Here is a 56,445-nt window from a genome sequence, read left to right as displayed (position 1 = left end):
CGCGTGGATGGTGCCGGCGACGTAGTCCATCACCTCCAGCGCGCGCACCTGCTCCTCGGGGTCCTTCGGCCAGAGGCCCGCTTCCGGGCTGCTCGTGGCGAGGCAGAAGGCGATGGCGGGCCACTCGGTCAGGATCGGCCTGCCCTCGCGGGCCAGCGCCGGGACCTTGGACTTCGGGTTCACCGCCTTGTAGGCCGGCTGGTGCTGGGCGCCGTCCTTCAGCGCGACCGGTTCCAGCGCGTAGGGCTTGCCGATCTCCTCCAGGATCACGTGGATGCCCATCGAGCAGGCACCCGGGCCGTAATAGAGCTTCATGGCGTAACCCTCCCCTTGCCGGCGCCGCGCGTCGCCCGGGAATCAGCCGGTGCGTCGGCGCGCCGATGCTGCGGCAAGCCGGCTCAGCAGAACAGGGTGGAGACCGAGGATTCCTCGCTGATCCGGCGCATCGCCTCGGCCAGCAGCGGCGCGATGCTGATCTGGCGGATGTTGGAGGAGATGCGCACCGCCTCGGTGGCCTGGATGCTGTCGGTCAGCACCATCGCCTCGATCGGCGAGGCGCCGATGCGCGCCACCGCGCCGCCCGAGAGCACGCCGTGCGTCACGTACACGCTGGCCGAGGAGGCGCCGTTCTTGATCAGCGCCTCGGCCGCGTTGCACAGCGTGCCGCCGGAATCGACGATGTCGTCCACCAGGATGCAGTGCCGGCCGGAGACGTCGCCGATCACGTTCATCACCTCGGAGACGCCGGCGCGCTCGCGGCGCTTGTCGATGATGGCGAGATCGACGTTCAGCCGCGTGGCGATGGCGCGGGCGCGCACCACGCCGCCGACGTCGGGGGAGACCACCATCAGGTCGCGGCCGGGGAAGCGCTCGCGGATGTCGCGGGCGAAGAGCGGGGCGGCGTAGAGGTTGTCCACCGGGATGTCGAAGAAGCCCTGGATCTGCCCGGCGTGCAGGTCGAGCGTCAGCACGCGGTCGGCGCCGGCCTGGGTGATGAGGTTGGCCACCAGCTTGGCGCTGATCGGCGTGCGCGGGCCGGACTTCCGGTCCTGCCGGGCGTAGCCGAAATAGGGCACCACCGCCGTCACCCGCCGCGCCGAGCTGCGCCGCAGCGCGTCGAGCGTGATCAGCAGCTCCATCAGGTTGTCGTTGGCCGGGTAGGAGGTGCTCTGGATGACGAACATGTCCTCGCCGCGCACGTTCTCATGGATCTCGACGAAGATCTCCATGTCGGCGAAGCGGCGCACCGAGGCGCGGGCCAGCGGCAGGTTCAGCGCGGCGGCCACCGCCTCCGCGAGCGGGCGGTTGCTGTTGCAGGCGACGATCTTCATCCGCGTCCGAACTCCGTGCGCGGCCCCGGGGCAGCGGTCACGCGAGGGCCGCCCCGCTTCTAACGGGCGCCGTCAGGGCTGTAAATCGCATGGTGCGTCGCAGCATGTCCCGGCTGCAAGGCCGCTGCCGGCCCCGGGAATGCGGTCAGCGCGGCGCTGCCGGCGCACCGCCGGCGGCGGCCGCGCCGCCCGGCGTGCCACCGCTCGCGACGCCGGCCCCAACCCCGGCCCCAACCCCGGCCCCAACCCCGGCCCCAACCCCGGCCCCAACCCCGGCCCCGGCCCCGGCCACGCCGCCCGGCGCGCCGCCGCCGGCCGCGGCCCCCGCCGTGCCGGCCCCCGCCGTGCCGGCCCCGGTCGCCGCGCCGCCTGCCGGCTCGCGCGGTGCCTGGGCGTTCGCGATCACGGTCTTGACCGCGTCCGCCGCCTCCGCCGCCGCGGCGTAGGCGACGTCGCCCCACATCCCGTTCAGGCTGCCGTTCGGCACCTCGTTGAGCTGCACGGCGCGGCCGAGCTCGTAGCCGTCCACCCGGCTGACCACCCACTGGATCTCCACGCGCTGCTTGCCCGGCACCGCGGCGGTGGCCATGACGACGTGGCCGGAGAGGGCGAAGGCGGCGCCGTCGGCATTGTCCTGCACCACGAGTCCCCTGGACGGCAGCATCTCGCGCATGCGCGTGGTCAGCGCCAGGTTGCCGTCGCCGGGGGCGCCCTCCACCGGCACCAGCCGCACCCGCAGCGGCCCGCCGGTCAGCGTGGCGAGGTCGCTGCCGACCCGCGCGGCCCCGGCCTGCGCCACCAGCCCGGCCAGCCGCGGCCCCACCTCGTCGGCGGCGCGGCGCAGGCGCGGCGCGCCGCCCTCCACCCAGTCCACGGCCCGCATCGGGCTGCCGCGCACCACGCCCAGCTCGTGCCCGTCGGCGTCGATCAGGCGGTAGACCGGCGTGAGGTTGCGCCCGTCGCGCTCGGCCAGCACCGCGACGCGCCAGTCGAGCGGCAGCGGCGCGTCCACGGCGGCGGCCGGGATCTCGGCCTTCTGCAGCGCCTCGGCCAGCGCCGTGGAAAGGGCCGCGGCCTCGGAATCGGGCAGCAGCGCCTCCTGCGGCGGCGGCACCGCGACGCGCATGGCCGGCGGATGCAGCAGGCGCCGCGCCTCGGCGCCGGGCCGGCCCCGGAAGGGCTGCGGCAGGTCGCCGCAGCCGGCGAAAAGGAGCGTGGGCGCGAGCAGGAGCGCAAAGACGAGGTGGCGCAGGAGGCGGCGCATGGGGCGGCGCTGGGGCAGGTGCATGGGGCGCCCGCTTACCCCGCCCCCGGCCCGGCCGCCAGCACGGATCGCCCGGTTGGGCCGCCCTGATCGGGCCGCCCTGATCGGGCCGCCCCGACTGGGCTGCCCCCTGGGCCGCCCCGCCTGGGCCACCCCGCCTGGGCCGCCCCGACCGGGCTGCCCTGGACGGGACCGCCGGCGGGCCGGCTTCAGGTCGCGAGCGCGATGGCCGAAAGCTGGTGCCCGACCGGGCCGCCGCCGGCCAGGGTGGCGGCGCGGTAGGAGAAGAAGCGATCCGGCTCGGCCAGCGTGTCGTGCGGCAGCACCGCCACGGTGCCGAGGCCGAGGGCGGCGAGGCGCGCGGCGCAGTAGCCGGCGAGGTCGAACTGCCAGCGATCCTCGCGCCGGCCGGGGGCGAAGTGGCGCGCATCGGCCGCCGCGCGCGCCAGCACGGCGTCGCGCAGGTCGGGGCCGACCTCGTAGCTCGGCTGGCGGATGCAGGGGCCGAGCACGGCGGCGATCCGGTCGCGACGGGCGCCGAGGCGCTCCATGGCCGCCACCGTCTCCTCCAGCACCCCGGCCAGCGCGCCCCGCCAGCCGGCATGGGCGGCGCCGGCCACCCCGGCCGCCGCGTCGGCGAACAGCACCGGCCCGCAATCGGCCGTCACCACGCCGATGGCGAGGCCGCGCCGGCGCGTCACCACCGCGTCGGCGCGCGGGCGCGCCGCCTCCGGCCAGGGCTCCTCCAGCACGGCGACGGCGGTGCCGTGGACCTGGTGCAGCCCGTGCAGCGCCCCGGCCGGGACGCCCAGCGCCGCGGCGGCGCGGCGCCGATTCTCGCGCACGGCGGCATCCTCGTCGCGGCCGTTCAGCGAGCAGTTCAGCGCGCCGAACGGGCCGGTGGAGACGCCGCCGCGCCTGGTGAAGAAGCCGTGCCGCAGCCCGGGCAGCAGCAGCGCGTCGGCGGTGAGGTATTCGGCGGTCATGGTCGGGGTGTCAGCCTTCGAATCCGGGCGGGGTCGGCAGGGCCGGGTGGCACAGGCAGAGCGCCTTGAACAGCCGCCCCATCCCCTCCGGCGCCAGCAGCCGGTGCGAGGCGGAGAGCAGCGCCCCCGCGCGCGCCGGGGCCAGCCGCGCCAGCATGGCGGTACGGGTGGCGAGCCCCAGGCGCTGCAGGAACAGACCCTGCGGCAGCGGCCCGTGCACGGCGGCGCCGGCGCCGCGCGCGGCGCCGGCGAGGGCGGCGAAGTCGACATGCGCGGTCAGGTCCGCCTCGCCGGGCGGGCCGAGCGGGTCGGCCGGGGCGTGGTGGCGCAGCGCCTGGAGGGAATCGCCGAGTCCGCTCTCGGCCGGGCCGTAGTCCAGCAGCAGCGCGGCGCCGCCCTGCGCGGCGAGCCGGGCGGCGAGGGCGGCGGCGAGGGCGCGGGCGGGCTCGCACACCTCCTGCACCGCGCCCTCGGGGGCCTCGGCCGGCAGGGCGGGGGCGTCCTCGGCCGGCCGCTCGACGAAGGTGCCGCCCGGGGCGCCGGCCAGCACGAAGCGTTCCGTCCAGGCATCCCCGCGCCGCACGAATTGCCGGATCGGCAGGGCGTCGAGGAATTCGTTGGCGATCAGGATCGCCGGGCCGTCCGGCAGCGTGCCGGTGGAGTCGTGCCAGCCGGCGACGGCCTCGCCCAGCCGCCCGCGCTGCGTCGCGCGCAGGGCGGGGGAGGATTCGACCAGATGCAGCCGCAGCGCCCGGCGGAACGGCGCGGCCACCTCGGCCACGGCGCGCAGCGCGTCGGCCATCAGCGTGCCGCGCCCGGGGCCCGCCTCGACCAGCAGCACCGGATCGGGCCGGCCCATCGATTCCCAGGTCACGGCGGCCCAGAGGCCGAGGCACTCGCCGAAGGCCTGGGAAAGCTCCGGCGCGGTGACGAAGTCGCCCCCGGCGCCGAACGGGTCGCGCCGGGCGTAGTAGGCGGCGACCGCGCGCGCCATGAAGCGGTCGAGCCGTTCCGGGGCGCCGCCCACGGCCGGCGGGGCGTCCGTCGGGTCGGGCACGGCGCCGCTCAGGCGGAGCGTCCGGCCGCGTCGGGCGCGGGCACGGCCTGGCGGCGGGTGCGCAGCATCATCCAGGCGCCCACCAGCACCATCGGCACCGACAGGATCTGCCCCATGGTCACCCCCACCGCCGCGTTGCCCAGCAGGAAGCCGAGATGCGCGTCCGGCTGGCGGAACATCTCGCCGATGATCCGCGCCACGCCGTAGCCGGCCAGGAAGGCGCCGGCGACGAAGCCGCGCCGGGCGCGCAGGGCGGGGCGGCGCACCAGGATCTGGAGCAGCACGAACAGCGCCACGCCCTCCAGCCCGAACTGGTAGAGCTGGCTCGGGTGGCGCGGCACCTGCAGCGGGTCGGTCGGGAACACCATGGCCCAGGGCACGTCCGAAGGCCGGCCCCACAGCTCGGCATTGACGAAGTTGGCCAGCCGCCCGAGGCCGAGGCCGATCGGCACCACCGAGGTGACTCGGTCGCCGAAGCGCAGCGGGTCGATCCGGTTGCGCCAGCAGAACACGAAGATGGCGATGATCACGCCGAGCGCGCCGCCGTGGAAGCTCATCCCGCCCTGCCAGACGGCGAAGGCCTCCAGCGGGTGGAACAGGTAGTAGCCGGGCCGGTAGAACAGCACGTAGCCGAGCCGTCCGCCCAGCACCACGCCGAGCGTGGCCCAGGTGACGAAGTCGTCGAGCTGCTCCGTGGTGGCGGCCTCGGGCGGCAGCCGCACCAGCCGTCGCGCCAGGCGCCAGCCGAGCAGGATGCCGGTGATGTAGGCCAGCGCGTACCAGCGTATGGCGAAGGGGCCGATCTGGACCAGCACCGGGTCGAAGGCGGGGAAGGGCAGGGTGAGCAGGGGAGGCATGGGGCGCGGGAAGCTTCCGATCGACGCGTGCGTTTCATGCCGGCACCGGGAGCACGGCGCTACGGGCCGGGCGCCGGCAGCCTCGGCTCCCGGCGGTGGCCCGGCCGTCGCCCCGGGCGCGGCAGGGGGGCGGCAAGGGGGGCGGCAGGGGGACGTGGCATGGGGCGCGACGGGGGCGCCGGCAGCCGGTCCGGGCCGTCCGTCCCATGGTCGGCCCGTCGCGGCGTCGCCGGGCCGGCGGGAGCGCCGTAGCATGGCGCGGTGTCGTGGGGTACGCGTTCGCGCGCCTGGGGAACACGCGTCGCGCGGCGGCCGGTCGATGAAACCGGGGCCCCGCATCCCCAGCTAGGGAGACGGATGCCCCGATCCCGCGTGCCGGATCGGCGCGCGGTATAGGCTGGCGCCGCAGGTCGGGGCAACCCGCCTGCCGTTCGCCGGCCCGGCATGCGCAGGGGCGAGCGGCATGGCCCGGACCGGGCCTGCCACGGGGAGATCTGGATGAGCGAGAACACGGGCGACCGCACGGGCGGCTCCAAGGGCGGCCCCTTCGGCGGCATGGGTGGCGGCATGGGCGGTGGCTCCGGCCGCCGTGGCGGCCTCTTCGACGACCTCGCCGGCGTGGCGGGCGGCGCCTTCTCGGCGCTGGCCGGCGTGCGGGCGGAGATCGAGGCGATGGCCCGCAGCCAGGTGGAGGCGCTGGTGCAGCGCCTGGAGCTGGTGCGGCGGGAGGAGCTGGACGCCGCCATGGAGGTGGCCGCCCGTGCCCGCACCGACGCCGAGGCCATCCGGGCCGAGCATGCCGCGCTGCTGGCGCGCGTCGCGGCGCTGGAGACGACGGTCGGCGTGGCCGCGCCGGCCGTGTCTCCCGCCGCGGCCACGGAGGCGGCCGCGACGCCGCTGACGGAGGCGGAGGAGGCGGCGGTCGCCGTGGCCGAGGCCGCGACGGACGGCTCGCCGAACGGCCCGACGGTCGCCGGCGATGCGCCGGCCGGCTCGCCGGACCCCACGCCCGCCTCGCCGAAGACCGCCGGCGAGAGCCGCTGAGCCGCGCCTCCCTGCCGCGCCCCGTTCCGCCTCGCGCCGGCGGTCCGGCCCTGCCGGCCCGTGCCTTCCCAGCGGGGGGGAGTGCGGCGGGCGGCCGATGCCGGCCCACGCCGGCCGGGGGCCGGTGCGGAGCGGCGCCGGGCACCCGCCTGTCTCCGGGCGAGTCTCCTCCGGGCGAGGCGGTTCCGTCCGCCGGGTCGCCGGCGGATGGTGGTGCCGGAAGGCGTGAAGCCGCTCCCGGTGCCGGGATCCCGCGGCGGGCCGCGCTCCCCGTCCGGCCGCCGCCTGCCCTCCGGCCGGTCCCGGCTGCGCGGAACGGTGCATGTTGCGGCAGGCTTGCGGCGGCGTTTCCCGGCTGCGTAGTCTGATTCCGGTGGCGGCCCCGGGCGAATCACCCAAGATCCTGAATGCCCGATCTTCGGATGCCCCAGATCTTGTCTGCCCAGCCCCGGGGTCCCGTCTCTCAAGGGAAGGAGGTGCCGCGATGTCCGGCTTGATGGCCCTGGAACGCGAGCGTGCCGGGAATCCCCTCGACGTTCTCGAACAGATCGTCACCGCCAACGAATGGGCGTTCGACCGTCGCTCCGACGGCGAGATGGCGGCCGAGGCACCGGGAAAGTGGTGCGACTACGGCCTCTTCTTCTCCTGGGCGCCGGAGATCAGCGCCATGCACTTCTCCTGCGCCTTCGACCTGAAGGTGCCCGCGACCCGGCGCGGCTCGCTCTACGAGCTGCTGGCGCTGGCGAACGAGAAGCTGTGGCTCGGCCATTTCGGGCTGGAGAGCGAGGACGGCGTGCCCGTCTTCCGCCACTCCGTGCTGCTGCGCGGCGCCCCCGGGGCCTCGGCCGAGAGCCTGGAGGACATGGTGGACATCGCCCTGACCGAGTGCGAGCGCTTCTTCCCGGCCTTCCAGTTCGTGCTCTGGGGCGGCAAGGCGCCGGCCGAGGCGTTGCAGGCGGCCATGCTCGACTGCGTGGGGGAGGCATGAGCCGGGCCCTGCCGGCGGGCGCCACGCCATGACGGGGGCAGCGTCGCTGCCGCCGATCCTGCTGGTCGGCTGCGGGCGCATGGGCGGCGCCCTGCTCTCGGGCTGGCTGGAGCAGGGGCTGACCCGGGCCGTGGTGGTGGAGCCCCATGCCGCCGCCGCCGAGGCGCTGGCGGCGCAGTCCGCCGGCCGCGTCCGCGTGGTGCCGGACGCCGATTCCATCCCCGCCGGCTTCGCGCCCGAGGCGGTCGTCCTCGCGATCAAGCCGCAGGAGGCGGCGAACACCGTGCCGCACTACGCGGCGCTCTCCTCCGGCGTCGTGACCCTCTCCATCATGGCCGGCCGCACCATCGGCGGGCTGCACCGGCTGCTCGGCGAGGCGCGCGCGGTGGTGCGGGCCATGCCGAACACGCCGGCGGCGGTGCGCCAGGGCTTCACCGTGGCCTGCGCCGGCGAGGGGGTGACCGCCGGGCAGCGGGCGCTGTGCGACGCGCTGCTGGGCGCGGTGGGCGAGGTCGCCTGGGTCGAGGACGAGGCGCTGCTCGATCCCGTCACCGCCGTCTCCGGCGGCGGCCCGGCCTACGTGTTCCTGCTGGTGGAGCTGCTGCAGCGCGCGGCGGAGAAGCTCGGCATCCCGCCCGATCTGGCGCGGAGCATGGCGCGCTCCACCGTGGCCGGCTCCGGCGCGCTGCTCGCGGTCAGCCGCGGCGAGGCGGCGGAGCTGCGGCAGGCCGTGACCAGCCCCAAGGGAACCACGGAACGCGCCCTCGCCGTGCTGATGGCCGAGGAGGCATGGCCGGCGCTGGTGGACAGGGCCATGGCGGCGGCGACCGACCGCTCCCGGGAACTGGCCGAGTGAGCGGCGCGCCGGGCCGGCCTGCCCGGCGCGCACCCGGCGCCCGCGATCGTTCCGTCCCCCGCGCCATGGCTTGGCGACGGCCCGGCGCGGTGCCATCTGCCCAGCCATGAGCGACACCGAGTCCGTCCCGTTCCCGCCCGGCGGCAGCGCCACCGATCCCGCGGAGCGGGCCATCGCCGCCTTCTGGGAGGTGGTGGCCCGGCATGGCTGGCAGGGCGCTACCATGGGGCGGATCGCCCGTGCCGCCGCGCTCGACCTCGGCGCGCTGCGGGGCATCGCCCCCACCGCCTGGCACCTGCTGCGCCTGCATGCCGCGCGGGTGGACCAGGCGGTGCTGGCCGGCACCGTGCCCGGGCAGGGCGGTTCGCCGCGCGACCGGGTGTTCGACGTGCTGATGCGCCGCTTCGACGCGCTGCTGCCCTACCGCGCGGGTGTCCTGCGCTTCATGGACGACCTGCCGCGCGATCCGCTCGCGGGCCTCGCCGTGACGCCGCTGCTGCTCTGCTCGATGGGCTGGATGCTGGAGGCGGCCGAGCTCGACCCGCGCGGCCCGGCGGGGGCGCTGCGCACCAAGGGGCTGCTCGGCATCTGGCTCGCCGGGCTGCGCGCCTGGCGCGCCGACGACAGCGTCGACCTCGGCACCACCATGGCGGCGCTGGACCGGGCCATCGAGCGCGCCGAGAAGGTCGCGCGCACGTTGCGCCTCGGGCCGGGCGACCGGTCCGTCACGGCGGAAGGCGACGGGCCGTCCTTCGGAGAGACGCCGGACGACGCGCCGCCCTTGCCCGCGGGACGCTGAGGCGGGCCGCCGGCGGGCCGGCACGCCCGGGGCCCGTGGGGCCGCGCCGGGAATGACGGGCGGCGGCGGAACGCGGCCTGGCCGGGGAGAGCCGGGTGCCGCGGAACGGTGCCGGCCGCGCTGCCCGCGTCCGGAACGGCGCAGCAAGGGAAGCACGGGCAGCGGGCGCCGCGGCCATCGTTACTTGCCGGAACCATGTTCCTGTCGCGGTTCTTGTCGCGGCGACGGGAAGAGCCCTGCGGGGTGCCTGTTTCTGACCGGGCGGAATGGTGGTAAGCCGTGCTGCAACCCATAAGCAGGAGGGCGCCATGGCTGAACTACCGGGGTTCAAGCCCGAGGACTTCATGAAGATGATCTCGGACTTTCGGGTTCCCGCGCTTTTCAACGCCGAGGCGCTCGCCTCCGCGCAGCGCCGGAACATCGAGGCGCTCTCGGCCGCCAACAAGGTGGCGCTGGAAGGTGCGCAGGCCGTGGCGAAGCGCCACATGGAAATCCTGCAGCAATCCATGAACGAGATGACCGAGGCGCTGCGCGCCTTCTCGACGCAGGATTCGCCGCAGGCCAAGGCCGCCAAGCAGGCGGAGATGCTCAAGTCCTCCTATGAGCGCGCCGTCTCCAACATCAAGGAGCTGGCGGACCTGATCCAGCGCTCCAACACCGAGGCGCTGGGCCTGCTCAACCGCCGCTTCGCCGAGGCGATGGACGAGGTGAAGACGATGGTCGCGGAGGCCGGCAAGAAGGGCTGAGCGCGGCAGGCGCGCCGCGCGGCATCCCGCGCGCGATCGGGCCCGGTCGCCGGACAGGCGGTGCGACCGGGCGGCGTCTCGCAGGATCGGCGGGAACGTTCCTGCTGTCGACATGCAGTAATGGTTGCGCCGGGGTCGCCGGATGATGCGTGTGAGCGGATAGAAGCACGGACGATGATTGCGGGCTGAATCCTCGCTGCAATCACGGATTGTTCTTTTGCATGAAGTGTTTTGATGCGTTGACGCGTTCCCGTGAAAATCCGGGATTCGACTGAAATTCGTCTTCAATGCGTAAGTAATTTTGCCTACCCGTAACTCGCAGTTAACCATGCGAGGTCCGGATCGATGTCTCGGCGCGTCACGGTCTTTTCCGCTACCACGGCGACTGGCACCGAACTCTGGCTGACGGACGGCACCACGGCCGGCACCTACCAGCTCAAGGAGCTCAATCCCACGGCGGGCGGATCCGGCAACCCCGCGAACTTCACCGATCTCGGCAACGGCCGGATGATCTTCACTGCCAACAACGGCAGCAACGGCAACGAACTCTGGGCGACCAACGGCACCACGGCCGGCACCACCATGGTGCGCGACATCCGCGTGGGCGGCTCCTCCTCCGATCCCGGCACCATCGTCTCGCTCGGCAACGGGCTCGCCGTGTTCGAGGCCTATGACGGGTCCGCCTACTCGCTCTACGTCACCGACGGCATCGGCGTCGCCCAGTTGAAGGCCATGAACACCACGGCCGGCGTCTCGCTCGGCGGCGGGCTGGCGCTCCTCTCGACGAGCAACCAGCTCTGGGTCAGCAACGGCACCGCGGCCGGCACCTACGCCATCGCGAACCTCAATTTCAACACCCCGGAATTCGTCGCGCTCGGCAACGGCAAGGCGATGTTCGAGGCCTACGATTCGACGCGCGGCTACGAGCTGTGGATCAGCGACGGCACGGCCCTCGGCACCCGCCTGGTGAAGGACATCTACGCCGGCAGCGGCAGCTCCAACATCACCGGCCTCACCTATGTCGGCAACGGCAAGGTGATCTTCGGCGCCGCCGACGGCACGGGGACGACCGGCAAGGAGGTGTGGATCAGCGACGGCACCGAGGCCGGCACGGTGCTGCTGAAGGATGTGCGGGTCGGCAGCAACGGCTCCTCCCCGCAGGACTTCACGCCGCTCGGCAACGGCAAGATCGTGTTCTTCGCCGATGACGGCTTCACCGGCAACGAGCTCTGGGTCACGGACGGGACGACCGCCGGCACCCACCTGCTCTACGACATCCAGCCGGGCAGCAGCGGATCCGGCTACTACAACGGAACCGGAATGACGGCACTGGGCGACGGCAGGGCCGTGTTCCAGGCCTGGACCAGCACGAACGGCTACGAGGCGTGGATCACCGACGGCACCACCGCCGGCACCTACATGATCAGCGGCAACAACACCGGGACCGTCGGCAATTTCCATGCCATCGGCAACGGCCGCTTCATCTTCGAGCAGGGCGACGGCACGCACGGCAACGAGCTGTGGATCAGCGACGGCACGGCCACCGGCACGCATCTGCTCAAGGACATCTACGACCAGCCCAACAGCTACTACGGCTCCAACCCGGGCAACTTCTCCTCCTTCACCACCTTCCCCAACACCACGACCGATTTCGACGGCGACGGCGTCAGCAACGTCCTGCTGCGCAACGACAACGGCATGCTCGCCATCTGGACGGTGAGCTTCGGCGACCTGATCGGCGGCGGCAGCCCGGGCACCGTCGGCAACGAATGGAGCATCCGCGACGTCGCCGACTTCAACGGCGACGGCCGGGACGACATCCTCTGGCAGCACACCAACGGCACGGTGCTGGTGTGGAACATGAACGGCACCACCGTGGCCGGCGGCGGCACCGTCGCGCAGCTCGGCGCCGAGTGGACCTTCCGCGCCGCCGCCGACTTCACCGGCGAGGGCGTGGCCGACATGGTGTGGCAGCACGCCAACGGCACCGTGGTGATGTGGAAGATGGACGGCACTGCCGTCATCGGCGGCGGCGGGGTCGGCGTGCTCGGCGCGGACTGGACCTTCCGCGCCGCCGCCGACTTCAACGGCGACGGCAAGGCGGACATGCTGTGGCAGAACAGCGCCGGCGCCCTGGTGCTGTGGCAGATGGACGGCACGCAGATCACCGGCGGCGGCACCGTTGCCGCGCTCGGCGCCGACTGGCACCTGCGCGCCACCGGCGACTTCAACGGCGACATGCGGGCCGACATGCTGCTGCAGAACGATGCCGGGCTGGTGGTGATCTGGTTCATGAACGGCGCGCAGATCGTCGGCAGCGGCACGCTCGGCGCGATCGGCCCCGAGTGGAGCATCAAGGGCACCGGCGACTACAACGCCGATGGCCGCAGCGACATCCTGCTGCAGAACGCCAACGGCATGGTCTACGACTGGCTGATGAACGGCGCGCAGATCGTCGGCGGCGGCGCGATCGGCGCGGTGGACCCGAGCTGGCACGTCATCGCCTGAGGCGAAGGCGCGGCGCGCGGTTGCCCTGGAGCCGTTCCAGCCTGGCTGCATCAGGCCGGAACGGCTCCAGCCTTTCGGTTTTCCGCATTTTCCGAGCCGCTGAGCGAGGACGCTCAGCTTGAAAATGCTCTAGACCGGCAGCCGCAGCCGCGCCCGGAGCCCGCCCATCGGGCTTTCCTCCAGCACGATCTCGCCGCCATGCGCCCGCACGATGTCGCGCGAGATGGCGAGGCCGAGCCCGGTGCCGCCGCCGCTGAAGCTGGCGAAGGGCCGGAACGCCGCCTCCCGCGCCGCCTGCGGGATGCCCGGCCCGTCATCGTCCACGGTGATCTCGGCCCAGTGGCCGCCCGCCTCGCGCGGCACCGCCGCCACGCCGACGGCCATGCGCCGCGCATGCCGGCGCGCATTGTCGAGCAGGTTGCCGAGGCAGCGGCGCAGCGCGTCCGCGCGCATCGGCAGCACCAGCCCCTCGGGCGCCGCCACCTCGACATCGGCGCCGGCGCGGCGGGCATTCGCCGCCACCTCCTGCACGAGCTGCACGAGGTCGCCGGGCCGCGGCTGCTCCACCGCCTCGCCGCGCGCGAAGACGAGGTAGGAGGCGATCATGCGCTCCATCTCCTCGACGTCCTGGGTCAGCTCCGCGGCGTCGCCCTCCGCCTCGCGCGGCAGCATGGCGAGGCCGAGGCGCATGCGCGTCAGCGGCGTGCGCAGGTCGTGGCTGATGCCGGCCAGCATCTCGGTGCGCTGCGCGATGAAGCGGCGGATGCGCTCCTGCATGCGGTTGAAGGCGGCCGCCGCCTGGCGCACCTCGGTGGCGCCCTCGGGCTTGATCGGGCCGGGGTCGCGGCCGGTGCCGAACGCCTCGGCGGCGGCGGCGAGGCGGCGTATGGCGCGCACCTGGTTCTTCATGAACAGCGCCGCCACCGTGAACACGATCAGCGCCGTGCCCACCAGCCACAGCACGAAGAAGTACAGCGTGGTGGTGAACAGCCGCTTGCGCGGCGCCTCGACGTGCAGGACGCCCTCGGGAAGCTGCACGCGGATGATCACGCTGCGGCTGTCGGTCTGCCAGTCGGTGTCGAAGGGCAGCCGCACGCGCTCGGAAAGCGCCTGGTCGAGGTCCTCCTCCAGCGGCAGCAGCGGCAGCGAGGCGGGGCGCGGCTGCACCGGCCCGAGCGTCGCGCCCCGCTCGAAGGCGAGGTTGAGGTCGAGCCGCCACGCCGCCTCGCGGAAGATCCAGCCCTGGCTGTCCGCCGGCTCGCGCCGCAGCAGCTCCACCACCATGCCCACGTCGCCCGCGACGCCGCCCGCGAGCCGGCGCGAGATGATGTTGAGGTGCCCGCCGTAGAAGGCCTGCAGCGCCACGGCCTGCAGCACCACCATCGGCAGCAGGATGATGAGCAGCGAGCGCCCGAGCAGGCCGCGCGGCAGCAGGCCGCGCAGGGCACGCGAGAGGCGCTTGCGTGGCGGTAGGCTGCGGTGCCGGGACGCGGGGCCCGGCACCGCCGACGGGGGCGGCGGGGGAGGGAAGGCTTCCGCGCCGGCCGCGGCGTGGCGCGGTGGGGGCGGCGGCCCGATGGCGGCCTCCAGACGGGTTTCCTCGTTCACCCCGGCATTGTCCGGCCAGGGTCCGGCGGGCGCAAGCGCGGCGGGGAGGCCGGTCGCCGCGGCCGGCCCGCGGCCGGAAGGCGGGGACGACGGGCCTGCGCCGGGGAGGCACGTGTCGGGGGGGGGCATGCCCGCGGCTGCATGCCAGGGTGGCGTGCCCGGGCTTGCGCCGGGGGGCCGCCGCGCCTACTCCCTGGCTCCGCAACCGCACTCTCGAACCCGCCGGCCGGCCCGTGCCCGGCCGGCCCCATGCCCCGGCTGCGCCCGCCCCGACCCCCGTCCCCGGACCCGCCCCCGGTCCCGGCCGCCGGAGCCGGCCGGCGGGGCAGGACGGCAGGAACGGACCCCCATGGATCGGATCCGCGCGTGAACTGGATCAGCGACTGGGCCCTGCCCAAGATCCAGACCCTGTTCGGCGCCAAGCGCGACGTGCCCGACAACCTCTGGCACAAGTGCCCGGCCTGCGAGCAGATGATCTTCCACCGCGACCTGGAGCGTGGCCTCTACGTCTGCCCGCACTGCGCCTACCACATGCGCGCCGGCGCGACGCAGCGCCTGCAATGGACCCTCGACGAGGGCTTCCAGCGCATCGAGCTGCCCAAGGCCCCCGCCGACCCGCTGCGCTTCCGCGACAGCCGCCGCTACGTGGACCGGCTGCGCGAGGCCCAGGCCAAGATCGGCCAGGACGACGCGGTGCTGGTCGCGCATGGCGCCATCGAGGGCGAGCGCGCCGTGGTCGCCGCCTTCGAGTTCAATTTCATGGCCGGCTCGATGGGGTCGGGCGTGGGCGAGGCGCTGGTGACGGCGGCCAAGCTCGCCGTGCTGCAGGACGCGCCGCTGATCGTCTTCACCGCCTCGGGCGGCGCCCGCATGCAGGAGGGCGCGATCTCGCTGATGCAGATGCCGCGCACCGTGATCGCCTCGCGCATGGTCAAGGAGGCCGGGCTGCCCTTCATCGTGGTGCTGACCGATCCCACCACGGGCGGCGTCACCGCCAGCTTCGCCATGCTGGGCGACATCCAGATCGCCGAGCCCGGCGCGCTGATCGGCTTCGCCGGCGCGCGCGTGATCGAGCAGACGGTGCGCGAGAAGCTGCCCGAGGGCTTCCAGCGCGCCGAGTACCTGCTGGAGCACGGCATCCTCGACATGGTGGTGCCGCGCCCCGAGATGCGCGCCACCCTGGCCCGGCTGATCGGCCTGCTGCGCAACCACGAGCGCGCGCCGCTGGCCGAGGCCGAGCCGGTGCCGGGCCTCGCCGCGCTGCCGGCACCCGATGCGGCGCGGGACGAGGCGACCCAGTCTTCCTAGGCGCCGCCGCCCCGGTCCCCGCTTCGTTCATCGGAGAGGGCTCCGCCCTCCCCGGCCCCCGCCTCGTCATCGGAGAGGGCTCCGCCCTCCCCGAACCCCGTCTTGTCATCGGAGAGGGCTCCGCCCTCCCTGGAACCCACCCGCCAGGAACCTCAGGTTCCTGGACCTCCGCAGACGTTTCCGACCTCGCAGGTTCAGCCGTCGTGATCCATTTCCCGGAAGGGGTTTCCAAAGGGGCTTCGCCCTTTGGCGGGGTGCAGGGGCGGAGCCCCTGGCGGGGTTCGGGGCAGCGCCCCGCCGCTGGCCTCCCCACCCCCGGGAGCACCGCCCCGTGAGCCGCGCCGAGGCCGTCATCGACCGGCTGCACGCCCTGCACCCGAAGCTGATCGACCTCAGCCTCGGCCGGCTGCACCGGCTGCTCGCCGCGCTGGGCCACCCGGAGCGCCGCCTGCCGCCCGTGCTGCACGTCGCCGGCACCAACGGCAAGGGCTCGACCTGCGCCTTCGCCCGCGCCATCGCCGAGGCGGCGGGGCAGCGCGTGCATGTCTACACCTCGCCCCACCTCGTGCGCTTCCACGAGCGCATCCGCCTCGCCGGCACGCTCGTCTCCGAGACGGCGCTGCTGGCCGCGTTGGAGGAGGTGGAGCGGGTGAACGCCGGCGCGCCGATCACCGTCTTCGAGGTGACCACCGCCGCCGCCCTGCTGCTGTTCAGCCGCGTCCCGGCCGACCTGCTGGTGCTGGAGGTCGGGCTCGGCGGCCGGCTGGACGCCACCAACGTGGTGGACCGCCCCGCCGCCTGCGCCATCACCAGCATCTCCATGGACCACATGGACTTCCTGGGCGACGACCTCGGCACGATCGCCGCCGAGAAGGCGGGAATCCTCAAGCCCGGCGTGCCCTGCGCCACCGGCGCGCAGGATCCGGCCGCGCTCGCCGTGCTGGAGACCACCGCGCGCGCGGTCGGGGCCCCGCTGCTCGTGCGTGGCCGCGACTGGCGGGTGGCCGCCGCGCCCGACGGCCTCCGCTACGCGGATGCGGGCGGCACGCTCGACCTGCCGCCGCCGGCGCTGCCCGGCCCGCACCAGGCCGACAACGCCGGCATCGCCATCGCCGCGCTGCGCGCCTGGGGGCCGGCCTGGCTGACCGACGAGGCGATCGCGCACGGACTCGCCCAGGCGGAATGGCCGGCGCGGCTGCAACGGCTGCGCGGCAGGCTGGCGGCGGGGCTGCCGGCGAGTTGGGAGCTCTGGCTGGATGGCGGCCACAACGCGGGCGCGGGCCTGGCGCTGGCCGCGCAGTTCGCGGACTGGGCCGATCGGCCGCTGCACCTCGTGGTCGGGATGAAGACGGGCAAGCAGACGGGGGAGTTCCTCCGGCCGCTGCTGCCGCATGCGGCGAGCATCCTGGCGGTGGCCGAGCCGGGCCAGCACCTCGCCATGCCGGTCGAATCGGTGATCGAGGCGAGCGGCGGGGTGGCCCGGCCCGGGCCGACCGTGGCGGCGGCGCTGGCCGCGCTGGCGGCGGCGGGCGGCCCGCCGGCGCGGGTGCTGGTCTGCGGCAGCCTCTACCTCGCGGGCGAGGTGCTGAAGGCGGACACGCCCGGCTGACGCCGCGCGCCGGGCCCGCGCCCCGTCGGGTACCTCCCGCCGCGGCGCCGTTGCCGGAGCGTTGTCCGGGCGCCGCCGCCGGAGGGCGGAGAGCCGGCGGGGAGCCCATCGGGGCGCGGTCGCGTTTCCACCCCGTGACAATCCGGCGGCTCCGCTGGCAAAAGCGCGCTTCCGGCGCGCCCCCGGCGCCGCCGCCCATATCGTTCGAGGATGCTCAGTGCGGAACCGTCGCAGGCTGCCGAAGGCGATCGGGGTGACGCTCGCGGTGGCGCTCGTGGCAGCGCTCGGCTACGCCGGCTGGTCCTGGTTCGCCGCGCCCGAGGTGCCGGCCGGCTTCCTGCGGGTGCCCGGCCGGCTGGAGGCGGACCTCATCGAGGTCACGACGCGCGCCGGCGGGCGGCTGACCGACATCGCGGCCGAGGGCGCCGCCCTGGCGCAGGGTGCCACCGTCGCCCGCTTCGCGCCGACCCAGATCGGCACGCTGCTCGGCCCGGCCGAGCAGGCCGTGCGCGACGCCATCGCCGCCCGCACCGCCGCCGAGGCCGAGACGGCGCGCCGCCGCGCCGAGCGCGACGCGGCGCTCGATGCGCTGAACCGTGCCCTCGACCTGCAGCGCCGGCGCAACCCGGCGCCGGCGCCGGTGGAGGCCCGGCGCGCCACGCTGGACACGGCCGAGGGCAATCTCGCGCGCGCCACCGCCGCGCAGCGGCGCGCGGCCGAGGCGGTGAGCCAGGCCGAGGCGGCCGTCGCGGAGTTGCGCGCCGCCTCGGCCGGCGCCGCCATCCCGGCGCCGCGCGCCGGCCGCGTGATCGAGCGTGCCGCGACCACCGGCGGCACCGTCGCGCCGGGCGGCCGGGTGGCGACGCTGATGGACCCCGCCACGCTGCGCCTCGTGGCCCAGGTGCCGGCCGAGGCGGCGGCCCGCCTCGCCGGCGGCGCCGAGGCGCGCGTGCTGCTCGACGGCCTGCCCGACCTGGTGCTGCCGGCGACCGCGTCCACAGGCCCGCCCGCCGGCGCCGGTGCCGGCACCGTTCCGGTGACGCTGCGCGTGCCGGCGGACCGGCTGCGCCAGCTTCCCGCTTCGGTCCGCCCCGGCGCCGCCGGCACCGCCTGGCTGCGCCTGGACCGCGACGCGGCCTGGCCGGATCGACTGGCGCCGCGCTGACGGGGGCGCCGCCGGCCGCCCGCCCGCGGGCGCATCGGGAGGGCAGCGGGCAGCCTTGCCGTGGCGCCGCCGCCGCCGCAACCTGCGACCCCGACGGTCTGCCTCCGTCCCCGCCGCGGGTGTTCCGCCCCGAGGTGGATGGCCCGAGGTGGATGGCAGGACGCGGCAGGTCGCGCGGAACGGAAGCCGACGCCCCGGGCCGGGACATTCCCGGTGCCGCGACGGTGGCAAGGGAATGGCCCGCATGAGCTTCAAGACCCTGATGGTGCAGGTCGACGCCGCCGAGGCGGATTCGCCGGTGCTGCGGCTCGCCGCCTCGCTGGCCGGGCGCTTCGGCGCGCGCCTGATCGGGCTCGGCGCCGGCGCGCTGATCCCGCCCGTCACCGATCCGACCGCGGGCGCCATCGCCGTGGCCGGCCTGCTCGACGTCGAGGAGGAGCAGATCCGCGGCGAGCTGGCCGAGGCGGAGCGCCGCTTCCGCGCCGCCGCCGGGGACACCGGCCATGCGATCGAATGGCGCGCCTTCATCGACTACCCCGCCGAGGCGCTGGGCCGCGAGGCCGCCGCCGCCGACCTGCTGATCCTGGCCCGCCGCCCCGAGGACGCGCCGGCGGCCAGCACCGCCTTCGCCGATCCCGCCGACGTGCTGATGCGTGCCGGCCGGCCGCTGCTGCTGGTGCCGCCCGGCGTCTCGTCGCTCTCGGCCCGGCAGGTGGTGGTGGGCTGGCGCGATTCGCGGGAGGCGCAGCGCGCCGCCGCCGACGCGCTGCCCTTCCTGGTCGAGGCCGAGGGCGTGCTGGTGACGGAGGTCTGCGAGGCGGAGGAGCTGGAGTCGGTGCGCGAACGGCTGGCCGACATCGTCGCCTGGCTCGGCGGCCACGGGGTGCGCGCCGAGGCCGAGGCGGTGACGCGGCAGGCCGACAGCATCGCCGACGAGGTGATGCTGGCCGCGGCGCGCCGTGGCGCCGACCTGATCGTCGCCGGCGCCTATGGCCGGTCGCGGCTCAGCGAATGGGTGTTCGGCGGCGCCACGCGCGGCCTGCTGACGCATGCCACGGTGCCGCTGCTGCTGAGCCACTGACGCCGCCCGGCCCGGGCGGCAGCGCGCGGGGATGCCCGGGGCGGGCCGCGTGGGCGGCCGCGCGCCCGGGGGGCGGCATGCGGATCCGCGTTCACGCGGGCCGGTCCGGCCCGGCGCCGGGAGCGCGCCGCCGGCCGCGGCGGGTCGGGCGCGGTCGGAAGCATTTTCCGGAAGGGAGAGGAAACGAGGATGAGCGACTTCCTGCTGTTCGAGCGCGACGGCCCGGTGGTCACGCTGACGATGAACGCGCCCGAGAAGCGCAACGCCCTGTCGATCGAGGGCGGCTCCACCGAGGCCTTCCTCGACGCCTGCGCGCGCATCGCCGCCGAGCCGGACGTGCGCTGCGTGATCCTGACGGGCGCGGGCTCGGCCTTCTCGGCGGGCGGCGACCTCAAGTCCATGCGCGACCGCTACGGCATGCCGCCGCTGGAGATCCGCGAGGGCTACAGGCGCGGCATCCAGAAGATTCCGCTCGCCCTCTACGAGCTGGAGGTGCCGACCATCGCCGCGGTGAACGGGCCGGCGATCGGCGCCGGGCTCGACCTCGCCTGCATGTGCGACATGCGTATCGGCGCCGAGAGCGCGCTGTTCGCCGAGAGCTTCGTCTCGGTCGGCATCGTGCCGGGCGACGGCGGCGCCTGGCTGCTGCCGCGCGTGGTCGGGCGCGCCAAGGCGGCCGAGATGGCCTTCACCGGCGACCGGCTGGACGCGCGCGCGGCGCTGGAATGCGGCCTCGTCTCGCAGGTGGTGCCGGATGCGGAGCTGCTCGGCGCGGCGAAGGCGCTGGCGAGGCGCGTGGCGCGCAACCCGCCCGGCGTGCTGCGCCTGACCAAGCGGCTGCTGCGCGAGGGCGAGCACATGCGCCTTTCCTCGCTGCTGGAGCTTTCCGCCTCCTTCCAGGCGCTGGCGCACAGCACCGAGGACCATCGCGAGGCGCTCGACGCCTGGTTCGAGAAGCGCCGGCCCGACTTCAAGGGGCGCTGACCGCATCCGGGCCGGGCCGCGTTCCCCCCGGCATCCGCCTGCCGGCGGGCGGGGCGCGGGGCGGAGGCGGCCGCCGTGCCCCGCCGCGCGCGCCGTGCCCGCACGCCCCGGCGCGGCCATGGCCGCTGCGCCGGTTCCCGGGAATGGGCTATATCTCCCCGCCAGCAACGGGGAGGACCACCATGACCGCAACCACCCGCCGGCGCATCCTGGCCGGCGCGCCGGCCCTGATCGCCGCCGCGTCGCTGCCGGGCGTCGCGCGCGCGCAGGCGACGCAGCTCGCGATCGCGACCGGCACGACGGGCGGCGTGTACTACCCGCTCGGCGGCGGCCTCGCCAACCTGCTCAGCCGCCACATCCCGGGCATGAGCGCGACCGTCGAGGTGACCGGCGGCTCGGTGGCGAACAACCAGCTTCTCGGCGCCGGGCGCGTCGGGCTGATCTTCAGCCAGGTGGATGCGAGCGTGGACGCGGTGGCCGGGCGCGACCGGTTCCGCGGCCGCCCCGTGGCGGTGCGGGCGCTCGCGGTGCTCTACACCAACCGCATGCAGGTGGTGACCACGGCGGCCGCCGGCATCCGCTCCATGACCGACCTCAGGGGCAGGCGGATCTCGACCGGCGCGCCGGGCTCGGCCACCGAGCTGATGGCGCTGCGGCTGATCGAGGCGGTCGGGCTCGACAAGGACAAGGATTTCCGCGCGCGCGAACGCCTCTCGCCGGCCGAGAGCACCAACGCGATCAAGGACGGCAAGCTCGACGCCTACATGTTCGTCTCGGGCATCCCGACCAGCGCCATCACCGATCTCGGCGCGAGCCCGGGCGTGGAACTGGTGCTGATCGACCACGCCCAGTACATCCCGAAGATCGTCGAGAAGTACGGGCCGGTCTACTTTCCCGAGGTGATCCCCGCCGGCACCTATCCCGGCCAGCGCACGGACAACCACCAGATGTCGGTGGCCAACATCCTGGCCGCGCGCGACGACATGCCGGCCGAGCAGGTGACGCGGATCCTGCAGGTCGCCTGGGAAGGGCGGGAGGAGCTGGCGCGCGTGCATGCCGAGGGCAAGGGCTTCCGGCTGGAGACGCAGAAGACCGCGGCGGCCGGCGTGCCCTGGCACCCCGCCGCCGAGGCGTTCTGGCGCGGCCAGGGTGCGACGCTGAGCTGAGCGCCGCCGCAGGGCCGCGTGACGCGGGCTTCCGCGAGGCCGCGAGGTGGCGCCCGGCGCGCAGACCGCGCCGGGTGTCGCCCGGCGCGTTCCCGGCCGGCGGCGGCGCGACGCCGCCGGCGGGCGGAGCGCCGCGCCACGGCCGCTACTCGGTGACGGCGCGGGTGGTGCCGGCCTGCCGGTTCCAGAACAGCGTGATGCGCGAGATCCGGCACAGGTCCAGGTTGCGCCACTCGCTCGTGTCGCCGTCCGCGTAGACGACCTTCATGTCCCACCGGCAGGTCGAGGCGGCGGGATTGAACCGGATGCCGGTGGCCCGGCCGGCGGGCAGGGTGTCCTGGCCCAGCACGTCGCTCCCCCAGGCATCGGCGCTGGTGGGGCTCACATAGACCTCGTTGATCTCGTAGCCGGTGCTGTTGGCCAGCGAGAAGTCCAGGCGGCTCTGGGCCTGCGCCCCGCCCGCGGCGAGCGGGGAGAGCAGCATGGCGGTGGCCAGGATGGCGAGGCGGCGACGTCGCATCGATGATCTCCACGGGGCCGTGCCCGGCACGGCGCCGCGCCCAGGATGCCGACGCGTGTGCGAAGCGCCGATTAACGGCGCGCGGGGGATGCACGGCGCGGCGTGGCGTGCCCGGCGCATGGCAGCGGCCCGGCCAGGGAGGGGCTGATCCATGGCTTGTGAGTTGGCCTCGCGCGGCGGCGATGGCACGCAGCGCCGGCCCGGCAGGCGCCCGCGCCTCTGGACGTGCGGCGCCGATCCCGGCTTGATGCCGCCTGCGGCCGACGCCACGGCCCTTCCCGCGGGCCGCCGCGCGGGGCCAGCCCAAGTTCCGTTCCAGCCCGAGGCCGCCCGCCCATGACCCGTACGCCGCCGACCACGCCCGATGCCGCGCACGACTCCACCCACGCGCTGGTCGAGGCGCTGCCCTTCCTCAAGCGCTACGACGACGCCGTCATCGTGGTGAAGTACGGCGGGCACGCGATGGGCGAGGAGGAGACCGCCCTGTCCTTCGGCCGCGACATCGCGCTGCTGGAGCAGGTCGGCATCAGCCCGGTGGTGGTGCATGGCGGCGGGCCGCAGATCAACGCCATGCTCAAGCGGCTCAACGTGCAGAGCACCTTCGTGCAGGGCCTGCGCGTGACGGATTCCACCATGATGGACGTGGTGGAGATGGTCCTGGCCGGCAGCGTCAACAAGCAGGTGGCCGAGATCATCACCCGTGCCGGCGCGACCGCGGTCGGCGTCTCCGGCAAGGACGGCAAGCTGATCCGGGCCCGCAAGGTGACCCGCCGCGTGCGCGACAAGGAGACCGGCGAGGAGCGCGAGCTCGACCTCGGCTTCGTCGGCGAGCCGGAGAAGATCGACCCGCACGTGCTGCGCCTGCTGATCGGCGCCCAGATCGTGCCCGTGGTGGCGCCGGTCGGCGTCGGCGCCGACGGGCAGACCTACAACATCAACGCCGACACCGTGGCCGGCGCCGTGGCCGCGGCGCTCGCCGCGACCCGGCTGCTGATGCTCACCGACGTCGCCGGCGTGCTGGACGCCGAGGGACGGCTCATCCAGGAAATGACCGCGGCCGAGGCGCGGGCCGGCATCGCCTCCGGCATGATCTCGGGCGGCATGATCCCGAAGGTCGAGACCTGCATCCACGCGGTGGAGAACGGCGTCGCCGGCGCGGTGATCCTCGATGGCCGCGTGCCGCACGCCACGCTGCTCGAACTCTTCACCGACACGGGCTGGGGCACGCTGATCCGCCCCTGACGCCGCCGTTCCGGCCGGCGGTAGCGGTGCCGCGAGGGTGATTCCGGCGCCCCGGCGCGGGGCTGGGCACGCTGCCGTGAAGCGTGCAGAATGTTTCCGGATGCTACGGAGCCGAGGTGCAAAGGCGACGGCAGCCTGTCATGCTGCCGGGAAAGGCGGAGGTGTCGGCCAGCTTCATGGAAAAGGTGCATCGACTTGCAACTGGTCGGGGTCTCGTGCGTGAAGGCATCGGCAGGCCGCATGCCGGCGGCCATGGCCTGGTCGTGACGGCCGGCAATGGCGGAGACGGGACCCGGGCCGGTCGGCCGGTTCCGCTCCCGGCCATGCCGGTGGAGGGAGCATGAGTCGCATCGTCGTCGTGTCGAACCGCGTGCCCGTGCCCTCCGGCAATGCCGGACAGGCTGGCGGGCTCGCCGTGGCCCTGCTCGGGCTGATGGAGCGCCGCGGCGGCCTCTGGTTCGGCTGGAGCGGCGCCGTCACCGACAGCCGCGCCCCCGGCCAGATCGACGAGCCCACCCTCGCGCAGCGCGGCTCCATCGGCTACGCCACCGTGGACCTGACCGAGGCCGAGCACCGCGGCTACTACGCCGGCTACGCCAACGGCGTGCTGTGGCCGATGCTGCACGCCATGCCGCACCTGATGGCCTTCCGGCGCGCCGACCTCGACACCTACCGCGAGGTCAACGAGCGTTTCGGCAAGGTGCTGGCGCCGCTGCTGCGCGACGACGACCGGATCTGGGTGCACGACTACCACCTGCTCTCGCTGCCGGCGGCCCTGCGGAAGCGCGGCGTCGGCAACCCCACCGGCTTCTTCCTGCATGTCCCCTTCCCGGATGCCGACAGCGCCATGGCCGCGCCGGGCATGCGCCACCTCGTGCGCGACGTGCTGGGTTCCGACCTGCTCGGCTTCCAGACCATCGCCGACCGCGACCACTTCGCCGAGGCCGCCACGCAGTTCGCCGGCGCCACGCGCCACGACGAGCAGCACCTGCTGGTGGAGGACCGCCGCGTCCGTCTCGGCGTCTTCCCGGCCGAGATCGACGCGGCCGAGTTCGCCGCCACGGCCGAGGCCCAGTCGCGCACCGAGCCGGTACGCCGGCTGGCCCGTTCGCTCGGTGGCCAGTCGCTGCTGATCGGCGTCGACCGCATGGACCCGACCAAGGGGCTGCCGGAGCGCCTGGAGGCCTACCGCCGGCTGGTCGCCCGCCTGCCGGAGCGCGGCGGCGTGACCCTGCTCCAGATCGCCGCACCCTCGCGCGAGGACGTCGCCGCCTACCGCCGGCTGCGGCGCGAGCTGCACGAGGCGGCCGGCGCGCTGAACAGCGGCCTCGGCGAGCCGGACTGGACGCCGCTTCGTCTCGTCGCCCGCACGGTGAACCGCGACACGGTGGCGGGCTACATGCGCCTCGCGCGGGTGGGCGTGGTGACGCCGCTGCGCGACGGCATGAACCTCGTCGCCAAGGAATACATCGCGGCGCAGGACCCCGTCGATCCGGGTGTCCTGGTGCTCTCGCGCTTCGCCGGCGCGGCGGCGCAGCTCGACTCCGCGCTGCTGGTCAACCCCTACGACGCCACGGAGACGTCCGAGGCGATGCAGCGCGCCGTCTCCATGCCGCTGGAGGAGAGACGCGAGCGCTGGAAGGCCGGCTGGGCGGCCATCGCCGCGACCAGCCCGGAACGCTGGGGCGAGACCTTCCTCAACGAGCTGGCCATGATGGAGCCGGCAGGCACGGCCTGAATCCGGCGGCCGCGCCCCGCCCGCCTTGTTCGTCAGCCTGGACGAGGGCGGGCGCGGCACGGCCGGGCAGGGGGTCGCATCGGGGGCCGGGGAGCTTCCGCCCCAACGGGGGCGACCGCAGGGAAGGCGGCGCCTTCCCTGCCGGGGCATCGCGGCGCTCCCGTCACTCCTGCGGCGCGGACGGCGCCTCCGTGGCGGCCGCCGGCGCGGGCCGGGCCGGTCGGGGCTCCGGCGTCGCGCCGTTGGCCGGGTTGTCGCGCGGGGCGGGGCGCGACATCATCGCGCCGGTCATCGGGATGAAGAACACCCCCACGTCGCGGCGGGAGTGCACCTTGCCCTCGGCGTCCTTGGTGTAGACGTAGAGCACCTGGCCGCGCTTGAAGGGCTGGCCGATGGGGATGATCATCCGCCCGCCCGGCTTCATCTGCCGGAACAGGTCGGGCGGCGCGTACTGCGCGGCGCAGGTGACGATGATGATGTCGAAGCCGCCCTGCACCTCGGGCCAGCCGAAATAGCCGTCGCCGACGCGGGTCTCGACGTTGTCGTAGCCGAGGGGCGCGAAGATCCTGCCCACGCCGCGGCCCAGCGGCTCGATCACCTCGATCGAGTAGGAGCGGCGCACGATCCGCGAGAGCAGCGAGCTCTGGAAGCCGCTGCCGGTGCCGATCTCCAGCGTCACGTCGTTCGGACCCGGGCGGCAGAGCTGCGTCATGTAGGCCTGGCCGAGATAGTCCGAGAGGGCCGAGCCGTAGCCGATCGCCCAGGGCTTCGGGTTGCTCTCGTAGGCGTCGCCCGGCGTCGCGATGCCGCCCGCGTAGACGTAGTGGTAGTACTCGCGCGGGACCTGGCGGAACGCCTCCATCACGCGCGGATCGGCCGAGCCGAGGCGCTCCTTGAGGTAGCTCTCGATCCGCGCCAGCGCCGCCGGCTTGCGCGCCTGGATGGCGTCGAATTGCGCGTCGGTGAGGGAGACGTTGCGGCCCGAGCGGCGCATCGCCTCCTCGTAGGCCTCGCGGGTCCAGGGGCGGTCCGCCGCCCGGGCGGGGCGGGGGAGGGCGGCTTGCGTCAGGGCCAGCGCGGCGGCGCCGGTGACGAGGCTACGGCGTGACGGGGCGCCGTTCGGCGTTTGCGGCAAGGGCGGTGTTCCTGGCAATGGGGAAGGTGGCTGCGGCGAGGGCGTAGAGCAGGATTCCTGTCAGGATGATGACGTCGAACCCGGCCTCCCGCGCCAGCAGGTTGGCGAGCGGCGTCGAGACCACCGAGAAGGCGCCGTTCAGCGCCCAGGCCCAGGGCAGCAGCCCGCCCATGCCGCCGGCGCGGGCGAGGCCGAGCGGGAAGGGCAGGCCGAGCGCCACCGAGCCGGGCGCCACCAGCAGCAGCACCAGCGCCGCGCGCGCCGCCCAGGGCAGGTCCAGCGTGCCGAGGATCAGCGGCTCCAGCCCCAGCAGCAGGGCGGCGCCCCAGGCCAGCACCACCCCGGTCGCGAGGTACATGCCGCGCCGCGGATCGGCGCCGAAGCGCCCCGCCAGCATGGAGCCGAGGCCGGAGAAGACCAGCATGCCGGTCAGCACCAGGGCGAAGCCGCTGGTGCGGTCGTTCAGCCAGAAGGAGGCGCGCTCGATCAGCACGATCTCCAGGAACAGGAAGCCGAGGCCGAGGCAGGGGAAGTAGACGATCGCCCGCGCCATCACCGCGCGCGGTGCCTTCACGCGCCCCAGCAGCGGCACCAGCAGCACCAGCAGCGCGATCACCAGCGCCTGCGCCAGCACGGCGAGGTTGACCAGCGCGCCGATCTCCTGCTGCGGCAGGATCTCCAGCCGCTTCAGCAGCGTGCCGAGTTGGTCGAGCCGCAGCACGGCGTAGAAGGCGGGGCGGTCCAGCGTGACGGGGCGCAGGTTGAACGCCTCGGCGGAAGGCGTGTCGCGGGCCTGCAGCACGGCCACCGCCTCGTCGGCGATGGCGTCGGCGGGGCCTTCCGAGGTCACCTGGCCGCTCTCGAAGGAGACGGCGGGCAGGTCGTTGTAGAGGTGGTCGCGCGCGGCGTCGGCGTCGAAGCCGGGGTGGTAGACGATGTCGAAGGAGCGTTCGTCGGCGAAGCGGCGCAGCGCCTCCAGCCGCGCCGCGTCCCAGCCGCTGCGCGAGACCAGCACGCGCACGCTCCAGGCCGAGCGGTACACCGCCACCTGCGCGGCGGGGTCGGCGACGCCGACGGCGAGCAGCCCGGCGCGCACCGTGGCGAGGAGGCGCAGCGCGTAGACCGGGAAGTCGCGGATCGAGACGGGCAGCGAGAGCACGCCGTCCGGTGCCAGCGCGTTCCAGTAGGCGGCGATCGCCTCGGCGGAAAGCGCGCTGGCATTCGCCTCGGCGGCGTCGAGGAAGTCGGCCGAGAGGTCGATCACGTCGAAGCGCCGCCCGCTCCGGGCGGCCCGGCGCGCGACGGCGAGCGGGCTCTCGCCGGAGATCGTCAGGCGCGGATCGGGCGGCAGGGCGGGGGAGGGGCCGAAGCCCTCGGTCAGCGCGCCGCGCAGCACCGGCTCCGGCTCCAGCACCGTCACGTCGGCGGCCCCCAGCGTCAGCGCGCCGCGCGCGCGGAAGCCGCCCGAGGCGCCGGCCAGCAGCACCCGCGCCTCGGGGCGCAGCAGGTAGGGCAGGGCGTCGAGCGCGGAAGGCGCGTAGCCGGTCTCGGCGCCCTCGGGGCGCGGCAGGGCGGCGATGCGGTTGCCGTCGCGGTAGAGGCCGAAGCTGGTGGGCGGGCCGGGCAGGCCGAGCAGACCCGCATTGTTGGAGATGTCGGTGTCCACCCGCTCCATGAAGTCGTCGAGCAGCAGGTAGTGGCCGCGCGGCGTGCGGCGTTCGGCCACCACCTGCGCGTCCGGCACGTGCAGCGGCGCGTAGATCGCCTTGAAGTCGTTGAAGTCGGGCTGCGGCCCGAGGCGCAGCAGCGCCTCGCCGCCGAGCAGCGCCAGCAGCGCCGCCGCGACCATCGCGCCGCGCCGCCAGGGTGCGAAGAAGGCGGCCGCCGCGAGCGGCACCAGCAGGGCGGGCACGAGCTGGAAGGGATGCAGCACCAGCATCAGCCCGAGCGCCAGCATGGCGCCGCAGCCCGCGCCCAGCAGGTCGAAGCCGTAGGTGCGGCCGATGCGGTCGGCGTTGAGGATGAAGGAGAGGCCGATATAGGCGCCGGCCAGGAAGAACACCGGCAGCAGGCAGGCATAGTACAGCGCGATGTTGCCGACCTGCCCCTGCCAGGTGGCGGGGTTCTGCAATTGGAGCGGGTTGAACGGGTTCGTCACCGTCCAGTGGAAGCCCAGCGCCGCCGCCGCCACCAGCAGCACCGGCAGCACGGAGAGCAGCACCTTCCCGTGCCGCGCCGCCCGGTCGCGCGCCAGGGCCAGCACCACGCCGGAGAGCGCGAAGCCCACCATGACGATGGAGATGACCCAGTAGCCGTACTCCGACCACTGGGCGACGGCGAAGTAGCGCGCCAGCGCGATCTCGTAGCCCACGGCGGCCATCGAGACGAGGAAGAGCGGCGCGAGCTTCGCCCAGCGTTCCGGCGCCGCCGCCGGCCGCGTCGCCGGGGCGGGTGACGTCCTGCTCTCCGCGTTCACGACGGCCAGACCCGGCGCTGGATGAAGTCGAGCAGCATGGCGTTGAAGCGGGCGGGCTGGTCCACGAACATGGCGTGGCCGGCATCGGGGACGATCACCGTCTCGGCGTTCGGGTGGTTGCGGGCGAGGTTGTCGGCCTGCCCCGCGAAGCGCGGCCGCACCACGTAGAGCACCGGCTTGCGGGTGGAATACACGGCCTCCCGCCAGTAGCTGCGCGGCACCGGGTAGCGCAGCAGGGCACGGCTGGCGGGCTCGGGCAGGCGCAGCGCGTCCTCGGTCAGCCGGTCGAGATAGGCGGCGGAGCGCGGCTCGCGGAACATGCCGCGCACGAAGCCGGCCATGCGCGCCTCGCGCGAGAGCCGCGGCCCGGCCGCGCCGCCGCGCGGCGGGGTCGGCGGCGGGTCCTCGCCGATGGAATTATCGACCAGCACCAGACCGGCGATGCGGGAATCGCCGTAGTCGTGCAGGTAGGCCAGCGAATCCAGCACCCCGAGCGACCAGCCGACCAGCACCACGGGTCCCCCGCCCAGCCGCGCGATCAGCTCGCCGATATCGGCGCCGCGCCGGTCCTGGGTGTAGCCGCCGGGCGTGACCTCGGATTCGCCCTGGCCGCGCGGGTCCAGCGCCACGGCGCGGAAGCGGCCGCCGAAGGCGTCGAGCTGCGGCGACCAGATCCAGGCCGGCATGCTCCAGCCCGGCACGAAGACCAGGGTGCGGGCGCCTGAGCGTCCATCGGGGCGCCCGGCTTCGAGGTAGTGCAGGCGGGCGCCGTCGCTGGTGGCGAACCAGCGGCTTTCCGCCGCCGCGTGGGCGGGCCCGGCGAGGAACGGGGCGAGGAATGGCAGGGCGCCCGTCGCCGCCAGGGGCACGGCCAGGGCGCCCCGGCGGGTCAGGCGGGGCATGCCGGCAAGGGCAACGGAGGCGGGCGGCCTGTCAACCGTAACCCGCCCGTGACACGTCGTTTCGGGCCGGGTGTGGGATGCCCGACCCGGTGGTGCCGGCGGCCGGCGGTCAGAGGTCCACCCCGCTGTAGGAGCAGTTGAAGCTCTTGTTGCACAGCGGGAAGTCCGCGACGATGTCGCGCAGCACGGCCAGCTCCAGCAGCGGCCACTGCATCCAGGACGGATCGCGCACGAAGGCGGCCTCGATCAGCCCCTCCCGGTCCAGGCGCAGCCAGTGCAGCACCTCGCCCCGGAAGCCCTCCACCAGCCCGACGCCCTCGCCCGCGCCGGCGGGCAGCGGCACCTGGACCGGGCCGGGCGGCAGCGCCGCGAGCAGCGTGTCCGCGAGTCGCAGGCTCTCGCGCAGCTCGGCGACCCGGATCCGCACCCGCGCATCCACGTCGCCGGCCGTCAGCACCGGCACCGCCACGCCCAGCGCGCCGTAGGGCGCGTAGCCCGGCCAGAGCCGCGCATCCGCCCGCCGCCCGCTGGCGCGGCCGACATGGCCGCCGGCCCCGTAGGCCGCCGCCAGCGCCGGGGCGACCGCGCCGGTCCCCACCGTCCGGTCCTGCAACGAAGCCGTGTTGTCGTAGAGCCGAAGCAGGTCCGGCACCGCCGCCGCGACCACCGACAGCGTCGCCTCCAGCGCGGCCGCCCCCTCCGGCGCCAGGTCGCGCGCGACGCCGCCCGGCACCACCACGTCCATCAGCAGCCGGTGGCCGAAGGCGGCGTGGCAGGCGCGCAGCACGCCCTCGCGCAATGCGCCGCAACTCGCATGCGGCAGGGCGAAGGCGGCGTCGTTGCAGATGAAGCCCCAGTCGTTCAGGTGGTTGGCGATGCGCTCCAGCTCGGCCAGCAGGGCGCGCAGCGCCAGCGCCCGAGGCGGCGGCGGGATGCCGGCGGCGGCCTCGGCGGCGGCGGCGAAGGCCCAGGAATGCGCCACCGCGCTGTCGCCCGAGATGCGCGAGGCGAATTTCGCGGCGGCGCGCGGCGAGCGGCCGCGCAGCAGCGAGAGCGTGCCCTTGTGCGTGTAGCCGAGCCGCGCCTCCAGCTTCAGGATCGCCTCGCCGCGGACATGGAAGCGGAAATGCCCGGGCTCGATCACCCCGGCATGCACCGGGCCGACCGGGATCTGGTGGATGCCCTCGCCCGCGACGGGGATGAATTCCGGCTGCGGCGGCGGGTCGTCGTGGCGGACGGGGCGCTCGGCGAGCGGCCCGGTCACCGGCCAGCGGCCGTGGTCGAGCCAGGGGCGCGGATCGGCCCCCTCGGCATCGAGGCGCCACAGGTCGCGCGTGGCACGTTCCATCAGCGCGGCGCCGGGGCGCACGGGAGAGAGCGCCGGGTAGTGCCCCTGCGGCGCCGGCAGGCTGGCGAGCAGCGGCAGGCCGGCGGATTCGTCGAGGAAGGCGGCGTGGACCATGCCCGGCTCGCCCCACAACCCGAGCAGGACCGTGGCCGGATCGGCCGCCAGCGCCTCGCGCAGGGCGAGCCAGAGCCCGGGGGTGAGCAGGTAGCGCTCGAAGGGACGGGCGCCCTGCGGCCGGCCGGTGCGGATCAGCGCGGCCGCGGGGCTGTCGGGGCCGACCGGCGCGAACGGGGCGATCACGAAGGCTTCGGGCGCGGCGGCATCGGGGCTGCCCGGGGCGGCCGCATCGGGAACCGGCCCGGCCGGCATGGCGGCCGGACCCTCGTCGGCGGCGGCCGCCGGGCCGGCGGGCGGCGGCACGGGCGCCGCCGCCGCGCCGTCCGGGCCTCCGCCGCGCGCGGCGGAGGCCGGTGCCGGAACGGCATCCGGTCCCTCGGGGAGAGGCGCCATGGCCGGGCCGGCGGCAGCGGGCGCGGCGCCGCCCGCCGGCGGCGCGGCGGGTTTCGCCGGCATCGCGTCCGGTGGCCCGTCCGGCGGCGCCACCGCATCGCCTTCCGGCCCGCTCATCCCGCCAGCGCCGCCCCGGCGCGCAGCACGGCCCCCGCCGCCTCCGGCAGCGCCACCCCCAGGCCGAGCGCCAGCAGCAGGTGCAGCAGCATCGGACCGACCGTGGCCCAGTCGGTGCGCGGCCCGCCCGCGGCCCGGTTCGCCGTGGGGGCGGCCGGCTCCGGCGTCGGGGTTCCGAGGCAGAGGGACTGCAGGATGCCGACCAGCGCCGCGAAGGCCACCACCAGGCCGAGCGCCAGCACCGCCACCGCCAGCGGCGCGCGCGCGGCGGCGTCGGTGAGCAGCGCGAACTCGCTGGCGAACAGGGCGAAGGGCGGCAGGCCGGCCAGGCCGGCGATGGCGGCGGCCAGCGCCCAGCCCAGCGCCGGGTGGTTCACCACGAGGCCGCCGATCGCGTCGATGCGCTGCGAGCCCTTGCGCTGCGCCGCCCGGCCGACGCCGAAGAACACCGCGCTCTTGAGCAGCGAGTGCCCGGCCATGTGGACGAGGCCGGCGAGGCTCGCCGCCCCGCCCAGCCCGAAGGCGAAGGCGGCGAGGCCCATGTGCTCGATGCTCGACCAGGCGAAGAAGCGCCGCGCATCCCGCCGGCGCGAGAGCGAGAGCGCCGCCAGCAGCACCGAGGCGAGGCCGAGCGCCAGCAGCAGCGTGCCCGGCGGGATGGCGCCGGGATTGGCCCCCACCACCGCCTTGGCGCGCAGCACCGCGTGCAGCGCCGCGTTCAGCAGCAGGCCGGACAGCACGGCGGTGATCGGCGTCGGGCCCTCGGACTCCGCGTCCGGCAGCCAGGAATGCAGCGGCACGAGGCCGGCCTTGGTGCCGTAGCCGACCAGCAGGAACACGAAGGCGAGGTTCAGCACGCCCGGATCGGCGAGCGGCGCCGCGGCGCGCAGCGCCGCCCAGCTCAGCCCCTTCATGCCGCCGCCGGTGAAGGGCTGGCCGGCGAGGTACAGCACCACCGTGCCGAACAGGGCGAGGCCGATGCCGACGCCGCACAGGATGAACAGCTTCCACGCCGCCGCGATCGCCCCCGCCGTGCGCGGCAGCGCCACGATCATCACCGAGGCCAGCGTCGCCGCCTCGATCGCCACCCACGTCACGCCGAGGTTGTCGGCCAGCAGCGCCAGCATCACGGCGCCCATGAAGCCCTGGAAGGCGGCGTGGTAGACGCGCACCCGCGCCGCGTCGTAGCCGAGCGTCGCGACGTAGGCGGCCGAGTAGACCGAGGTGGAGGCGCCGACCACCGCCGCGACCAGCAGCAGCGGCAGGTTCAGCGCATCCGTGTGCAGCACCCCGTCCGCGGCATAGGGCGAGGCCGCCGCCCAAAGCGCCAGCAGCAGCGTGGCGGCGGAGACGGCGCAGTTCACCGCCGCCGCGTGCCGCAGCCGCGGCAGCAGGGCGAGCAGCGCCGCCCCCACCCAGGGAAGGGCGACCGGCAGGACGAGCGGGCTCACCGCGCCTCCCCCGGCGCACCCGCCGCGCCGCCCTTGGGGATGCCAGTGGGGATGCCAGTGGGGATATCGGCGGGGGCGCCCGCGGCCCCGCCCGCCGGATCGGCGGCGGTGACGAGCATCGGCAGGTCGCTCTCGGGCACGGCGCTGTCGAGGTGCAGGAGGTCCACGCTGTCGAAGCGCTCGCGGATGCGGAACACGAAGATGCCGGCCACCGCGAAGGCCATCAGCACCAGCGCGGCGGTGGACAGCTCCAGCACCAGCGGCATGCCGGCGACGCCGATCGCCGCCAGCACCAGCCCGTTCTCCAGGCTCATCAGCCCGACCACCTGCGTCAGCGCGTTGCGCCGGGTGATCATCATCAGCATCCCGAGCAGCACGACCGAGAGCGCGATGGCCAGGCTCTCACGCGTCAGCGCGCCGTGCGCGCTGGCGGCGATGGCATCGGCCGCGCGCAGGCCCCCGGACGCGCCGGGCGGCAGGCCGAGCCGGATCGGCAGCACCACCAGCAGCGCGAGCCCGACCAGCCCGACGCCGGCCGCCATGGAGGGGCCGACGCCCATCGCCGTCTCCACGGTGCGGTGCAGCTGCAGCTCGCGCACCAGCCGGTCCAGCGCCAGCGGGATCAGCACCGCCTTGGCCAGCAGCGCGATCAGCGCCGTGACGTAGAGCCCGGCCTCGCCCTGCACCCAGCCCTGCCACGCCGCGGCCGCGGCCAGCACCGCGCCCTGCGCCGCGAACACCCGGATCACCGCGCCGAGGCGGCGCTGGTAGAGCAGCACGAAGGAAAGCAGCAGGACCAGCCCGCCGAGCAGGTGCGCGGCGTCGTAGGGGAGCTGGCCGAAGCGCATGCCGGGCTAGAGCGGATCGCCGGAGGGCGGACGAGCCCGGAGGCGTGAAGCCGCCCCGAATGCAGGGACCGGCAGCGGGCCGCGGTCCCGACGGGCCCGCGCCCCGGCCCCGGGCCCGCGTGGGCTGGGCCGTGCCGTCACCGGTCGCGCACCGCCTCGGCCAGCGCGCGCACCTGGTCCAGCACGCGGCGCACCGTGTCGGGCTTCGCCCGGCCCTCCGCGTCGAGGCTGGCGGCCAGCGTGTCGATCAGCGCCGAGCCCACCACCGCGCCGTCGGCGATGCGCGCCGCCTCGGCCGCCTGCTGCGGCGGGCGCACGCCGAAGCCGATCGCGCTCGGCTTCGGCGTGCGCACGCCGAAGCCGATCGCGCTCGGCTTCGGCGTGCGCACGCCGAAGCCGATCGCGATCGGCAGGTCGGTGTGGCGGCGGACGCGCGGGATCTCGCCCTCCAGCGCCTCGCGCGAGGCGGAGCGCGTGCCGGTGATGCCGGCGATGGCGACGTAGTAGACGAAGCCCGAGGTGCCGGCGAGCACGCGCGGCAGCCGCTCGTCGTCCGTGGTCGGCGCCACGAGGCGGATCAGCGACAGGCCGGCGCCGCTGGCCGGGCCCTCCAGCTCGTCCGCCTCCTCGGGCGGCAGGTCCACCACGATCAGCCCGTCCACGCCGGATTCCGCCGCGTCGGTGCAGAAGCGCTCGGCGCCGTAGGCGAGGATGGGGTTGTAGTAGCCCATCAGGATGATCGGCGTGTCCGCGTCCTCGCGCCGGAAGTCGCGCGCCATGGCGAGCACGCCGGCCAGCGTGCCGCCGGCCCTGAGCGCGCGCTGCCCGGCGAGCTGGACGCTCGGCCCGTCCGCCATCGGGTCGGAGAAGGGCACGCCGAGCTCGATCAGGTCGGCGCCCGCGCCGGGCAGGCCGCGCAGCAGCGCCATGGAGGTCGCCGGATCGGGGTCGTAGCCCTGGACGTAGGTGACCAGCGCGCCGCGCCCCTCGGCCTTCACGGCCGCGAAGCGCGCGGCGATGCGCGCGCCCGGCATGCGCGTCCCGTCGCTCACAGCGCCACCCCGAGATGCTTCGCCACGGTGAAGATGTCCTTGTCGCCGCGCCCGGAGAGGTTGAGCAGCACGATCGCGTCGTTGTCCAGAGTCGGCGCCAGCTTCATCGCGTAGGCGAGCCCGTGCGCGGATTCCAGCGCCGGGATGATGCCCTCCAGCCGCGAGCAGAGCTGGAACGCCTCCAGCGCCTCGTCGTCGGTGGCCGGCACGTAGGTCACGCGGCCGATCTCGTGCAGCCAGGAATGCTCCGGCCCGATGCCGGGGTAGTCGAGCCCGGCCGAGATGGAGTGCGCCTCCTGGATCTGCCCGTGCGCGTCCTGCAGCAGGTAGGTGCGGTTGCCGTGCAGCACGCCGGGCCGGCCGCGGTTGAGCGAGGCGGCGTGCTCGGGCGTGTCGATGCCGCGCCCGGCGGCCTCCACGCCGTACATCGCCACGCCCTCGTCGTCGAGGAACGGGTGGAACAGCCCCATCGCCGAGGAGCCGCCGCCGACCGCGCAGACCAGCGCCTCCGGCAGCTTGCCCTCGGCGGCCAGGATCTGCTCGCGCGATTCCTCGCCGATCACGCACTGGAAGTCGCGCACCATGGCCGGGTAGGGGTGCGGGCCGGCGACCGTGCCGATGCAGTAGTAGGTGTCGTGGATGTTCGCCACCCAGTCGCGCATCGCCTCGTTCATCGCGTCCTTCAGCGTGCCCGCCCCGGCGGTGACGGGCCGCACCTCGGCGCCGAGCAGCTTCATGCGGAACACGTTGGGCTGCTGCCGCTCCACGTCGGTGGCGCCCATGAACACCACGCAGGGCAGGCCGAACAGCGCGCAGGCCGTCGCCGTCGCCACGCCGTGCTGGCCGGCGCCCGTCTCCGCGATGATGCGGGTGCGGCCCATGCGGCGGGCGAGCAGGATCTGCGCCAGCACGGCGTTGATCTTGTGCGCGCCGGTGTGGTTCAGCTCCTCGCGCTTGAAGTAGACCTTGGCGCCCTTGCCGCCGTTCGCCGCGCGCAGGTGCTCCGAGAGCCGCGCCGCGTGCCAGAGCGGGGAAGGGCGGCCCACATAGTCCTTCAGCAGCAGCCGCCATTCCTTCAGGAATTCCGGGTCCCGGCGCGCCGCCTCGTAGGCGCGCTCGATCTCCAGGATCAGCGGCATCATCGTCTCGGCGACGAAGCGGCCCCCGAACTGGCCGAAACGGCCCCGGGAATCCGGGCCCTGGCGGAGGGAATTGGGCAGCGGCGCGTTCATGGTCCGGTCATAGCGCCGCCAGGGGTGGGGCGGAAGCGGCTGTGCCCGGGTTTGCAACGCAAGGTTCGGGGAGGCACCCGGGGAAGGCGCCGCCTTCCCCGGACCCCATCCGCCAGGAGGGCGAGGCCCTCCTGGACCTCTTTTCGTTTGGTCACGGGTGTTGAAACAACTCGGACCTCTCTCCCGAAACGGGGGTTCCAAGGGGGCTTCGCCCCTTGGCGGGGCTTCCCAAGGGGCAGCGCCCCTGGCGGGGTCGCAGGGGCGGAGCCCCTGCTCCTGGCCACTCCGAACCGAAAAGGAACCGAACCCGCATGCGCTACCGGCTGGTGATCCTGGATTTCGACGGCACGCTGGCCGACTCCCTGCCGATCTTCGGCGAACTGCTCGCCGAGGCCGCCGGCCGCTTCGGCTTCCGCCGCCCGGCGCCGGAGGAGCTGGAGACCCTGCGCGGCCTCGACGCCCGCGCCATCATGGCCTCGCTCGGCGTGCCGCTCTGGAAGGTGCCGGCCATCGCCGGCCACATGCGCGCCCGCATGGCCGAGCAGGCCGGGCGGCTGCGGCCCTTTCCCGGCATCCCGGAGGCGCTGGCCGGGCTTGCCGAGGCCGGCGTGCCGCTGGCCATCGCCAGCTCCAACGCCGAGGGCACGATCCGGCACTGCCTGGGCGCGGCGGCGGCGGAAATCGGCCTCTGGGAATGCGGCGCCTCGCTGTTCGGCAAGGGCTGGCGGCTGCGCCGGCTGCTGGCGCGCGGCGACACGCCGGCGGCGGCCGCCATCCTGGTCGGCGACGAGTTGCGCGACGCGGTGGCGGCACGCGAGGCCGGCATCGCCTTCGGCGCCGTGGCCTGGGGCTACAACCGCCCCGACGCGCTGGCGGCCGCGGCGCCGGCCGAGTGGTTCGCCACGCCCGCCGATCTTCATCGCCTCGCGGAGCAAACGAATGCTTGACCGGCGAACATTCGCTCGATTACCATTTATGAACTGAACGACCAAATATGAACAGGCGCCGAGGCGCCGACCCCAGCAGGAACGGAGCGGCGAGATGAGCCTTCCCATCGGTATCGTCGGCGGCGGCATCGGCGGCCTGGCAGCGGCGATCGCGCTGCACCGTGCCGGCCGGCCGGTCGTGGTGTTCGAGCAGGCGCGGCAGTTCTCGCGCGTCGGCGCCGACATCAACCTGACGCCCAACGCGGTGCGGGCGCTGGACGGGCTGGGCATCGGCGCCGAGCTGCGCCGGCTCGGCGCCCGGCCGACCCATCGCGTCAGCCGCAACTACGACACGGCCGAGGAGACCTCGCGCCTCGCCATGTCCGGGACGGCCGAGGAGCGCTACGGCGCGCCGCAGCTCACCCTGCACCGCGCCGACCTGCTGGCGACGCTGGAGGCCGCGGCCCCGGCCGGCTCGGTCCGCCTCGGCAAGCGCCTCGCGGGCATGAGCGAGGCGGCGGAGGGCGTCACGCTGACCTTCGAGGACGGGACGAGCGAGAAGGTCGCCGCCGTGGTGGGCGCCGACGGCATCCACTCGGCCGTGCGCCGCGCCCTGTTCGGCGCCGAGGCGCCGCGCTTCACCGGCGTCGTCGCCTACCGCGCCGTGGTGCCGCGCGAGCGCGTCGCGCACCTGCCGGACCTCGACATGTTCACCAAGTGGTGGGGGCCGAGCCCGCAGAGCCAGATCGTCACCTTCCCGATCAGCGCCGGGCGCGAGATCTTCATCTTCGCGACGACGCCGCAGGATAGCTGGCGCCACGAGAGCTGGACCATGCCCGGCAGCGTCGAGGAGCTGCGCGCCGAGTACGCCGCCTTCCACCCGCAGGCCCGCGCCCTGCTGGAGGCCTGCGACGCGGTGCTCAAGACCGCCCTCTACGAGCGCGACCCGATGCCCGCCTGGGGGCGCGGCGCGGTCACGCTGATGGGTGATGCCTGCCACCCGATGCTGCCCTTCATGGCGCAGGGTGCGGGCATGGCGGTGGAGGACGCGGTGGTGCTGGCGCGCTGCGTGTCGGAAGGGGGCGAGGATATCGTCGCCTCGCTGCGGCGCTACGAGGCGGCGCGGCAGCCGCGCACGGCGCAGATCCAGCTCGGCTCGCGCGGCAACGCCTGGCTGCGCGCCGGCGGCAACGCGGACTGGGTGTACGGCTACGATTCCTGGGTCGTGCCGCTGACGCCGGGCCAGGGCACCATGCCCGAAGCCGCGGCCCCGGCCGACGCGGCCTGAGCGCCCCGTGCCGACACCCGGCCGGGCCGTGCGTGGTGGCGAGAGCAGGCGGGCAGGGGGGCGCCGTTCCGCCGCGTCCGCCGGCCCGGCACCGGGAGGCGGTCCTGCCCCTGCCGAGACGGCCTTTCACGAGGCAGCCCCCGGGGCATCGGGCGAAGGCGGCGACCCGGCAGCCCCCGACCACCTGATCTCGCCGGTGCAACGGGCGCTGCGCCTGCTCGACCACCTCGCCGGGGGCGGCAATGCCCGCAACCTCAGCGAGACGGCGCGGCTGCTCGACATCACCCGCCCCACCCTGGCCCGGCTGCTCGACACGCTGGAATACGAGCGCGTGGTGGAGCGCCTGCCGGAAGGCGGCGGCTACCGGCTGGGGCTGCGCTTCCTCGGCCTCGCCGCCACGGCGCTCGCCTCGCGCGACCTGCTGCGGCTGGCGCAGCCGGTGCTGGCGGGGCTGGCGGCGGAACTCGGGCTTTCCGCCTACCTCACCGTGCTGAGCGGCGGCGAGACGCTCTACCTGCTGCGCGAGATGCCGGACACGCCGCTGGTCAGCAACATCCGGCTCGGCAGCCGGGTGGCGGCGCACCTGACGGCGCCGGGGCGGATGCTGCTGGCCCACCGGCCGGCCGAGGCGCGCCGCGCCCTGCTCGGGCCGGAGCCGCTGGCGGCCGCCACCGGGCGGAGCGTCACCACCCATGCCGGGCTGGACCGGCTGCTGGCGGAGGACCGCGCGCGCGGCCTGGCCTGGAGCCGCGCCGCCTACGAGGCCGGCATCGATGCCTGCGCGGTCGCGATCCTGGGTGGTGCCGGCGAGGCGATGGCGGCGATCAGCGTCGCCGGGCCGTCGGCGCAGTTCGGCACGGCGCGGGCGGCGCCGGCGCGGGTGGAGCAGGCGCTGCGCGACGCGGCGCGGGACCTGTCGCGGCTGATGGGTGGGCCGGCGGATGGCCCAAAGGACGGCCCAATGGACGGCTCAATGGACGGCCCAAAGGACGGTCCAGCGGAGGGATCGATGACGGACGGCGCAGGCGTGGCGGCAACGGGCGAGGGTGGGGCGGCATGAGCGGCGAGCCGGGCGGGCCGGCGGGCGGGCGGCAGGCGGGGCCGGCTGCCGCCGCGCCGTCGTCGGTGCCAGGGTTCGGGCGGCGGGTGCTGGCCGCCGGGCTGGCGGGGCTGCTGGGGCCGCGCGTCGCGTCGGGCGTGATCGCCGGCGCCTCGGCGCAGGCGCCGCAGCCGGGGGAGTCGTCGGAGACGATCCGCGTCACGCTGCTCGGCACCGGCACGCCGATGCCCTCGGGCGAGCGCTTCGGCAACAGCACGCTGGTCGAGGCCGGCGGGCAGCGGCTGCTGTTCGACTTCGGGCGCGGCGTCAGCATCCGCCTCTGGCAGCTGCGCCTGCCGCTCGGCAGCATCGACGCGCACTTCCTGACGCATTTCCACTCCGACCATCTCGGCGGCCTGCCCGATCTCTGGCTGACCGGCTGGCTGCGCCCGCCCTACGGCCAGCGCAACGCGCCCTTCCTGCTCTACGGCCCGCCCGGCACGGCGCAGCTCGCGCAGGGGCTGCGCACCGCCTTCGCGCAGGACATCGCGACGCGCCTCGCCGACGAGCGCAGCCCGGAAGCGGGCATCGCCTTCGACGCGCGCGAGGTGCCGCCGGGCGTGGCGTACGAGCGCGACGGGCTGCGCGTGACCGCCTTCGCCAACGATCACGGCGAGCTGGTCCGCCCCTCCTACGGCTACCGCATCGAGTGGCGGGGCCGCAGCGTCGTGCTCTCCGGCGACACGCGCTACAGCCCGGAGGTGGTGCGGCAGGGCCGGGGCGCCGACCTGCTGTTGCATTGCGTCACCCTGATCCCGCCGGCCCTCCTGGCGGGCAACCCGGGCTACCGCGCGGTGTACGACCACCTCGCCTCGCCGGCCGACGCGGCGCGCACCCTCGCCGAGGCGCGGCCGAGCCTCGGCGCGCTCTCGCATATCGGGCTGAACGGCGAGGCGACGGTGGAGGACCTCGTGCGCGCCCTGCGCGCCGGCTACGACGGGCCGCTCGTCGTGGGCGAGGATCTGCTGGCCTTCGAGATCGGCGCCCAGGGCACGGTGACGTACCGGCGCGGCCGGCCCTGAAGGCGCGTCGTCGCGTCCGGCGGCGCGGATGGTGTCGTCGCGTCCGGCGGCGCGGATGGTGTCGTCGCGTCCGGCGGCGCGGATGGTGTCGTCGCGTCCGGCGGCGCGGATGGTGTCGCCGCGTCCGGCGGCGCGGATGGTGTCGCCGCGTCCGGCGGCGCGGATGGTGTCGCCGCGTCCGGCGGCGCGGGTTAGTGTCGCCGCGTCCGGCAGCGCGGGCGCCCCGGCCGGCGTGCCGGACCGGCTCTCAGGCGGCGCGGCGGCGGAACGCGTTCAGGCTGCCGGCATGGATCAGCTCGCCCGGCAATTGGTGCCCGACGATCGATTCCGCCATCCGGCCCACCTCGATCAGCGCGTCGAGGTCGATGCCGGTGCCGATGCCCATCTCCTCGCAGAGCAGCACCAGCTCCTCCGTGCAGATGTTGCCCGCCGCCCCCTTCTGCCCGGCGAAGGGGCAGCCGCCGAGCCCGCCCACGGTGGAATCGAAGCGCGAGACGCCGAGCCGCAGCCCCGCATGCGCGTTGGCGACGGCAAGGCCGCGCGTGTCGTGCAGATGCAGCGAGAGGCGCGGCCCCGGCCAGCGTTCCCGCACCGCGCCGACCGTGCGCTCGATGCGCGGCGGCGTGGCCCAGCCCATCGTGTCGGCCAGCGAGACGTCGGTGATGGTGGCGCCGGCCTCTTCGGCGATGCGGAAGCCGTCCGCCAGGGTGCGCAGCACGTCCTCCGGGCGGATGTCGCCCTGGAAATTGCAGCCGAAGGCGGCCATCACGCCGATCCGCGTCACCGGCACCCCGGCTTCCTGGTGCAGCGCCGTCTGCCGCCGCATCGCCTCGACGTTCTCGGCATGCGAGCGGTTGAGGTTCCTGCGCGTGAACGCCTCCGAGGCGGAGAGCGAGATGGAGCCGTTGAGCGTCAGCCGGTCGCGGAAGGCGAGGGCGCGGTTCAGCCCGTTCGCGTTGAACCAGAGCGCCGTGTAGTGGACGCCTTCGCGCGGCCGGAAGCCGGCCACCGTGGCCTCGGCATCCGCCCAGCCCGGCACCAGGCGCGGGTTGACGAAGGAGCAGACCTGGATGTGGCGCAGCCCCGTCCCGGCTAGCGCCTCGATCAGCCGGATCTTGTCGGCGGTCGGGATCGGGCCCGGCTCGATCTGGAAGCCCTCGCGCGGGCCTTCCTCGTGGATGTCCACCCGCGACGGCAGATCGGCCATGGTCGCTCCTCCATCCCTGCGTCGCCGCGATGATGGACCTCGGCACGCCGCCGGGCAATTCGTGGCCCGGCGTTCGCCGGGCCGCATGCCCGAGGCAGGATGCCGGAGGTGGGAGGCCTGAGGCGGGAAGTCTGAGGCGGGGGGCGGTCTGTCCGTCCGGCGCCCCGATGCTCTACGCTCCGCCCCTGCCCGCCCCCTCGGCGGGCGAGGGGGAGGGACGGCATGGCTCTGTGGGTCCGATACGAGCGCGACGGCGAGGCCGGCTTCGGATCGCTGGAGGGTGACTCCGTCCGGCCGCACGCGGGCGACCTGTTCGACGCCCCGACTCCCGCCGGCCCGTCCCTGCCGCTGGCCTCGCTGCGCCTGCTGCCGCCGGTCCGGCCGGGCAAGATCGTCGGACTGTGGAACAATTTCCGCGCGCTCGCCGCGAAGCTCGGCGCGGCCGAGCCCGAGGTGCCGCTCTACTTCCTCAAGGCGCCCGGCAGCCTGCTCGCGCCCGAGGCCACCATCCCCTGGCCCACCGGCTACACCGGCAAGGTGGTGTACGAGGGCGAGCTCGGCATCGTCCTCGGCCGGCGCTGCAAGGCCGTCTCGGAGGCGGAGGCCGAGGCGGCGATCCTCGGCTACACCGGCGTCAACGACGTCACCGCGCTCGACCTGCTGAACGCCGACCCTTCCTTCCCGCAATGGGCGCGGGCCAAGGGCTGCGACGGCTTCGGCCCGTGCGGCCCGGCCATCGCCACCGGGCTCGACTGGCGGACGCTCACCATCCGCACCCTGCTGAACGGGCGCGAGCGGCAGAACTACCCGGCGAGCGACATGATCCTGCCGCCCGCGCGCATCGTCAGCCTGCTCTCGCGCGAGATGACCCTGGAGCCGGGCGACCTGATCGCCTGCGGCACCTCGCTCGGCGTGCTGCCTATGCGCGCCGGGATGGTGGTGGAGGTCGTGATCGAGGGGATCGGCACGCTGCGCAACACCATGGGCGCGGCCGAGACCGGCTGACGCCGCAGGGGGCGAAGGCCGGGGCGACGGCCGGGGCGACCGGCCGGGGACGGGGCAGGGGACGGCGGACGGGCGGCCGCCCCGGCCTTCGCCCGCCGGCGCCGCCCTCTCCCGCCGCCCTCTGCCGCCGGGGGCCGCGCCGTGCCGGCCTGCCCTCAGCGGCGCCCGCGCGGGCCGGCGCGGCCGATCTCCTCGCGCGTCAGCGCGCCGTCGCCGTTCGCGTCCAGGGCACGGAACCAGGCCTCGGCGATGGGGCGGATCTCGTCGAGCGTGACCCGGCCGTCGCCATTGGCGTCGGCGGCGCGGAACATCGCTTCCTGGCGCCGCATCCGCGGCCCCTGCGGACCGCCGGCGGCGGGAGCGGCGTTCTGGTCGGCGGGCTGGCCTGCGCGGGGACCGCCCCGGTCCGGCCCGCGGCCCGGCCAGACGGCGCGCAGCTCCTCGATGGTGATGGCGCCGTCGCGGTTGGTGTCGGCCGCCGCGAAGCGCGCCTGGATCCAGGTCCAGCCCTCGGCCTGGGTGATGCGGCCGTCGCCGTTGGCGTCCACCTGGGCGAACAGCGCGCCGCCGTGCCGCCCGGGGCGGCGCAGGCCGGCGGGGGCGGGGGCTGGGGCGGGCGCCGGGGCAGGCGCCGGTGCGGCCTGGACCGGCACCGCCGGCGTGGCGGGCGGGGCGGCGGTGGGAGCGGGCGCGGCGCCGGCCAGCGCCGGGAAGGCGAGCAGCAGGGCGCCGAGGGCGGCGCGGTTGCGTAGGCTCATGCGGGGCATCTCCGGTGGTGTGTCGGCCATGGCCCGGAGATGGCGTCACGCGGTAACCCCAGCGCCGCGGCCGGGTGACGAATGGTAACGGGCGCGGCCTACTCGTGTCCCGGCGTGCCCGGCTCGCCGAGATCCCACCAGAGGCCGGCGAAGGCGAGGATGCCCTCCCGCGCCGTGCCGGCCAGCAGGTGCTCGTCCGGCCCGTGCTGCCGGCAGCCATTGTGGCCGTGCGGCACCCAGACCAGCGGCACGCCGAGATGCTCCGCGAACACGTCGCCCGGCAGGCCGCCCGAACTGTTCGGGATCACCCGTACCGCCGGCCCCGCCGATGCTGCCCCTGGCCGCCCCAGGCTGCGCGTCATGCTCGCCCGCGCCCAGCTTACCCAGGGGTGGTCGGGCGCGGTGCGGCTGGCGTTCATCCGCACCCCGGCATTCTCGATCCGCACCCGCTCCAGCCCGTGCCGGTCGAGGTGGCGGCGCAGCGCCGCCTCGAAGCCGGCGGGATCGGTGTCCACCGTGTAGCGGATCTGGCAATGCGCCACCGCGTCCGGCGCCACCGCGTTCACCGGGTTCTCCGGCCGGCCGCTCAGCAGGGAGAGCACGATCAGCGCGTTCCAGCCGTAGAGCTTCTCGGCGGCGGTCAGGCCGGGCTCGCCCCAGCCGGGCTCGATGGCGGCCGCCTCGCCGCCCGGCTCCACCGCGCAGCCCGCCAGCGCCGCCCGCACCGCTTCCGGCAGCCGCGCCGGCAGCAGGTCGCGCACCAGCAGGCGCCCGTTGCCGTCCGCCATCGAGGCGAGGGCGTGGGCGAGCAGGATCGCCGGATCGGCGGTCAGCCCGCCCCAGTGGCCGGAATGCACCCCGCCGGCGCGCAGCCTGACGGCGAGGTCGAAGTGGTAGGTGCCGCGCGAGCCGGTGGTGATGGTCGGCACCGCGGGCGAGACTCGCGGCCCGTCCGAGGCGATCAGCGCGTCGGCGGCCAGCAGGTCGCGGTTGGCGGCGACGAATTCGCGCAGGCCCCCGGAGCCGCGCTCCTCGGCCGTCTCGATCACCAGCTTCACGTTGGCGCCGAGCCGGCCGCCGCGCTCGGCCAGCACCGCCTCCAGCGCGGCGAGGTTCAGCGCGTGCTGGCCCTTGTTGTCGGCGGTGCCGCGGCCGTACAGCCGGTCGCCCTCCTCGGTCAGCCGCCAGGGCGAGAGGCCGGCGCGCCACTGCTCGTCCAGGCCGCGCACCGTGTCGCCGTGGCCGTAGAGCAGCACGGTCGGGGCGCCGGGGGCCTCGATGCGCTCCGCCGTCAGGATCGGGCCCAGCCCGTCGACCGGGTTGGGGTGGATCCGCCAGGCGAAGCCGAGCCGCTCGATCCAGGGGGCGATGCCCGTCCGCAGGTAGCGGTCGAGATCGGGCGCGTGGGCCGCCTCCTGCGAGGTGGAGGGGATGGCCACGAGCCGGGCGAGCAGGGCACGGAAGCCCCCCTCCGAGCGGTCGTCGAAGTGCCGTGCCGCGCGCGCCAGGGCGCCGTCGCGTGAGGCCATGCCGGGGTCCTCCGGAAGCGGGTGCCGCGTCCCGTCATCTGTCGTCCGGTCCTGCCGCGCGGCGTTTGGGCCGCAGCCGGCGCCACGGCCGGTCCGGGGGCGTCGGGACCGGGAGCATGAACGCGCGCCACGGGCCCGTCCACCCGCCGCGATCCGCGCGGAACCCGGCGCGCGGCCAGGGACTTTCGGGAGGGTCGCTTCCGGAGCGGGACCTTGCCGGCAGACTGGCTCCAGACATTCGCCGCCATCCACGTACCGCTCTCGATCGCGGCGGCGCTCTGGGTGCTCGCCGACATCATGCTGCTGGGCCGCCGGCAGCCGATGGCGGTCATGGACGCGGTCTGGCCGTTGACCATGCTGTACTGGGGGCCGCTCGGCCTGCTGCCCTATCTGCGCTTCGGCCGCGCCGCGCCGCGCGGGCGCGGTCCGGCGCGGCCTGCAGGCCACCACGCCGGACGGCACGGCCCGGCGGAGACGCCGATGTGGCAGGCGGTCTTCAAGGGCGCGGCCCATTGCGGCGCCGGCTGCGCGCTCGGCGACCTCATCGGCGACTGGGCCGCCTTCGCCACCGGCTTCGCGCCGTTCGGCTCGGAGCTCGGCGGCAGGCTGCTGCTCGGCTTCGTCCTCGCCTACCTGTTCGGCATCGTCTTCCAGTACTTCGCCGTGGCGCCGATGCGCGGCCTCGGCCTGCGCGACGGGCTGCTCGCCGCGATCCGCATCGACACGCTCTCGCTGCTCGCCTACCAGGTCGGCATGTTCGGCTGGATGGCCTTCCGCGCCTGGCTGTACCCGGACCTGCCGCCGACGAACTGGGCCTACTGGCTGATGATGCAGGTGGCCATGGTGCTGGGCTTCGGCACCACCTTCCCGGTGAACTGGTGGCTGATCCGGCGCGGCATCAAGGAACGGATGTAGCGGCGGCGCCCGGGCGTGTCGGGCCCGCGCGTCAGCGCGTCCGCACCGTGGCCGAGGGCGCCGCGCCGCCGCCGCCGCCGGGCAGGGTGGCGGCCAGCACGGCGGCGACGGCGAGCGGCACGACGGCGTAGCCGTAGCCGCGCAGGCCGGCCTCCTCCCGCTGGCGCCGCCAGGGACGCAGCACGCGGGTGGAGCGCAGCGTGGCGCGCGTGGTCAGCACCGGCTGCGGCGCGCCGCGCGGGGCGATGGCCACGGCCTCGCCGGCCGGGATCACGGCGGTGCGCAACTGCGCCACGCCCGGCTGGGACAGCAGCGAGAGCAGCAGGCAGAGCGGCAGGGCCAGGCGCAGCGGGCGGGGCATCCGCCGAGATTGCGGCATACCGGTAGAATCTTCAACCGATGGTTGACGATCGTTGGGTGCCGTCGGATCACCGTTGGCCGTGGTGCCCTCGTCCCACCCGGTCCGGGCGAGGCACCGGCGGGGCCGCCATCGGCGCGACGCGCGGGTGTTGGCGCCGGCGGGCGAGGCCCGGTCACTGCCTGGGCGACGGCCGGCAAAGGTTTCGTCCCATGCGGGCCGGTATCGCGCGCGGCCGGTGGGGCGGCAGCGCGCCAAGCGAGGCGATCATGCCTGCCCGCAGTCCAGGCGGACCGCCCCGAGGCTCAGCCGCCGCGCGCCAGCAGCGCCTGCAACCGCGCCACCCAGGCATCCCAGGCGGCATCCGCCGCCGTCCCCGCCGACTCCACCCCCTGCGAGGCCCGGTTCAGCCGCCGCCGCGCCTCCTCCCGCTCCGGCCCGCTGCGGTCCTCCACCGCCTGCCGCGCGCGGTTCAGCGCCACGTCGGCGGTGGCGTAGGCGCGGATCGCGGCGCGGGCCTTGTCCAGCAGCTCGCGCAGCTCGCCATAGGCGGCGACGGTGGCCAGCAGCTCGGCCCGGCCCGGCGCGTTCTCAGGCATGCGGCCGGCATAGACGCCGAGCGCGTCGCTGGTCGCCGGCCCGCCGGGCAAGCGGCGGAGGTTCGCCTCCACGTCGAAGTCGCGCCAGCGCAGCAGCGCCGGGTCGCCGAGGCCGGGGTCCCAGAGCGGCATCTCGCGCCGGTACTCGCGCTCCCAGGCGAAGCGCAGCGTGGTCGGCGTGCCGTCCAGCACCGCCTCGTGCCGCAGGCCGAAATCGCCTTCCGAGGCCACCGTGAAGCGCGGCTCGGCGCCCTGCACGCGCGGCAGGTCGATCACGATCCGCCCGCGCGCGCCGCGCGGGTCGATCGCGAGGGCCCGCTCGTCGCGCCGCAGGAAGGAGACGACGGCGACGCCGCCGCGGCGCAGCTCGAAGCGCGTCGGGTTGTCCACCTGGCCGGTGCTGCCGGTCATCTGCACGTCGCGGTCGCGGCCGAAGGCGAGGAGGCGGGTCTCGCCCGGCTGCACCGCGCGCAGCTCCGCGTCGCCGAGGAAGGCGCCGTCCTCCGCGCCGCTGCCCGTGCCGTACACGGTGGCGAGGCCGTCCGGCAGCGTCTCGTTCGTCGCGTTGCGCAGGCGCACCGCCTGGAGCGGGTTGCGCGCCGAGAAGTCCTGCACCCACCACACGCGGTCCGCCGGCAGGCGGGCATCGAGGAAGGGCACGTTGGCGGTCTCGCCGGCGCGGATCGTCACCGGGTTGGCGAGGGTGAAGGCGACGCGCCCGGCCGAGGCGGCGGCGGTGGCCGTGTCCACCGCGGCGGCGGCGCCGCCCATCGGCGCGGCGGGGGCCGGCATGGCGATGGCCGGGGCGGCGCCGCGATAGGCCTGGGCCGCGTAGCCGCGCATGCGCTCCGCCTCCGCCATCTGCCGCGCGTCGTAGGGCACGACGGCAGGGGGCGGCGGCGGGGGCGGGCGGCCGCCCGTGTCGGGCTGCACGCGCACCGCCTCGGGCACGCGCACAGGCAACTCCGGCCGCTGCACCAGGATCGGCGCGTAGAGCGGCTGGTGGTAGGCGGCGGGGTTGCCGGAGACCAGCGAGAGCCGCACCCCGTCCCAGTCCGCGCCCGAGCGGTTCTCCACCACGGCCCAGCCTTGCAGCCGCGCCTGCGCGTCCGCCGGGGCGTCGGCGGGGGGCACCATCAGCCGGTAGGAGGGCTTCCACAGCGGCGCGCCGGCCACGTAGGTGACGGAGACGTCGCGCGCGCGGTCCGCGCTCAGGCGGATCTCGATGCCGCGCTCGCCCTCGGCGCGGGCGGCGGCCAGGGCCTCGGCGGCGCGGGCGACGCGGGCGGCGAGGGCGGAATCGGTCAGCCGCACCTCGTCGCCCGGGGCGAGCTGCACCGTGGTCAGGCCGCGCGCGGTGATGAGGGTGACGCGCAGCGCGCCGTTCTCGCCCTCCTGCGCGTCGGCGATGCGGCCGGTGGCACCGCCGGCCTCGGCCATCTGGCCGCGCAGGGCCTGGAGCAGGGCGGTGCGGCTCTCGAAGTCGGCGGGGCGCAGCGGCAGGCCGCGGAAGGCCTCGGTGGCGGTGTCGCGCCCCGGCAGGCGAAGCCCGGCGACGCGGCCGGCGGGGTCCAGCACGACGAGGGAACGGAGGAGGTCGTCGATGTCCTCGGTGGGGGCGCGGAAGGTGATGCTGTCGTCGGGTTGCAGCGTGCCGGCGCGCTCGATCTGGGCGAGGCCGGCGGAGGAGAGGGTGACGGCACGGACGGGGAGGTCGGCGGCGAGAAGGGGGAGGGGGAGGGTGGTGGCGAGGAGTAGGGTGAGGAGGGGGGTGGGGTGGCGCATGCGGTGGGGTGTCCTCCGGCGAGACTTGGAGGGTAGGGTGGGGGAGGGAGCTTGCGGGGGGCTTTCAAGGGTGCATTGCAAAAGGTAAGGATAGTCCCGGCTGCCAACTACACTCCGAATCGGATTCGCGGTGGAATATGATTAAAATCGCACCTAGAAAAATATACACTATTGGTTATGAAGGCTCGACTTTGTCGGATTTTATTGGTACTCTGCAACACAATTCTATATCGCTGCTTGTGGACATTCGAGAGCTACCCCAATCTCGGCGGCCTGGCTTTTCGAAAAAAATTCTGTCTGCATCTTTGAAAGAGGCAGGGATTAATTACTGTCACATTAGGCAATTGGGTGACCCTAAACCGGGTCGCGACGCAGCAAAGCGTGGCGATATCAATGAATTTCGTTCTATATTCAATGCTCACCTAAGCAATGATGCAACTCAAACGGCTCTTCATGAAGTTGCGATCGAAGCAAAAAGTGAAACTATTGCTCTAATGTGTTATGAGCGTTTACATCAGTGCTGCCATCGATCTCTCGTCGCCGATCGAATATCTGACATCGACTTGTTTCAAGTAATTCATCTTCATATTTCTGCCAATAAAAGGATTATAGATAACCAAAATGGTGCGAAAAATCATGAATTCATCAGAGCATGCTGATGATGAAGCCTTCATTATCGTGAAGGCCGCGCCCAGGGTAAGTACTACCTATGGCGAAACCGTTTGCATAGCTGCGATCGATCACAGTGGCCTTTGGGTTCGTCTCTATCCGGTTTCTTTCAGACAGTTATCGGACGCGCAAAAATTCGGCAGATGGGATCGAATTCGATATCGCTGGCGGAAACCAAAGCTTTCATCTGATAAGCGTATCGAATCTAGAAGGGTTGATCAGAACAGCATCGAAATTGTCGGGAAATTGCGTGATCGTGATAGGCATTCATTCCTAAATCGTGCTGCTGTTACCTTCCTGCGCGCTGAAGCTGAGGCTGGCCGCAGTTTAGCAGTATTAAAGTGTGAAATTATCGATTTTCGGTCGGAGCGTCAAACAAAGGAGGAAATGGCAAGGCAGGCTCAAATTTACCAACAAATGCGAAGCCAGCAGGATTTATTCGCCGTTCAGAATCTTCTACCAAAAGAAGTCTGCCCTTATATTTTCAAATATAGATATCGCGACGCCGATGGTGAGCATGAAGGCACTTGCCAGGACTGGGAAACCGAGGTTACTTTCCTCCGCAGACGGTCTGAAATGCATAGTGAAGCTGCGGCTTTACAGTGGATGAAGTATAAATTCGGGGTTGAATTCCCGCGCGATGGTATGGCTCTTGCAATGGGTACGCACCGTTGGAGAGAGCATCAGTGGTTGATTAATGGAGTGCTACGCGTCGATCCGACTGCACAAATGTCACTCTTTTAAGTGTTCTACTAATCCCCTAAACCAAACCCCGGCGCCCCCCTCAACACCTCCACCGTATCGAAATCCCGCAGCACCGCATCGTCTCCCATCTCCACCTCCACCACCCGGTCCGCGTGCTGCCCCACCAGGTGCCTCGCCCCCACATCCCCCGTCAGCCCCGCCATCGCCGGCCAGAACTCCCGTGCCCACAGCATCGGGTTCCCCGGCCTGCCGCCGAACACCGGCAGCACGATCGCCCGCCCTTCCTCCGGATCGAACGCCGCCAGCAGCCGGTCCAGCATCGCGCCCGTCACCAGCGGCATGTCGCCGAGGCAGATCAACACGCCCTCCGCCTCCGCCGGCAGCGCCGCCAGCCCCGCCTTCAGGCTCGCCGAGAGCCCCTCCGCGTAGCCCGCCGCATGCACCAGCCGCACCTCGCGCCCGGCCAGCGCCTGCGCCACCGCCTCGCGCGCGTGCCCCGTCACCACCACCACCGGCCGCGCCTGCGAGGCGAGCGCGTTGTCCACCACCCGCGCCACCATCGGCACCCCGGCCCGGTCCGTCACCAGCAGCTTGTTCAGCGGCGCCATCCGGCTCGACCGACCCGCCGCCAGCACCAGCGCCGCCACCTGCCGCACCCGGCGCGGCCGCGCCGCCGAGACCGCGCCCACCGCCTTTCCCCCGCGCGGCGCGTCCGCGCGCGGCAGCGGCCGCAGCTCGATCTCCTTGAGCAGCCCGCCGACGCCCATCCCCATCACCTCGCGCGGCCCCACGGCCAGCCCGGCGAAGAGCCGTTGCAGCACCCAGTCGAACCCGTTCAGCTTGGGCGAGCGCGCGCAGCCCGGCAGCACCAGCGCCGGCACCGCGCCGATCCGCCCGAGGCAGATCAGGTTCCCGGGATCGACCGGCATGCCGAAATGCTCGATCGCGCCCCCCGCCGCGACGATCCCCGCCGGTCCCACGTCGCGCCGGTCCACCACCGCCGAGGCCCCAGCCACCAGCAGCACCTCGGCCCCCGCCGCGAGCAGCCGCCCGAGCGCCGCCGCCACCGCCGCCGTCTCGTGCGGCACGCGCTCCACCGGCAGCAGCGTGCCGGAGAGGCCGGCGACGCGCTCCCCGGTCGCCTCCACCGCGCCCTCCATCACGCTTTCCTTGATGCCGGGCAGCTCGGTCAGCACCAGCCCCACGCGCAGCGGCCGGAAGGGATGCACCGCCATCGCCGGCGGCCCCGCGCGCGCGATCGCCTCGGCGCGTTCCAGCACCGCGCCCGGCACGGCGAAGGGGATCACCTTGATCGTCGCCAGCATCTCCCGCGCCTGCACCGGTACGAAGGAGGGCAGGGTGGCGACGGTCAGGCTCTCGTCCAGCGCGTTCAGCCGGTCGATCTTCGCCGCCTCCACCACCAGCAGCCCGGGCGACTCCGCCAGCAGGTTCACCCGCCCCGTGGCCGCCCGGCTGCGCGCCAGCCCCGGCCCGACCAGCGCCTCGGCCAGCCGGTACGCCGCCTCGTCCTCCGCCACGTCGCCCGGCTCCAGCCGCGCCGCGATCACCGCGTCGATGCCGGCCCCGGCCAGCGCGTCGCACGCCGCCGCGTCCAGCCGCGTGCCCTTCTTGAGCACGCGGCCGGGCAGCCGCACCGTGTGCGCGAGGATGGTGCCCGCCGCCTCCGCGACCGGCGTCGGGCCGAAGATCATGCCGGCGCGCCGGCCCTGTCCGCCGGCTGTCCTGCCGCGCCGCCCGGACGGCCCGGCGCCGCGCCCCCGGCCGCTTCCGCCTTCGCCGCACCCGCGCCGCCCGGCCCTGTCTTCGGCTGCCCCAGCGCCGCGCCCCGCCGCACCGCGACGATCTCGGCGATGATCGAGAGCGCGATCTCCGGCGCCGTCACCGCCGCGATGTTCAGCCCCACCGGCCCGCGGATGCGCGCCATCGACTCGTCGTCATGCCCCAGCTCGCGCAGCCGCCCGCGCCGCTTCTCGGCGGTGCGCCGGCTGCCCAGCGCACCGATGTAGAAGGCCGCCGAGCGCAGCGCGAGATCGAGCGCCGGGTCGTCCAGCTTCGGGTCGTGCGTCAGCGTCACCACCGCCGTGCGGCTGTCGGGCGAGAGTGCGGCCATGGCGTCGTCCGGCCATTCCTGGATCATCGTCACCCGGCCGAAGCGTTCCTCGGTCGCGAAGGCGCGTCGCGGGTCGATCACCGTCACCGCGAAGCCGAGTTGCAGCGCCATCGGCACCAGCGCCTGGGCGATGTGCACCGCGCCGACCACCAGCAGCCGCAGCGGCGGGTTGTGCGGGTGGATGAACCAGGCGGCGCCCTCCACCTCCACGTTGCGCGCGGCGTCCTCGTCGATCGCCGCCCGCGCCGCCGCCAGCAGCGCCGCCGGCGCGCCGTTGCCGGGCGCGCCATCCGGCCGTGCGTCCGAGGCCGGGTCGTCCGGCAGCAGGAATTGCGCCCCGTCCGTCAGCCGCGTCGCCAGCGCCACCGGGCGCTTGGCCGCCTGCGCCTCCCGCAGCCGCGCGAGCAGTTCCGGCGTCATCCGAGTCGCTCCAGGAACACCTTCAGCTTGCCGCCGCAGGCCAGGCCCACCTCCCAGGCGCGGTCGTCGCTGATGCCGAAGTCGAGCAACTGCGGCGCGCCGGTCGCCAGAGTCTGCTGCGCCGCCTCCGCCACCGCGCCCTCGATGCAGCCGCCGGAGACGGAGCCGGCCATGCGCCCGCCCGCCGTCACCGCCATGCGGCTGCCCGCCGGGCGCGGCGAGGAGCCCCAGGTCTCGACCACCGTGGCCAGCGCCACCTTCTCGCCGGCGTCGCGCCAGCCGGCGGCCGTCGCCAGCACGTCCTCCGCGTCCACGCTTCCCGTCATGCCATCCGGCATCCCTGGCTGGCTCATGCGGCCTCCCTGCCCAACCGCCGGCGCGGCGCCTCGGTGGAAAGTGCCTCCACCAGCGTGCGCAGGCTCGCGAGGTTATGGACCGGGCGGAACTCGTCGACGTGCGGCAGCATCGCCCGGATGCCCTGTGACTTGGGCTGGAAGCCGCTCCAGCGCAACAGCGGGTTCAGCCAGATCAGCCGCCGGCAGGAGCGGCGCAGCCGGTCCGTGGCGTCCGCCAGCCCCTTCGCCCCCTCGCGGTCCAGCCCGTCCGTGATCAGCAGCACCACCGCGCCCTGGCCCAGCACGCGGCGCGCCCAGAGCCGGTTGAACAGCTCCAGCGATTCCCCGATCCGCGTGCCGCCCGACCAGTCCGGCACGATGTGCGAGACCATCTCGAACGCCACCTCCGCGTCCCGATACCGGAGCTGCCGCGTCACGTTGGTCAGCCGCGTGCCGAACAGGAAGGAGTGCACCCGGTCCCGGTCGTTGGTCACCGCGTGCAGGAAGTGCAGCAGCACCTGCGCGTAGCGCGCCATGGAGCCCGAGATGTCGCACAGCGCCACCAGCGGCGGCGGCCGCGTGACGCGCCGGCGCCGCGCTAGGCCGAGGATCTCGCCCCCGTCGCGCAGGCTGGCGCGGATGGTGGCGCGCAGGTCGGTGCGCGGCCCCGCCGGGTCCGGCCGGAAGCGGCGCGTCGGGCGGGCGTCGAGCGGCAGCACCAGCCGGCGTATCTCGCGCTTCGCCTCGGCGATCTGCGCCGCGTCCATGGACTCGAAATCCATGGTCTGCAAGCGCTCGCGCTCGCTGACCGAGAAGGTGACGTCCTGCCGCTCGGGCGGCGGCTCCGGGGGCTGCTCCGGCGGCGGGCGCGGCTGCTTCAGCGCCTCGGCGACGCGGCGGCTGGCGGGCGGGGCGCGCTCCTCGGTGGGCGGCCTGCCCTCCAGCAGCCCCATCGCCGCCGCGTGCCTGCCCGCCTCCGGGTCGCGCCAGAACAGCGCGAAGGCGTGGTCGAAGATCTCGAAATGCTCGCGCCGGCGCACCATCACGGCACGCAGCGCCTCGCGCACCTGCTCGCGATCGCCGATCTCGACCAGCGACAGCGCCTCGGCGGCCGCCAGGGATTCCCCGGTGCCGACGGGCAGGCCGGCGCGGCGCAGCAGGCGGCCGAAGGCGAGGAGGTTGAAGGCGAAGGCGTCGGTCATGCGTTGGCGCCGGTGCGGGGGGCTTCGCCCCCTGCGACCCCCGGCAAGGGGTGCTGCCCCTTGCATCCCCGCCAAGGGGCGAAGCCCCCTTGGAACCCCCGATTCAGGAAGGACGATTCGCCCGTATCAGCACCCGGGGCCAGAACGGAGAGAGGTCCGGGAGGGCTTCGCCCTCCTGGGGGATGGGTTCCAGGGAAGGCAAAGCCTTCCCTGTGCGGAAGGGGTCCGGGGAAGGCGCAGCCTTCCCCGCTGGCTTCCGGGCGATGCCCCGCAACGCCCCGCCGCCTCAGAACGGCGCCTGCGGCGTCGTCTCCGTCCGCACCTCCGAGAGCAGCCGCGCGGCCTCGGCGCCGCGCAGCTTGGCGATGTCGTCCTGGTACTTGAGCAGCACGCCCAGCGTCTCGTCCACCGCCGCCGGCTCCAGCTCCGTGGCGTTCAGCGCCGACAGCGCCGCCGCCCAGTCGATGGTCTCGGCCACGCCCGGCAGCTTGAAGTAGTCGCCGCCGCGCAGCCGCTGCACGAAGGCCACCACCTGCGCCGCCAGCCGCGCGGAGACCTGCGGCGCGCGGCGCTCCAGGATGGCCCGCTCGCGCGCCGCGTCCGGGTAGTCCACCCAGTGGTAGAGGCAGCGGCGGCGGATCGCGTCGTGCACCTCGCGGGTGCGGTTGGAGGTGATGACCACCACCGGCGGCACCTCGGCGCGGATCGTGCCGAGCTCGGGGATGGTGAGCTGGTTGTCGGCCAGGATCTCCAGCAGGAAGGCCTCGAAGGGCTCGTCGGCGCGGTCCAGCTCGTCGATCAGCAGCACGGCGGGGCCGTGCTCCGGGCTCAGCGCCGAGAGCAGCGGGCGCTCCTGCAGGAAGCGGCGGTCGTAGATGCCGCGCTCCAGCGCCGCCGCGTCGTGCTCGCCGGCGGCCTCGGCGAGGCGGATCGCCATGAGCTGCCGGGCGTGGTTCCACTCGTAGGCGGCGGCCGAGATGTCGAGCCCGTCATAGCATTGCAGCCGCACCAGCCGGCGCGGCAGCTCGGCCGCCAGCACCTTGGCGATCTCGGTCTTGCCGGTGCCCGGCTCGCCTTCGAGGAAGAGCGGCCGGCGCATCCGCAGCGCGAGGTGCACCGCGGTCGCCAGCGCCCGGTCGGCGACGTAGCCGCCGGCGGCGAGCAGGCGCTGCGTCGCCTCGACATCCGCCGGCATGCCGTCGGCGGCATCCCCGGGCTGCGTCGCGTCCGTCACGGCTACCAGAGGAACAGCAGCACCAAGATCACCAGCATCGCCGCGCTGCCGAGCCAGAACTGGATGGGCAGGCCGAAGGGCGTCATGGTGAGCAGGCGCAGCGGCATCGGCGTGGGGCCGGGCGTGGGGTTGGGCCGGGCCACGCGGTCGCCGGTCGGGGCGGTGCCGGTGGCGCCGTGCTGGGTGATCGGGGCGGGGCCGCGATCGGCCATGTACTCCGTGTCGGTGCCCCGCACCGGCGTGCCCGCCTGGGCCGCGGCCGGTGGCGCGGCGACGGCCGGCGAGGCATCGGCGACGCTGGCGGCGCCGGCCGGGGCGACCGGGTCGGGCGTCACCAGCCCGGGCTCGCCGGAAGCGGCGGCGACGGGGGCAGTGGAGACGGGGGCGGCTGCCGTGGCCGGTGCCTCGGCCGGGGTGAGCTGCGCCGCGAAGCGGTTGAAGAACTGGTCCGCCATCGACTTCGCGGTCGAGTCGATCAGCCGCGCGCCGAGCTGGGCGATCTTGCCGCCGACCTGCGCCTTGACCGTGTAGGCGAGCAGGGTGGCGTCCGGCCCGTCCTCGGTCAGCACCACGTCGGAGCCGCCCTTGGCGAAGCCCATGGCGCCGCCATTGCCCTCGCCGACGATCGAGTAGCGCTCCGGCGGCTGCAGGTTCTCCAGCCGCACCTTGCCGCCGAATTTCGCCGACATCGGGCCGATCTTGAGCGCCACCTTCGCCTGGAACTGGTCGTCGCCGACGCGCTCGACCGACTCGCAGCCGGGAATGGAGGCGCGCAGCACCTCGGGATCGTTCAGCGCGTCCCAGACTCGTTGCCGCGGCGCGGGAATGCGCCGCTCGCCGGTCATCTCCATGCATGTCTCCCGATAGGGCCGCGTCTTGGGCCGTGACGGCCAGGATGATGCGGGGCGGTCGCCCCCCTTCGAGGTGTATGGCGCCGGAACGGCGGCTTGCAAAGCCGGCTTCCCCGCCCGGCGCCAACCCGGACGGATCGCGGCGCCCGGGAAGGTCCGCCGCAGGGCGTGGCGGGCGGGCCGGCCCGCGCCGTGGCCGGGAATGGCGGCGCGGTCGGGCCGGGGGCGACCGAGGGCGCGCGTCCGGGCCGCTCCGGGCTCCCGCGCGCGTACCGGCACGGGGTGCCGCCGGCTGGCCGGGGACCGTCGAAGGGACGGCGGCCTGCCCGCGATCCGCGCCCCGGGCGGGGGTGCGTGGCGGCCCGGCCTCGGCTAATTGGAGGCGCAGCGACCGGGCCGCCTCCAGGGTCGTGGCCTCTCGGGGGAAGGAACCCGCATGCCCTACGTCATCGGATCCGACCTGCCGACCGAACCGGCCG

Annotated in this window: 49 protein-coding genes (1 of these 49 only partly in view); 22 read left to right on the top strand and 27 right to left on the bottom strand. The window is 74.5% G+C overall.

The features are described from left to right. From M0638_RS21630 to lgt, 6 genes are all read right to left on the bottom strand, one after another. Window positions 1-315 carry the 5' portion of a glutathione S-transferase family protein gene (locus M0638_RS21630; RefSeq protein ID WP_248669029.1) on the bottom strand. Its footprint begins 309 nt before the window's first position, so the window shows 315 of its 624 coding nt (coding positions 1-315); its start codon is at window positions 313-315; the stop codon falls past the left edge of the window. Window positions 316-398: 83 nt separating this feature from the next. Continuing rightward, on the bottom strand, window positions 399-1,331 hold the full coding sequence (locus M0638_RS21625; RefSeq protein ID WP_248669028.1) for a ribose-phosphate pyrophosphokinase: 933 nt from the start codon (window positions 1,329-1,331) through the stop codon (window positions 399-401). 145 nt (window positions 1,332-1,476) lie between these two features. Continuing rightward, window positions 1,477-2,619, bottom strand: a complete 1,143-nt coding sequence (locus tag M0638_RS21620; protein ID WP_248669027.1) for a hypothetical protein — start codon at window positions 2,617-2,619, stop codon at window positions 1,477-1,479. A gap of 185 nt (window positions 2,620-2,804) precedes the next feature. Next, complete coding sequence (pgeF, locus tag M0638_RS21615) at window positions 2,805-3,581, bottom strand: peptidoglycan editing factor PgeF (protein WP_248669026.1); 777 nt, start codon at window positions 3,579-3,581, stop codon at window positions 2,805-2,807. 10 nt (window positions 3,582-3,591) lie between these two features. Then, entirely contained in the window at window positions 3,592-4,575 is a 984-nt protein-coding gene (locus M0638_RS21610) for a class I SAM-dependent methyltransferase (RefSeq protein ID WP_248669044.1), read from the bottom strand. 71 nt (window positions 4,576-4,646) lie between these two features. Continuing rightward, window positions 4,647-5,495: a prolipoprotein diacylglyceryl transferase gene (gene lgt / locus M0638_RS21605; protein WP_248669025.1), complete on the bottom strand. Its 849-nt coding sequence runs from the start codon at window positions 5,493-5,495 to the stop codon at window positions 4,647-4,649. A 498-nt stretch (window positions 5,496-5,993) separates the two neighbouring features. On the opposite strand from lgt, the gene M0638_RS21600 reads away from it, so the two are divergent. The 6 genes from M0638_RS21600 (at window position 5,994) to M0638_RS21575 (ending at window position 12,436) form a co-directional block, all read left to right on the top strand. Further along, on the top strand, window positions 5,994-6,539 hold the full coding sequence (locus M0638_RS21600; protein WP_248669024.1) for an accessory factor UbiK family protein: 546 nt from the start codon (window positions 5,994-5,996) through the stop codon (window positions 6,537-6,539). A 484-nt stretch (window positions 6,540-7,023) separates the two neighbouring features. Further along, a complete protein-coding gene (locus M0638_RS21595) occupies window positions 7,024-7,527 on the top strand; it encodes a type III secretion system chaperone family protein (protein WP_248669023.1) in 504 nt (167 codons plus the stop codon). 28 nt (window positions 7,528-7,555) lie between these two features. Continuing rightward, complete coding sequence (gene proC / locus M0638_RS21590) at window positions 7,556-8,383, top strand: pyrroline-5-carboxylate reductase (protein WP_248669022.1); 828 nt, start codon at window positions 7,556-7,558, stop codon at window positions 8,381-8,383. Window positions 8,384-8,489: 106 nt separating this feature from the next. Next, entirely contained in the window at window positions 8,490-9,182 is a 693-nt protein-coding gene (locus M0638_RS21585) for a TetR family transcriptional regulator (protein WP_248669021.1), read from the top strand. Window positions 9,183-9,490: 308 nt separating this feature from the next. Beyond that, window positions 9,491-9,928, top strand: a complete 438-nt coding sequence (locus M0638_RS21580) for a phasin family protein (protein ID WP_248669020.1) — start codon at window positions 9,491-9,493, stop codon at window positions 9,926-9,928. A gap of 345 nt (window positions 9,929-10,273) precedes the next feature. Then, a complete protein-coding gene (locus tag M0638_RS21575) occupies window positions 10,274-12,436 on the top strand; it encodes an FG-GAP-like repeat-containing protein (RefSeq protein WP_248669019.1) in 2,163 nt (720 codons plus the stop codon). A gap of 129 nt (window positions 12,437-12,565) precedes the next feature. On the opposite strand, the gene M0638_RS21570 is transcribed toward M0638_RS21575, so the two are convergent. Further along, entirely contained in the window at window positions 12,566-13,939 is a 1,374-nt protein-coding gene (locus M0638_RS21570; RefSeq protein ID WP_248669043.1) for an ATP-binding protein, read from the bottom strand. 471 nt (window positions 13,940-14,410) lie between these two features. Here M0638_RS21570 and accD point away from each other — a divergent pair, with 471 nt between their 5' ends. The 6 genes from accD (at window position 14,411) to M0638_RS21540 (ending at window position 21,357) form a co-directional block, all read left to right on the top strand. Then, window positions 14,411-15,352 (top strand): acetyl-CoA carboxylase, carboxyltransferase subunit beta, encoded by a 942-nt coding sequence (gene accD / locus M0638_RS21565; RefSeq protein ID WP_248669018.1) that lies wholly within the window; start codon window positions 14,411-14,413, stop codon window positions 15,350-15,352. A 331-nt stretch (window positions 15,353-15,683) separates the two neighbouring features. Next, the gene (locus M0638_RS21560) at window positions 15,684-16,961 is read left to right on the top strand and encodes a bifunctional folylpolyglutamate synthase/dihydrofolate synthase (RefSeq protein WP_248669017.1); all 1,278 of its coding nucleotides are present in this window, start codon (window positions 15,684-15,686) and stop codon (window positions 16,959-16,961) included. 217 nt (window positions 16,962-17,178) lie between these two features. Then, complete coding sequence (locus M0638_RS21555; protein ID WP_248669016.1) at window positions 17,179-18,126, top strand: HlyD family efflux transporter periplasmic adaptor subunit; 948 nt, start codon at window positions 17,179-17,181, stop codon at window positions 18,124-18,126. 244 nt (window positions 18,127-18,370) lie between these two features. Beyond that, complete coding sequence (locus tag M0638_RS21550) at window positions 18,371-19,207, top strand: universal stress protein (RefSeq protein ID WP_248669015.1); 837 nt, start codon at window positions 18,371-18,373, stop codon at window positions 19,205-19,207. A gap of 189 nt (window positions 19,208-19,396) precedes the next feature. Continuing rightward, window positions 19,397-20,191: a crotonase/enoyl-CoA hydratase family protein gene (locus tag M0638_RS21545; RefSeq protein WP_248669014.1), complete on the top strand. Its 795-nt coding sequence runs from the start codon at window positions 19,397-19,399 to the stop codon at window positions 20,189-20,191. 182 nt (window positions 20,192-20,373) lie between these two features. After that, a complete protein-coding gene (locus M0638_RS21540) occupies window positions 20,374-21,357 on the top strand; it encodes a TAXI family TRAP transporter solute-binding subunit (protein ID WP_248669013.1) in 984 nt (327 codons plus the stop codon). 145 nt (window positions 21,358-21,502) lie between these two features. Here M0638_RS21540 and M0638_RS21535 read toward each other — a convergent pair whose 3' ends face one another. After that, the gene (locus M0638_RS21535) at window positions 21,503-21,877 is read right to left on the bottom strand and encodes a hypothetical protein (RefSeq protein ID WP_248669012.1); all 375 of its coding nucleotides are present in this window, start codon (window positions 21,875-21,877) and stop codon (window positions 21,503-21,505) included. A gap of 336 nt (window positions 21,878-22,213) precedes the next feature. On the opposite strand from M0638_RS21535, the gene argB reads away from it, so the two are divergent. Both argB and M0638_RS21525 read left to right on the top strand, forming a co-directional pair. Continuing rightward, on the top strand, window positions 22,214-23,119 hold the full coding sequence (gene argB / locus M0638_RS21530) for an acetylglutamate kinase (RefSeq protein ID WP_248669011.1): 906 nt from the start codon (window positions 22,214-22,216) through the stop codon (window positions 23,117-23,119). A 340-nt stretch (window positions 23,120-23,459) separates the two neighbouring features. Then, entirely contained in the window at window positions 23,460-24,857 is a 1,398-nt protein-coding gene (locus tag M0638_RS21525; protein WP_248669010.1) for an alpha,alpha-trehalose-phosphate synthase (UDP-forming), read from the top strand. Between the two features lie 163 nt (window positions 24,858-25,020). Here M0638_RS21525 and M0638_RS21520 read toward each other — a convergent pair whose 3' ends face one another. From M0638_RS21520 to trpB, 8 genes are all read right to left on the bottom strand, one after another. Continuing rightward, window positions 25,021-25,992 (bottom strand): protein-L-isoaspartate O-methyltransferase family protein, encoded by a 972-nt coding sequence (locus M0638_RS21520; RefSeq protein WP_248669009.1) that lies wholly within the window; start codon window positions 25,990-25,992, stop codon window positions 25,021-25,023. Next, entirely contained in the window at window positions 25,955-28,468 is a 2,514-nt protein-coding gene (locus tag M0638_RS21515; RefSeq protein WP_248669008.1) for a hypothetical protein, read from the bottom strand. Before M0638_RS21515 ends, M0638_RS21520 begins: the two co-directional genes overlap by 38 nt. Beyond that, the gene (locus M0638_RS21510; RefSeq protein WP_248669007.1) at window positions 28,465-29,370 is read right to left on the bottom strand and encodes an alpha/beta fold hydrolase; all 906 of its coding nucleotides are present in this window, start codon (window positions 29,368-29,370) and stop codon (window positions 28,465-28,467) included. Before M0638_RS21510 ends, M0638_RS21515 begins: the two co-directional genes overlap by 4 nt. 109 nt (window positions 29,371-29,479) lie before the next feature. After that, entirely contained in the window at window positions 29,480-31,138 is a 1,659-nt protein-coding gene (locus M0638_RS21505) for a hydrogenase large subunit (RefSeq protein ID WP_248669006.1), read from the bottom strand. 203 nt (window positions 31,139-31,341) lie between these two features. Continuing rightward, window positions 31,342-32,796 carry a proton-conducting transporter transmembrane domain-containing protein gene (locus tag M0638_RS21500; RefSeq protein ID WP_248669005.1) on the bottom strand — a complete coding sequence of 485 codons (1,455 nt, stop codon included), beginning with the start codon at window positions 32,794-32,796 and terminating at the stop codon, window positions 31,342-31,344. After that, a complete protein-coding gene (locus tag M0638_RS21495; RefSeq protein WP_345893059.1) occupies window positions 32,793-33,644 on the bottom strand; it encodes a hydrogenase-4 component E in 852 nt (283 codons plus the stop codon). Before M0638_RS21495 ends, M0638_RS21500 begins: the two co-directional genes overlap by 4 nt. Before the next feature lie 137 nt (window positions 33,645-33,781). Next, window positions 33,782-34,678, bottom strand: a complete 897-nt coding sequence (trpA, locus tag M0638_RS21490; protein WP_248669042.1) for a tryptophan synthase subunit alpha — start codon at window positions 34,676-34,678, stop codon at window positions 33,782-33,784. A gap of 14 nt (window positions 34,679-34,692) precedes the next feature. Next, window positions 34,693-35,928, bottom strand: a complete 1,236-nt coding sequence (gene trpB / locus M0638_RS21485) for a tryptophan synthase subunit beta (RefSeq protein ID WP_248669004.1) — start codon at window positions 35,926-35,928, stop codon at window positions 34,693-34,695. A 311-nt stretch (window positions 35,929-36,239) separates the two neighbouring features. Between trpB and M0638_RS21480 the strand changes: the two genes are divergently transcribed. The 4 genes from M0638_RS21480 (at window position 36,240) to M0638_RS21465 (ending at window position 40,263) form a co-directional block, all read left to right on the top strand. Continuing rightward, complete coding sequence (locus M0638_RS21480; protein WP_248669003.1) at window positions 36,240-36,875, top strand: HAD hydrolase-like protein; 636 nt, start codon at window positions 36,240-36,242, stop codon at window positions 36,873-36,875. A gap of 94 nt (window positions 36,876-36,969) precedes the next feature. After that, complete coding sequence (locus M0638_RS21475) at window positions 36,970-38,142, top strand: FAD-dependent monooxygenase (RefSeq protein ID WP_248669002.1); 1,173 nt, start codon at window positions 36,970-36,972, stop codon at window positions 38,140-38,142. Window positions 38,143-38,338: 196 nt separating this feature from the next. After that, window positions 38,339-39,202 carry an IclR family transcriptional regulator gene (locus M0638_RS21470; RefSeq protein ID WP_248669001.1) on the top strand — a complete coding sequence of 288 codons (864 nt, stop codon included), beginning with the start codon at window positions 38,339-38,341 and terminating at the stop codon, window positions 39,200-39,202. Beyond that, the gene (locus tag M0638_RS21465; RefSeq protein ID WP_248669000.1) at window positions 39,199-40,263 is read left to right on the top strand and encodes an MBL fold metallo-hydrolase; all 1,065 of its coding nucleotides are present in this window, start codon (window positions 39,199-39,201) and stop codon (window positions 40,261-40,263) included. The genes M0638_RS21470 and M0638_RS21465 overlap by 4 nt, the downstream gene beginning before the upstream one ends. A 247-nt stretch (window positions 40,264-40,510) precedes the next feature. On the opposite strand, the gene M0638_RS21460 is transcribed toward M0638_RS21465, so the two are convergent. Continuing rightward, entirely contained in the window at window positions 40,511-41,470 is a 960-nt protein-coding gene (locus M0638_RS21460; RefSeq protein ID WP_248668999.1) for a hydroxymethylglutaryl-CoA lyase, read from the bottom strand. Between the two features lie 222 nt (window positions 41,471-41,692). On the opposite strand from M0638_RS21460, the gene M0638_RS21455 reads away from it, so the two are divergent. Next, on the top strand, window positions 41,693-42,475 hold the full coding sequence (locus M0638_RS21455) for a fumarylacetoacetate hydrolase family protein (protein ID WP_248668998.1): 783 nt from the start codon (window positions 41,693-41,695) through the stop codon (window positions 42,473-42,475). A 155-nt stretch (window positions 42,476-42,630) separates the two neighbouring features. Here the strand turns inward: M0638_RS21455 and M0638_RS21450 are convergent, their stop codons facing one another. Together M0638_RS21450 and M0638_RS21445 are read right to left on the bottom strand one after the other, a co-directional pair. Beyond that, complete coding sequence (locus tag M0638_RS21450) at window positions 42,631-43,233, bottom strand: EF-hand domain-containing protein (protein ID WP_248668997.1); 603 nt, start codon at window positions 43,231-43,233, stop codon at window positions 42,631-42,633. A gap of 98 nt (window positions 43,234-43,331) precedes the next feature. Further along, window positions 43,332-44,762, bottom strand: coding sequence for a M20/M25/M40 family metallo-hydrolase (locus tag M0638_RS21445; protein WP_248668996.1), 1,431 nt, complete (start codon window positions 44,760-44,762; stop codon window positions 43,332-43,334). Between the two features lie 213 nt (window positions 44,763-44,975). Between M0638_RS21445 and M0638_RS21440 the strand changes: the two genes are divergently transcribed. After that, on the top strand, window positions 44,976-45,677 hold the full coding sequence (locus M0638_RS21440; protein WP_248668995.1) for a DUF4396 domain-containing protein: 702 nt from the start codon (window positions 44,976-44,978) through the stop codon (window positions 45,675-45,677). 31 nt (window positions 45,678-45,708) lie between these two features. Here M0638_RS21440 and M0638_RS21435 read toward each other — a convergent pair whose 3' ends face one another. Beyond that, window positions 45,709-46,038, bottom strand: a complete 330-nt coding sequence (locus M0638_RS21435; protein WP_248668994.1) for a hypothetical protein — start codon at window positions 46,036-46,038, stop codon at window positions 45,709-45,711. A gap of 302 nt (window positions 46,039-46,340) precedes the next feature. Beyond that, the gene (locus M0638_RS21430) at window positions 46,341-48,419 is read right to left on the bottom strand and encodes a DUF4139 domain-containing protein (protein WP_282572204.1); all 2,079 of its coding nucleotides are present in this window, start codon (window positions 48,417-48,419) and stop codon (window positions 46,341-46,343) included. 137 nt (window positions 48,420-48,556) lie between these two features. On the opposite strand from M0638_RS21430, the gene M0638_RS21425 reads away from it, so the two are divergent. Both M0638_RS21425 and M0638_RS21420 read left to right on the top strand, forming a co-directional pair. After that, window positions 48,557-49,078, top strand: a complete 522-nt coding sequence (locus tag M0638_RS21425) for a DUF488 domain-containing protein (RefSeq protein ID WP_248668993.1) — start codon at window positions 48,557-48,559, stop codon at window positions 49,076-49,078. After that, a complete protein-coding gene (locus M0638_RS21420; RefSeq protein WP_248668992.1) occupies window positions 49,056-49,832 on the top strand; it encodes a hypothetical protein in 777 nt (258 codons plus the stop codon). The genes M0638_RS21425 and M0638_RS21420 overlap by 23 nt, the downstream gene beginning before the upstream one ends. An 8-nt stretch (window positions 49,833-49,840) precedes the next feature. Here the strand turns inward: M0638_RS21420 and M0638_RS21415 are convergent, their stop codons facing one another. The 6 genes from M0638_RS21415 to M0638_RS21390 form a co-directional block, all read right to left on the bottom strand. After that, complete coding sequence (locus tag M0638_RS21415; protein WP_248668991.1) at window positions 49,841-51,505, bottom strand: NTP transferase domain-containing protein; 1,665 nt, start codon at window positions 51,503-51,505, stop codon at window positions 49,841-49,843. Beyond that, on the bottom strand, window positions 51,502-52,344 hold the full coding sequence (locus M0638_RS21410) for an XdhC family protein (RefSeq protein WP_345893058.1): 843 nt from the start codon (window positions 52,342-52,344) through the stop codon (window positions 51,502-51,504). Before M0638_RS21410 ends, M0638_RS21415 begins: the two co-directional genes overlap by 4 nt. Then, on the bottom strand, window positions 52,341-52,697 hold the full coding sequence (locus M0638_RS21405) for an XdhC family protein (protein WP_248668990.1): 357 nt from the start codon (window positions 52,695-52,697) through the stop codon (window positions 52,341-52,343). Before M0638_RS21405 ends, M0638_RS21410 begins: the two co-directional genes overlap by 4 nt. Next, window positions 52,694-53,881 carry a vWA domain-containing protein gene (locus tag M0638_RS21400; RefSeq protein WP_248668989.1) on the bottom strand — a complete coding sequence of 396 codons (1,188 nt, stop codon included), beginning with the start codon at window positions 53,879-53,881 and terminating at the stop codon, window positions 52,694-52,696. Before M0638_RS21400 ends, M0638_RS21405 begins: the two co-directional genes overlap by 4 nt. Window positions 53,882-54,167: 286 nt before the next feature. Next, window positions 54,168-55,076 (bottom strand): AAA family ATPase, encoded by a 909-nt coding sequence (locus M0638_RS21395; protein ID WP_248669040.1) that lies wholly within the window; start codon window positions 55,074-55,076, stop codon window positions 54,168-54,170. Window positions 55,077-55,117: 41 nt separating this feature from the next. After that, window positions 55,118-55,966 carry a CoxG family protein gene (locus M0638_RS21390; protein WP_248668988.1) on the bottom strand — a complete coding sequence of 283 codons (849 nt, stop codon included), beginning with the start codon at window positions 55,964-55,966 and terminating at the stop codon, window positions 55,118-55,120. Window positions 55,967-56,445 lie beyond the last annotated feature (479 nt).

The sequence above is a fragment of the Roseomonas acroporae genome (assembly GCF_023223525.1).
GTDB lineage: Bacteria > Pseudomonadota > Alphaproteobacteria > Acetobacterales > Acetobacteraceae > Roseomonas_E > Roseomonas_E acroporae.
Note: the sequence above shows the minus strand (reverse complement) of the source record. Positions and strands in the feature narration are given on the sequence as shown.

What these genes read in the sequence shown, in the direction of transcription:
- M0638_RS21625 (WP_248669028.1), bottom strand. Translation starts at nt 1,331, where the DNA reads ATGAAGATCGTCGCCTGCAACAGCAACCGCCCGCTCGCGGAGGCGGTG.
- M0638_RS21620 (WP_248669027.1), bottom strand. Translation starts at nt 2,619, where the DNA reads ATGCACCTGCCCCAGCGCCGCCCCATGCGCCGCCTCCTGCGCCACCTC.
- pgeF (WP_248669026.1), bottom strand. Translation starts at nt 3,581, where the DNA reads ATGACCGCCGAATACCTCACCGCCGACGCGCTGCTGCTGCCCGGGCTG.
- M0638_RS21610 (WP_248669044.1), bottom strand. Translation starts at nt 4,575, where the DNA reads ATGGCGCGCGCGGTCGCCGCCTACTACGCCCGGCGCGACCCGTTCGGC.
- lgt (WP_248669025.1), bottom strand. Translation starts at nt 5,495, where the DNA reads ATGCCTCCCCTGCTCACCCTGCCCTTCCCCGCCTTCGACCCGGTGCTG.
- M0638_RS21600 (WP_248669024.1), top strand. Translation starts at nt 5,994, where the DNA reads ATGAGCGAGAACACGGGCGACCGCACGGGCGGCTCCAAGGGCGGCCCC.
- M0638_RS21595 (WP_248669023.1), top strand. Translation starts at nt 7,024, where the DNA reads ATGTCCGGCTTGATGGCCCTGGAACGCGAGCGTGCCGGGAATCCCCTC.
- proC (WP_248669022.1), top strand. Translation starts at nt 7,556, where the DNA reads ATGACGGGGGCAGCGTCGCTGCCGCCGATCCTGCTGGTCGGCTGCGGG.
- M0638_RS21585 (WP_248669021.1), top strand. Translation starts at nt 8,490, where the DNA reads ATGAGCGACACCGAGTCCGTCCCGTTCCCGCCCGGCGGCAGCGCCACC.
- M0638_RS21580 (WP_248669020.1), top strand. Translation starts at nt 9,491, where the DNA reads ATGGCTGAACTACCGGGGTTCAAGCCCGAGGACTTCATGAAGATGATC.
- M0638_RS21575 (WP_248669019.1), top strand. Translation starts at nt 10,274, where the DNA reads ATGTCTCGGCGCGTCACGGTCTTTTCCGCTACCACGGCGACTGGCACC.
- M0638_RS21550 (WP_248669015.1), top strand. Translation starts at nt 18,371, where the DNA reads ATGAGCTTCAAGACCCTGATGGTGCAGGTCGACGCCGCCGAGGCGGAT.
- M0638_RS21545 (WP_248669014.1), top strand. Translation starts at nt 19,397, where the DNA reads ATGAGCGACTTCCTGCTGTTCGAGCGCGACGGCCCGGTGGTCACGCTG.
- M0638_RS21540 (WP_248669013.1), top strand. Translation starts at nt 20,374, where the DNA reads ATGACCGCAACCACCCGCCGGCGCATCCTGGCCGGCGCGCCGGCCCTG.
- M0638_RS21535 (WP_248669012.1), bottom strand. Translation starts at nt 21,877, where the DNA reads ATGCGACGTCGCCGCCTCGCCATCCTGGCCACCGCCATGCTGCTCTCC.
- argB (WP_248669011.1), top strand. Translation starts at nt 22,214, where the DNA reads ATGACCCGTACGCCGCCGACCACGCCCGATGCCGCGCACGACTCCACC.
- M0638_RS21525 (WP_248669010.1), top strand. Translation starts at nt 23,460, where the DNA reads ATGAGTCGCATCGTCGTCGTGTCGAACCGCGTGCCCGTGCCCTCCGGC.
- M0638_RS21510 (WP_248669007.1), bottom strand. Translation starts at nt 29,370, where the DNA reads ATGCCCCGCCTGACCCGCCGGGGCGCCCTGGCCGTGCCCCTGGCGGCG.
- M0638_RS21495 (WP_345893059.1), bottom strand. Translation starts at nt 33,644, where the DNA reads ATGCGCTTCGGCCAGCTCCCCTACGACGCCGCGCACCTGCTCGGCGGG.
- trpA (WP_248669042.1), bottom strand. Translation starts at nt 34,678, where the DNA reads ATGCCGGGCGCGCGCATCGCCGCGCGCTTCGCGGCCGTGAAGGCCGAG.
- trpB (WP_248669004.1), bottom strand. Translation starts at nt 35,928, where the DNA reads ATGAACGCGCCGCTGCCCAATTCCCTCCGCCAGGGCCCGGATTCCCGG.
- M0638_RS21480 (WP_248669003.1), top strand. Translation starts at nt 36,240, where the DNA reads ATGCGCTACCGGCTGGTGATCCTGGATTTCGACGGCACGCTGGCCGAC.
- M0638_RS21475 (WP_248669002.1), top strand. Translation starts at nt 36,970, where the DNA reads ATGAGCCTTCCCATCGGTATCGTCGGCGGCGGCATCGGCGGCCTGGCA.
- M0638_RS21465 (WP_248669000.1), top strand. Translation starts at nt 39,199, where the DNA reads ATGAGCGGCGAGCCGGGCGGGCCGGCGGGCGGGCGGCAGGCGGGGCCG.
- M0638_RS21460 (WP_248668999.1), bottom strand. Translation starts at nt 41,470, where the DNA reads ATGGCCGATCTGCCGTCGCGGGTGGACATCCACGAGGAAGGCCCGCGC.
- M0638_RS21455 (WP_248668998.1), top strand. Translation starts at nt 41,693, where the DNA reads ATGGCTCTGTGGGTCCGATACGAGCGCGACGGCGAGGCCGGCTTCGGA.
- M0638_RS21450 (WP_248668997.1), bottom strand. Translation starts at nt 43,233, where the DNA reads ATGAGCCTACGCAACCGCGCCGCCCTCGGCGCCCTGCTGCTCGCCTTC.
- M0638_RS21445 (WP_248668996.1), bottom strand. Translation starts at nt 44,762, where the DNA reads ATGGCCTCACGCGACGGCGCCCTGGCGCGCGCGGCACGGCACTTCGAC.
- M0638_RS21435 (WP_248668994.1), bottom strand. Translation starts at nt 46,038, where the DNA reads ATGCCCCGCCCGCTGCGCCTGGCCCTGCCGCTCTGCCTGCTGCTCTCG.
- M0638_RS21430 (WP_282572204.1), bottom strand. Translation starts at nt 48,419, where the DNA reads ATGCGCCACCCCACCCCCCTCCTCACCCTACTCCTCGCCACCACCCTC.
- M0638_RS21425 (WP_248668993.1), top strand. Translation starts at nt 48,557, where the DNA reads ATGATTAAAATCGCACCTAGAAAAATATACACTATTGGTTATGAAGGC.
- M0638_RS21420 (WP_248668992.1), top strand. Translation starts at nt 49,056, where the DNA reads ATGAATTCATCAGAGCATGCTGATGATGAAGCCTTCATTATCGTGAAG.
- M0638_RS21415 (WP_248668991.1), bottom strand. Translation starts at nt 51,505, where the DNA reads ATGATCTTCGGCCCGACGCCGGTCGCGGAGGCGGCGGGCACCATCCTC.
- M0638_RS21410 (WP_345893058.1), bottom strand. Translation starts at nt 52,344, where the DNA reads ATGACGCCGGAACTGCTCGCGCGGCTGCGGGAGGCGCAGGCGGCCAAG.
- M0638_RS21405 (WP_248668990.1), bottom strand. Translation starts at nt 52,697, where the DNA reads ATGAGCCAGCCAGGGATGCCGGATGGCATGACGGGAAGCGTGGACGCG.
- M0638_RS21400 (WP_248668989.1), bottom strand. Translation starts at nt 53,881, where the DNA reads ATGACCGACGCCTTCGCCTTCAACCTCCTCGCCTTCGGCCGCCTGCTG.
- M0638_RS21395 (WP_248669040.1), bottom strand. Translation starts at nt 55,076, where the DNA reads ATGCCGGCGGATGTCGAGGCGACGCAGCGCCTGCTCGCCGCCGGCGGC.
- M0638_RS21390 (WP_248668988.1), bottom strand. Translation starts at nt 55,966, where the DNA reads ATGGAGATGACCGGCGAGCGGCGCATTCCCGCGCCGCGGCAACGAGTC.